Below are 57093 nucleotides of genomic sequence, written 5' to 3'. Positions count from 1 at the left end.
CACCTCCACCGATTCCGCATGGCCGGTGTCGCCGCCGCTGACGGCGTTATAGTTGGCATTTTGCGCCGATCCGCCGGTATAGCCCGCCACCACGCCGGTCACGCCATTAACATGCTGGAATACCCCCTGCATGCCCCAAAAGCAGCCCCCCGCCAGCACGGCGGTCTCCGCATGCACCGTGGCGGCGGCCTCATCGCGGGCCGGGGGCGGTATCTTTACCGCGTCTTCAGCGCCGCCCGACGACCAGGCCATGCACTGCCACAGCAGCGCGGTAATGGCAACTGCCGCCGCCAAAACACCGCGGCGGCCCCGGAAAGCGAGAAAGAAAAAGCGTTTAGTCATGATAGTCCCCACGGCCGTTAACCAAAGGTAAAGGCGTAAGCTGAAACACCGGCATCCAGAAACTCAATGTCGAAGGTATGCTCGCCCGTGCTGTTCTGCTGGCGAATTAATTGATACAGGCGCTGCTCGGTTACCGTGCCATCCCCCTCAGGGGACACATCGGTACCGTGGGCGCCCGACGGCGCCTTGCCGTCCAGCGTAACGTGAAAGCGTACCGGTTTGCCGTCTTTGGTCGGGCCCAGCACCAAATGCAGATCCCGGCCGTGGAAGCGGTAGACGATATGTCCGCCGTCGCCGTTCAGCGTCACGCTTTCCGGGCCCACCGTCCAGCGCCCACCGAGCCCCCAATTGTTCAAGGACAGCGTCCCGGGCAGGCTGTACTCCGCCGGCGCATCGTTGACCGCCTGTCCCGAGGCGAAATTCTCCGCCCGCATATAGCCCAGATAGGTCTCGGGCGATGCGTCCTGCTGACCGCCGGCGGCCTGCTCCACCCCCTGCCCCTGCACCTGGCTGATGGCGGTAGTGACGTTACGCGCCCCCGCCTCCCGCAACAGCTGCTGAATCACCTGTTCCGACTGCGCATATTCCCCTTCGCCGAAATGCTCATAGCGAATTTCGCCTTTGGCGTCGATAAAATAATGGGCCGGCCAATACTGGTTATTGAACGCGCGCCAAATGCGGTAGTTATTGTCAATGGCGATAGGGTAAGTCACTCCCAGCTTATTGGCCTGCCGCGTCACGTTATTGATATCCCGTTCGAAGGCAAATTCCGGCGCATGGACGCCGATCACCACCAGTCCCTGATCGTGATACTTGGCGGCCCAGGCTTTTACATAAGGCAAAGCGCGCAGGCAATTGATGCAAGAGTAGGTCCAGAAATCCACCACCACCACTTTGCCACGCAGCTGCGCGGCGGTGAGCGGCGGAGAATTCAGCCACTGCACCGCGCCGTCCAGGGACGGCATGGGGCCGTCATCGGTAAGCATAGGCGAGATATCCGCCACGGTTTGCGGCGTGGCGCCGGCCGCCGACGTTTGTGCCAGTGCCGGGGCAGCGCCATGATTGTCGCTCGGCGTGAAGCGGTCCAGCAGCTTTTGTTCGATACCGCCGGTGGAGGCGGTTGAAATCTGCGCCAGTACGCCGGTATCCAGGCCAAAGGCAATAGCCACCACTCCCACCAGCATGGCGCCGCCGATGCCGCGCCGGATCCATTCGCCGGCCCCGAGCGAACGCTTCATCATGCTGAACACCTTGCCGCCGATCAGCAGCGCCAGGGTCAATGAGGTGGCCGCGCCGGCGGCATAGGCCAGCAATAACAGCGTGGTGCCGATGCTGGCCCCCTGCAGGGCGGCGCCGGTGAGCAACAGACCGAGGATCGGGCCGGCGCAGGGCGCCCACAGCAAACCGGTGGCCACGCCCAGCAGCAGGGATACGCCGATGGGCGCCTGTTTATTGACGGAAGAAAGACGGTCGTTCATGCGGTTGCCCGCCGACACCAGGGGCTGCATCACCCGATCCGCCAGGTGCGGCATCAGCAGCGTCACGCTGAACAGCGCCATCAGGGCCAGCGCCAGCCAGCGGCCATATTGATTGGCCGACGCCACCCATCCGCCCCCCACCGCCGCCAGGGTGGCCACCAGGCTAAAGGTGAGCGCCATGCCCGCCAGCAGCGGCAGTCCGGAGCGCACAAAGGATTGATCCGACCGGGCGAAAACAAACGGCAGAACCGGTAGTATACAAGGGCTGGCGATGGTCAACACGCCGCCCAGATAGGCCAGGATTATTAAAATCATAGGATCTCCTTTTCATGATATGGCATCAGCATGCCAAATCAACCCGCCCCGCTCCATGACCGCCGGATGACAAAATTGTCATTCAAGGGCAGTGTTTATACTTCCCGTGCGGGCAGGCGCGCAAATCAATTTCAATTCCTACAGATGTACCCTATATGGCATAAAAAGATTGAGATCCCATCATAAATATAATTAATTTACTGATAAATTATTATCAGCTGGATAACAGGGACGTCCGGCCAAATTTAAGCAATGATGTACTTGAAGTGTCAACGGGGGTACCTAAGGACACGGTCAGTCGAGGATTCCAAAGCCACAATATTTAATAATTGATGAAAGAAATTTTTCCAACATATTTTTTTCAGCCATCCCCAAGCTTAATAAAACATGAAATAATTATGACATGTGCTTACATGCAGTATTTGTTTATAACTGGCTTTCGTGAGTAAATATTTTTGCCTCGACTATTTGACTATCGTAAATCATAAAATAACTTACAGCAACGGCGAGTATTATCAGAATAAATTCATAATAATCCGTCTTTTATATTCATGAAATCACATTTGCGGCAACATAGCGAAATAACAAATAAAAGATCATTATAAATGTTAAATACAATAATTAACTTTACTTATAAATAGCGGTATTACATGCCAGAAAAAAAATAACTCAACACAAACGAAACACCTTCATGAAATTTTTTTGACATTTTTTAAGCCACCCAGTATAAAAAAATGGCTTAGAAAATTTCTTCCCAAATACAAACACAAGGATATTGATATGCAAAATCAGATGCCAGTTGAAAATGAAGTTGAAGATGAGGTGGAAGTGATAGTAGAAGACAAAGAACGCACCTGCGGTGCCTATAACTTATAAAGTTATGAATAAATGGCTAATCATTAGGAATGATTAGCCATAATTTACAAGGAATACACATGAATATAGCATGCGGTTTTAATCCTAATTTTATCAGTGGAGAAATCCCCATACCAGACAATGTATCTATGATGGAATTAGGGTTAGCAGCCTATAATATTTTATCAACGAATGAAAAAGAAACACCATTGGATAGTTATGATGGAAATTTTTCTCTTCATATTGCCAGAAGCGCAATAACAGAGAATATAAAAAGTGGGGTGCGCTTTATTAATGAAATAATGCCAAAGAGCATTGACGTCGCAGGCACGATTAGCATAGGATTTCATTTGTGTGGGAACAGAAAAGATAACATTGGGAAATATGGTTTTACACCTCATTACGAAAGTAGTACTGAAAAAGAGCAAAATGCCATCTCCTTTCTAAAAAGAGTTTCCGATATTTATCAAATGGAAACATGGATAGAGAATTCAAATTTTTACTCATCAGGACCCGAAGAAATATTTAATGCAATAATAAGTGCAAACCATATAAGTAAAAAAAGCAATTCAAAACAGATTTTTGATTTGGCACATTTAATTATAAATGCATTGAATGCAAAAACAGACCCCCTCATTTTTATCGGAATGATAGATTGGGAAAATGTAATTGAGGTTCATTTGTCAGGGATCATTGTAGGTGAGGATGGAATGTTTCATGACGGCCACTCAGAGAAGGTCCATGATATAGTCTGGAACTGTCTTGATAAAATCATATCAAGTAGACTCATCAATGATGAATGCTATATTACTATCGAGCACACAGAGAATAGTTGGTTAAAAAATTTACCCGGTTATAATGGCGATTTTGAAAAATTGAACTCAATTATAATCGAAGCTAAAAAGAGTAAAGATCGTCCGAATATCATCATGAAAAACCATGCCAAATCATACCTATCAAAAATACTATTTAAATCAATTATAAATAAAAGTGAAATAGAAATAGCTAAATCAGAAAGTATTGAATTACTTATAGATAGATGGATGTTGAGCATAGAGAGAAGCGAAATAAATATTTGCTTAACTAAAGAAGAGGAAGATGAAGCTATTAACTCGATCTATTATCTGAAATCTTTTAGAAATTTTATAAACAGGTAGTTTATGTTAATAGGAACAAATTGGTCTGGAAACAGAGAAATAAATTACATTAAAGAAATGATATTAAAAAATAAAATAGATTTTATAGAGATCTTGATAGATAATTTTTTGCAATGCACTCCAGACTCAATACTTAATGTGAGTAAAGGACTCCCGATAGCATTCCACATTATGAATTCACAGTATATGCATAGAGGAAAAATTGAACTGCAATGTCTGGGAAGTAAAATAAGACTTTTGGCCAATGAACTGAACCCTATTTATATATCCGACCATGTCGGGATTTTTTATCATGATCATTTCCCATTACCAACCATGAGTGAAGTTGATTATTCCAATAATTCAAATGAATATTTTGATAAAATTTCGTTATGGCAAGATTTAGTTGGTGAAAAGATTTATTTTGAAAATTTCCCCTCAATACTTGACGAAAATGCAAAGTTACAGCCTTATTTTTTTAGAGATATGATAAAAAAATGTGGTAGCGGTCTTTTATTTGACATATCAAACGCCGTTATTGCGCAAGAGAACACAGGGACATCATTCGACGAATGGCTAGATTTAAAATCCAGTCATCTACACATTGGGGGTTATGCAGAAACGTCACTATCTCCCACATTTTTAGTTGATACTCATTCAAGTAATTTGTCGAATCTATCATTATATTACCTCAATAGATTTAGAATGAAAAATAATTATTGTCTTGAGTCATTATCTATTGAAAGGGATGATAATTTTGTTTTAGGAGATTGGATTAATGACATCGAGTTATGCAGAGCATAGAAATTGTTATCGTTACGTAATAACCTGTGATTCAAACATTCATAAGCTACTAAACAATAAGTCAGAGTCTTTATCTAAACTCATGATACATAATATCATGAATGTTTTAAATAATCCTTTGAACAGATCGCATTATAACGTCTCATTTGATGAAGTTGAGAAATTCATACGGTGGACTAACAAAAGAAATTACCAACTTGACTGGAGAATATTTGCCTATTTTTGCCTTTTTAAGAACCAGAATAAAAATATATTGGGCATAGAAACCCTAAAAGACTTATTTGTATTTTCTGCTAGTCAATGGACTTATTTCGATAAAAGTAATAAGAATAAAATAATTATTTATTCTAACTTATTGTTTGGTTTTAAATTTATAGCAATAAAATCAGAAAGTGCATCACAACCGAGAAAATTATATATAAAAGAAAGTAAAATGGATGTTTTAGAATTTCATGACAAGGAAAAAGAAATTGCATTTTTTTGATAAAGAAATCATATTACCATCAATAACCATGTTCAAAAGCAGAGTGCTAATTATGGCGATGCAACTGATCACTGTTGTATTGATATATCAATTTTCAAATATTGATTCTGGATTTTTTTTATTGTCAACACAATTTATTCAAGTGTTTGTTGTTGCCTCACATACTTTTTTCATAGGTATAAATATAAAGTCAGAAATTAGCAATAAGAAATCGACTTATAACAATTATTCGTGGCTTTTAATTATTAGCCTAATCATCGGAACCTTGATGACTTTGATGTTGTTAACTTCAATACATTTTTATAGCAATCATGAGAAAACTTTAAGTATAGTCATGACCTTATCTCTAGGAATTTTGCCTTTATGTGTGTATTCTGTAAATTGCAGTGTCTTGGAATCCACAAATAATGAAAAGTACATGATTAAAGTAAATCTATGCAGTATTTTAGTAGAAGTCGCATCATTAATATTTTTATATTTAATAACTCATAATTTAATTTTCTCCATTGCTCTTTCCATTAGTATCACTAGAATGTATATGGCTATACACTCATCCATTCCGCTTATAAAATATTTGTGTTTAAAAAGGTTAAATCTAAATTACATAAAGGACATATTGTGTATAGGTTTATATGAATCAATAACATCAGCATCTTTAGTAATTCTAATGTCAGTACTGATCAAGCATGTATCTACACTATTTTACAATAATGAGTTATCCAAGTTTTCTGTTTACATGGGTATTATGAATTTTCTATTTGTTACCGGATTTTCTGCTGTGATTTCATTGGCAACAAATTATAACAAAGACGAAAATTTTTTCTTAAAAACTTCTGCTAGAAGTAACCTATTTTATTTTTTCATATTTACATCGTCCTCTCCAATTGTTAGTTTTATTATCTTTGGTTCGATCAAAGAAATACCAATTCTCATAGCCTGTTCTTTAACAATACTTTTTGATTTAATGTCAGTTTCTATTATTAATAGGATAAGAACGAAATCACCAAAATCCAAATCTGTGTATTTAAAAATCATACCTGTATTTATTATTTTTTTAATACTATCTAAAATCATCAATCCTACCTCTGCTGAAGTCATACTAAGTTTCTTATTAGCAAATATGTTTTATTTATTCGTTTCAACATTATGGTATTCATTATGGAAAAAGAAGAATTTTTTATCCGAGAAGTTAATTTAGACGATGCACAGAATCTTCTTAATTTTTTTAAGGAATTAGACAACACATCTGAGTTTATGTTAATTGAACCCGATGAAAGAAAAACAGATAAAAGTGAACAACAGGAAATAATCAAAAACTTTGGAAAAGATCGACAAATGTTAATCTGCTTAAATACAAATGACATTGTTGGATTTACTGTTATATCTAAAGGTATCTTTAACCGAAATAGACACCTTGGGTCAATTGTATTAGGTGTAAAAAAAGAATATAGGAACAAAGGTATAGCAAAAAAATTGTTCAATGAAGCGGAAATCTGGTCAAGAAAAAATGGCATCACCCGTCTTGAATTAACTGTCGTGGTAAAAAACACATCAGCAATCATGTTGTATCTATCATTAGGTTTTGTGATTACCGGCCACCGAAAGGCGTCCTTGCTTATACAAGGTGAAATGGTAGACGAATATTATATGACAAAGAAAATATCATAATAAAAACCTGTCTTTAAATTTATAAATGGGGTCAACTCTGATTATAAAATAGTCTCCACGCCTCGATTTTGCACCGGGCATCATCCAAAGACATAAATCCGTTCTCGTTCAAACACTCTTGCCGCAGCCGGCCGTTGAAGGTTTCCACTGTGGCATTATCCGTCGGGTTACCCGGTCGGGAGAAATCGATTTTTATCTGACGTTCGTAAACCCACTTATCGAGCATTTTACCGGCGAATTCACTGCCGTTATCCGCTTTGAGCATAAACGAGGGTGTGATCGGGGGTTAAATTACTGCCGACCTATGTCCCGCAGCAAATCTTTGTCAACAAATACAGATTTTTGCCGGCATAATCTATTAAAATAAGGGTATCTTCTCCGGCCGGCAAACCCAGTAGCCTACCTATGAACCTGAAATTGATGGATATGCTGAAAAAACATTGCGATGCCGCCAATCCCGGCGCGGGGCCTTTGTATCAGCGCCTTGAGCAGGGTTTTCGGGAAATGGTGGACAGCGGCGTGATTAAAGCCGGCTATGCCATTCCCAGCGAACGGGAGCTCTCCGAAGGGCTTGGCCTGTCAAGGGTCACCGTGCGGCGGGCGCTGAGCGAGCTGGCGCAGGCGCAGGTGATAGTCCAGCGCCGCGGCGCGCGCAGTACCGTGGCCGGCCGGGTGGAAAAACCCCTCTCCTCCCTTACCAGCTTCAGCGAGGATATGCTGTCCCGCGGTTACCAGCCCGGCACCCGCTGGCTGGAGAAGGAGTTGATCCAGGCCACGCCGTCGGAGACCATCGCGCTGAATCTCAGCCCCGGCGCGCTGGTTTACCGGCTGAAACGTTTGCGCACCGTGGACGACAGGCCGATGGCGGTGGAAATCGCCGTGGTGCCCCAGGCGTTTATCCCGTCACTCGGGGCCATGGGGGATTCGTTGTATCGGGTGTTTCAACAGGGAGGCACCATGCCGACCCGGGCGCTGCAGCGCATCCGGGCCGAGCCGCTGTCAAAGGCCTATAGCCAACTGCTGGATTTGCCGCCCCACAGCCCGGCGCTGCACGTGGAGCGCCACTGCTATCTGGAGGACGGACGGCCCATTGAATATACCCATACCTGGTATCGCGGCGACAGCTATGATTTTTTGGTGGAATTGCAGCGGGAAGGAAACAATAAGCAGTAAGGCTTAGGCGGGGAGCAAAGCCGGTGTAAACGTAAATCCTGTCTTCAGCTCGCCGCCCGCAGCGCCCAATCGGCCGCTCCCAGCAAACCGGCATCGGCGCCGGCGATGGCGCGGCTTACCGGCAGGCGGAACAGCGCCGGCAGCCCATCGAGTTCCCGCCGGATACGTTCGATCATGTCCGCCGCCAGCCCGACGCTTCCGCCGATCACCGCTTCTTCGATATCCATGAGCATCAGGCAGTTGGCGATGGCCTGGGCCACCGCCCGGGCGGCATTATCCACAATGGCCGCCGCGCGTTCATCCTGCGGGATGCGGCTGAACAGCCCGCGGCTGTCCATGGGCTTTCCCAGCAATGCCTGGGCCTGGCGCGCCAGGGCGGTGCCGGAGGCCACGTGCTCCAGGCAATCCGTGCGGCCGCAGCCGCACGGGGGGACCGGCGCGTCCAGCGGCGGGATGCTGACGGAGGCATGGCCGATATGTCCCGCCAGCCCGTGAGGGCCGGTGCGCAACTGTCCGTCGCAAATCAAGCCGCCGCCGACGCCGGTGGATAGGGTGATAAACAGCAGATTGTTTACCCTGTCCCGTCGCGGCAGATATTCGCCCCAGGCGGCCGCCTGTGCATCGTTAAGCATCACCACCGGACAAGCGAATTGGCGGCGCAGCACGGCCTGCAGCGGAAAACCTTTCCAAAAGGGAATGGTATTGATATTCACTGAAAATACCTTGCCGTCATGCAAAAAGCCGGTGGCCGCCACCGCCACCCTCTCCGGCGGACGGCCGAAATCGGCCACTTCCCGGACGGCTGCCAGAAACGCCTCTTCGTTATAACGCATCGGCACCTGATGCCGCTCGACAATGCCGCCGTCTTCTATGCGTGCAGCGGAGATTTTGCTGCCGCCGATATCCAAGGCCAGAATCATACGCCCTTGCTCCGTTTTTCCGCGCCCGCCAGCGCGCTGAGATACCATTCGGTAATATGTTCCACCCGGGTGATGGCCGAGCCGACAGTGACGGCAAAAGCGCCGGCTTCAAGAGCCGCCGCCGCCTGCGCCGGTTCACGGATGCGGCCTTCCGCCATGACCCGGTAGCCGCGGGCCGCCAGGGCGGCTATCAATTCCAGATCCGGCCGGTGCATGGGCTGCCCGGCGGTTTCCTCGGTATAGCCGGACAGGGTGGTGCCGATAAGATCGCAGCCCAGCTGCGCTGCGGCAATGCCCTCCGCTAGGGTGGCGCAGTCCGCCATGATAGTCAATTTCAGCGCCCTCGCCCGCCGGTACAGCTCCTCCACCGGCACCGGCCGAACCCGATGGGTGGCATCAAAAGCCACGATACTTGCCCCCGCGGCGGCCAGATCGGTTATATCCTGCAGAAAAGGGGAAATGCGCACCGGTGAATCCGTCAGATCCCGCTTAACGATGCCGATAATGGGAATATGCAAATTCCTCGCCACCTGCCGTATGTTGTTAATGCCCTCAATGCGCACCGCCCCGGCGCCGGCCAGTTCGGCGCTTTTCGCCATCGCCACCACGATATCCGGGTGGTCCATCGGCCCCAGGGAAACGGGTTGGCAGGAGACAACCAGTTGATGTTCGAGCCCGCTCAGGTTCATAACCTACCCAGTCCTTCTTGCTAGTTCAGCGTGGATGATCAGATAAGCATATTAATACCAGATATGTAAACTGGTATTTTAAAATAAAACAAAGGCACCACAATTGCGCATGTTTTGTGACAATGCGCACTGAAATAGTGCTTAAAAATCTGCCATTATCGCTCTAATTATCAGCTTCTATCTCGAATAAAATGCCATGAATGAGTACAAGTATATGTAATTAAATAGTATTATTCATCTGGTATTATACTGGCATGATATTTGTATCATCATCACCCTACCGGACCCCCCTTTTTGGCATCATCCCGAGGGACTCCTGAAACCATGAAAAGAAGGAATGCAGAATGAAAGACCGCATTATCAAGGTCGGCGTGATTGGTGCCGGATTTATGGGTGCCATGCATGCCCGGGTATATCAGCAGTTGTACGGCGTGGAGGTTATCGGCATCGCCGACCCGGATGTGGCCCGCTGCGAAGCGTTGAAACAGTGGATCCCGGCGGTGCAATGCTTTAGCGATTACCAGGAAATGCTGGCGCTGCCGGACCTGGATATGGTGAGCATCTGCACCAAGGATGACTTTCATCTGGCGCCGGCCCTGGCGTCGGCTAAAGCCGGCAAGCATATTTTCCTGGAAAAACCCATCGCCGCCACGCTTGAGGACGGCCAGGCGATCGTCGACGCCGCCCGCGACGCAGGAGTCCGGCTGGGCATCGGTTTTTTGCTGCGCTTCGATCCCCGTTATTCCCGCGCCCGGGAGATTATCGCCTCCGGCGAGGCGGGGGAAATCAGCCATATCGCGGCGCGGCGCAATAGCCCGGCCATCGAGGGGCCGGCCCGCTATGGCGGCAGCCTGCCGCTGCCGCTGCATGTCACGGTGCACGATGTGGATATGGTGCTGTGGCTGCTCAAGCATACCCGCCCGGTGACGGTGTATGCGCAGACCACCAATAAACGCCTGGGTCATTTGGGCACGGAAGACGCGGTGTTCGCCATTATCCGTTTTGCCGACGGCGCCGTGGTGAACCTGGAAAGTTCTTGGGCCCTGCCGGCGGGTTCGCGCACCCTGCTGGATGCCAAGATGTCGATCCTGACCACCGGCGGCCTGTTCGAGGTGGAGTGCGGCGAATCCGGCCTCTATTACGCCAGCGAAGAGATGAACCGCTATATCGATACCCAGCACTGGCCGCTGAGCCAGGGGGAAATCAAGGGGGATCTGCGGGAAGAACTGATGGCGTTCATCAGCGATCTGCGCAGCGGCGGCACCAGCGTGGCCACCGGCGAAGAGGCCGGCGAGGCGTTGCGTATCACTCTTGCCATTATGGACTCCGCCCGCAGCGGCGAAATTGTTCACGTCTGAAATCCTACTACCAAAAGGTCATATCATGAGCATGAAGACCCTTCGCCTCGGCGCGGCCGTCAGCACCCTGTTGTTCTTCTCCGGTCACGCCGGCGCCCAGGAAACCCTTCGCGTACTGCTGGAAGGACACAGTACCAGCGACTCCATCAAGGCCCTGCTGCCGGAGTTTGAAAAACAAACCGGCATCAAGGTGCAGGCGGAAATCGTGCCCTACAGCGACCTGACTTCCAAGGCGCTGTTGGCGTTTTCTTCCAAAAGCGGCCGTTACGACGTGGTGATGGACGATTGGGTCCATGCCGTGGGTTACGCGTCCGCGGGCTATATCCTGCCGCTGGACAAGTGGATGTCAGGGGATACCGCCTTTTACGACGCCAATGATTTTGTCAAAGGTTATGCCGATACCCTGCGTTACCAAAATCACTTTTACGGGCTGCCGGTGTATGGCGAAAGCACCTTCCTGATGTACCGCAAGGACCTGTTCAATCAATACGGCATCCCGGTGCCGAAAACCTTTGACGATCTGGCGGCGGCGGCCAAAACCATCAAGGAGAAGAGCGGCGGCAAAATTGCCGGTATTACCCTGCGCGGCGCACAGGGCATCCAGAATACCTTTGCCTGGGCGGCGTTCCTGTGGGGCTACGGCGGGCAGTGGATTGACGGCGGGAAATCCGCCATCGCCTCGCCCCAGGCCATTGAAGCCACCAAAGCCTATGTCAGCCTGTTGAAGAACTATGGGCCTATCGGCGCGGCGAATTTCGGCTGGCAGGAAAACCGGCTGGTGTTCCAGCAGGGCAAAGCGGCCATGACCATCGACTCCACGGTGAACGGCGGCTTTAACGAAGATCCGAAGGAATCCAGCGTGGTGGGTAAAGTGGGTTATGCCCCGGTTCCGGCCCAGCCGGGGGATCATCCGGGCAACAGCGGCGCGCTGCAGGTGCACGGGCTCTATCTGGCCAGCGCAAGCAAACATCAGGATGCGGCCTGGAAGTTTATCAGTTGGGCCACCGACAAAGAGACGCAGATGAAATCCGTCGAGCTCAACCCCAATGCCGGCGTGAGTTCCCTTAGCGCCATCAACAGCGCGGCGTTCGCCAAGCGCTACGGCGCCTTTAAGGACGGTATGCTGGCGGCGCTGAAAAACGGCAATGCCAATTATCTGCCGGCGGTGCCGCAGTCCACGCAGATTATCAATAATACCGGCATTGCGCTGTCACAGGCGCTGGCGGGCACGCAATCGGTGGAAAGCGCGCTGCAGCAGGCCAACAGCAACAATGACAAAGCCTTGTCGCGCTAAGCCATGAGAGCCAAACTCACGCGCCTGGCGTTTACCTGGCCGCTGCTCATCGCGCTATTGCTGGTCTCGTTTTATACCCTGGGATATTCCATTTACCTGGCGGTGTACAATATTGACCTGATGTCGGCGCCGCCCTTTGTTTTCAGCGGCCTGGTCAACTTCATCGATGTGCTGCAACAGCCGCGGCTGTGGTACTCCTTGTGGCATACCCTGGTATATGTGGCCGGTTCGACGCTTATCGAACTGGTGCTGGGCTGCGCCGTGGCGCTGTTTATCAGCGGCGATTTTTTCGGCCGCCGTCTGGTGCGGGCGCTGTTGCTGCTGCCGATGATTGTCACGCCCATCGTCGGCGGACTTATCTGGCGCATTTTTTACGATCCCGGTGCCGGGCTGTTCAACTATCTGCTCGGCCTGTTGGGGATGGCGCCGGTGGATTGGCTGGGGGATCCCGACATCGCCATGGCTTCTCTCATCCTGGCGGACGTCTGGCAGTGGACGCCGTTTATCATACTGCTGGTATCCGCCGGCCTGGACGCCCTGCCCCAGGAGCCGCTGGAGGCCGCCGAACTGGACGGCGCCCACGGCTGGCGGCTGCTGGCGTTTATCAAGCTGCCCATGATCAAGCCCATCATCTTGATAGCCCTGTTTCTGCGCATGATAGACGCCTTCAAGTCCTTTGATCTGATTTATGTCATGACCCGCGGCGGGCCGGCGCTGGCGACGGAAACCACCAATATGTTCGCCTATCTCACCGGTTTTCAGGACTTTCGCATCAGCGAGGCGGTGGTGATTGCCATCATCAATACGCTGCTGGTGATAGCAGTCCTCTCCCTGGCCAGTAAACGGATAATGAAAGATGTTTGAACGGATAAAGTATCTGGGGCGCCGCACGCTGTTTTACCTGGTGCTGGCGGTGATTCTGCTGTTTTTCCTGCTGCCGATTTATTGGCTGGTGACCATGTCGCTGAAAAACGGCATCGATGCCTTCGCCATGCCGCCGAAGCTGTGGTTCCACCCGATCCTCGATAACTACCGCGAGGTGCTGGGCAACGGCGATTTTATCCGCGCCTTCGGCAACAGCGTGCTGATTTCCCTGAGCGCCACCCTGCTGTGCCTGTTTACCGGCGCGCTGTTTGCCTACGGATTGGTGTTTTTTATCGAGCGCAAGGGACGGGCTAAACAGTTCGTCATGAGCCTGCGCTTCGCGCCGGTGATCATGCTGGTGATCCCGGTTTATTACCTGATTACCACCCTGGGGCTCACCGACAGCTACTGGGTATTGATCGTGGTCTATACCGTGGCGAACGTGCCCTTCACCATTCTGATGATCACCACTTTTTTCGAGGATATTCCGCCGGAGCTGCGGGAAGCGGCGCTGGTGGACGGCGCCTCGGAGTGGACGGTGTTCCTGCGCGTCATGCTGCCCCTGGCCCGCACCGGCCTGGCGGCCTCCGGCGTGCTGACGCTGTTTTTCATCTGGAACGAGTTCCAGATCGTGCTCACCCTGTCCGGCGATTCCACCCAGACGCTGCCGGTGGCGATAACGTCGTTCCTGACCTTCCAGGGCACGGAATGGGGGCCCCTTACCGCCGCCGGCACGCTGGTGATGCTGCCGATGCTGGTGTTGGGTTTGCTGGTACAAAAACATCTGGTCCGCGGCTTAACCATGGGCGGCGTGAAATAAAACGAGGAGAACCGGACCATGTCCACCATACGCCTGAATAATGTCAATAAGCGCTTTCACGACACGCCGGTGATTAATAACGTCTCCCTTGAAATCAAGCATGGGGAATTTTATGTCTTTATCGGCCCTTCCGGCTGCGGCAAATCCACGCTGCTGCGTATGATTGCCGGCCTGGAAACCATTACCGAGGGGGAAATCTATATCGGCGATCGGCTGGTGAACAAACTGCCGCCCTCGGAACGCGGGGTGGCCATGGTGTTTCAAAGCTATGCGCTTTATCCCCACATGACCATTTTCGACAATATGGCCTTTAACCTGAAGCTGGCCAAGGTAAACAAAGGAGAAATCCAGCGCCGGGTGCTGAACGCCGCGAAGATTCTGCAATTGGAGCCGTTATTGGCGCGGCTGCCCAAAGCGCTGTCCGGCGGCCAGCGCCAGCGGGTGGCTATCGGCCGCGCCATCGTGCGGGATCCCGAGGTGTTTTTGTTCGACGAGCCGCTGTCGAACCTGGATGCCTCGCTGCGGGTAGCCACCCGGGTGGAAATAGCCAAGCTGCACCATCAGTTAGGCAACAGCATGATTTATGTGACCCACGATCAGGTGGAAGCCATGACGCTGGCGGATAAGATAGTACTGCTTAACAGCGGCGCGGCGATGCTGAACAAGGGTTCCATTGCCCAGGTGGGACATCCGCTGACGCTTTACCATCATCCGGTGAATGAATTCGTGGCGGGGTTTATCGGTTCGCCGAAGATGAATTTCCTGCCCGCCCGGTTTATCGGCAGCGACGGGGAAGGCGTGCAGGTTATGCTGGCGGGAACGCAGGTGGTTAGGGTGCATGTGGCCGCCCCCGCCGCCGCCGCGCGGGATGAGGTGAAAGTCGGCATACGCCCTGAGCATCTGCAGCTATGCCCGCCGCGGGAGGCGCATTTGTCTGGCAGGATCCAGCATATCGAGCACCTGGGGGAAGCGGCCTATTATTATATCGCCGTGCCGGGCTTCGAGACGCTGGTGGTGCGCCACGGCGAGCAGCGGCAGCTTAGCCTGGACGATGAGGTGGGCCTGTTTATCCCGGCGCGCCATGCGCACCTGTTCGACGCCGGCGGAGAGGCATTTGCGCGCAGAGCCCATGAAACGCTTCCGGCGCCGGTGTGAGGACCGCAAGCCATGCCGGAATGGAAGGCGAGTTACCTGGAGGAATCTGGAATAAATCTTGCATTGCTCCACTGCCTGTTTCTCCACCGGAAAGCACTATGCGCCATCTCGATAATGATACCCTTGCCGCCTTTGTCGCCGTGTACGATCACGGCAGTTTTACCGCCGCCGCCGAGCAATTGGGAAAAACCCAGGCGGCGGTGAGTATCATGCTCAGCCGGCTGGAGAAACATCTCGGCCAGCGGCTGCTGGAGCGTTCCCGCCAGGGCATCACCCTCACGCCCGCCGGTGAAAAACTCATCGGCTACGCCCGCCAGATGCGGATGCTGGAAGAGGAGGCGCTGTCCGCCCTGGGCTGTTATGACGCCAGGACGCGCATCCGTATCGGCATGCCCGATGATTACCTGGGCACCGTGGGCGCGGCGCTAATTGAGAACTTCTCCCAGCGCAATCCGCAGCTTCAGGTGGAAATCGTCAGCGACTTCTCCTTCAAGCTGCAAAAATCCCTGGAGGAAGGCCATCTGGATCTGGCGATAGTCACCCGCCAGCCGGGCCAGGAACAGGGGGAGTTCCTGCGCCATGAAGCCCAGCTCTGGTGCACGGCCCCACATTGCTATCCGGAGCGGCAATCGGTGCTGCCGATGGTGCTGTTCCCCGATGGCTGCCGGTCGCGGCCGCAGGTGCTGGCGGCGTTGGACCAGGCCGGGCTGCGCTGGCGCATCGTTTGCACCTCTTCCCACCTGACCGGAGTGGAAACCGCGGTGCGCGTGGGGGCGGCGCTGACGGTGCTGCCGGCCTCGGTGATTTCACCGGACTGGCGCATCTTAGGACAAAATGACCGCCTGCCGGCGCTGAAACCCCTCGATCTGGCGCTGCTGCTGCCCGCCGATGCCCATGTGGGCACCCGGCGGCTGGCGCAGTTTATCCGCGAGCTTATCTCCCAGCCCGCGGCGGGGATACCGCGGCCTATTCAGATTGTCAGGTGATCGCCGCAAAGCGGGTTTCACGCCGCGGTCCATCCAGGCTGCCCGGTATTCGCCGCGATAGGGACAGTGATGCGGCGGCCTATTCAGACAATTCAGAAATCGACTCAATGCAGGCGGCGGCCAGGGTTTCCAGCACCGCTTCATCGTGGCTGAATGAAAGGTAAAAGCGGCCGAAGGCAAAGGGCATCACCAAAATCCCGCGGCGGCGCAGGGCGAAATGCAGCTTGAGGCTCCAGGCTTTGTCCGCCGTTGCCGCCGCTTGCCGGTAATCCAGCGGCGGCACATTTGAACGCCAGAACGTGAACACCGAACCGTAGCCGGTGGAGCATAGCGCCGTGCCTCGGGCCCGGCAGCCGTCGATGATTTTTTGGCGCAGCCCATCCCCCTGACGCAGCAGTTGCCGGTAATCCCGGTTTTTAAGCGTTGTCAGGGTGGCTATCACCGCCGCGCACACCGGCGGATTGCCGCTGTAAGTGCCGGCCCGCGTCGCCAGTCCGCGTTCAAATACCGACATATAAGCCGATTTTCCCAACAGCGCCGCCACTACCGTGCCGCTGCCGATGGCTTTGCCCACGGTGGCGAAATCGGCGTCAATACCCAACAAATGTCCGGTCAGCCCCGCATGCAGACGAAACCCCATCAGCACTTCATCCAGAATCACCAGGGCGCCGTGGCGATGGGCGCTGTCGGCCAGATACTGCAAATAGCCGGGCGCCGGTTCGATGCAGCCGGCATTGGCCATGACCGGCTCCACAATCAGCGCGGCGATATCGCCGTGGTCGGCGAATAACCGATCCACATCGGTGAAATCATTGTAGCGCAGCAGCAGCATGCCCTCTTTTTCGGGACGCGCCGGCTGCGACATCGCCGCGTCCGGCGTGCCGGCGTTGCCGAATGCCACGCCGTCGAACCAGCCGTCATAACCGGCGGCGAATTTCACCACCTTATGGCGGCCGGTGGCGGCGCGGGCGGCGCGGGCGGCCAGATGAACCGCCTCGCTGCCGGAATTGACGAAAATAACCTGGTCCAATTCTTCGGTAAACGAGCTTAACAGCGTCGCCGCCTCTTCCTCCAGCCCATGGGAATAAGCGGGCATCAGCATCTTTTCCTGGGTTTGCCGCAGGGCGTCCAGGACTTCCGGCGGGTTATGCCCCAGCAGCGTGGCGCCGAAGCCCAGGGCGGTGTCGATATAACGTTGACCGTCGCGATCCCAGAGCCAGGGACCTACGGCTTTTTCAATCAATAGCGGTCGGCCGTCGATTTCAGGCAAAGCGCGGCCGGCGCTGGATATTCCACCCACTAAATGTGTCATCTCGGTTCTCGTATCAAATAGCGCGTCAGTAACCCAGCAATGCGGGCAACCACTCGGTTAAGGAAGGAAACAGCACCAGCAGCGCGATGGCGAAAGCGGTGGCTATCCAGAAAGGGATCAGCCGGCGGGATACCGGGCCGATATCGATTTTCGCCACGTTGCACACCACGAAGATATTGCTGCCCACCGGAGGCGTAAACAGCCCCCAGCCCAGGGTCAAGGTGAAAATCAGCCCGATCTGGTACGGCGCCAGTCCGGCCTGTTTGGCGATAGGCACCAGGATCGGCGCCAGGATGATCATGGCCGGCCCCAAATCAAGCCAGAAGCCCACCACTTTCAGCAGCAAAATCACCAGCAGCACGGTCACCAGCGGACCACAGTGCAATGAGGTGATCCATGCGGCCGCCATATGGGGCACCTGGGTCACCGTCAACAGCCAGCCGAAGGGAACCGCCACCGCCATGATAATCATCACCGAACCGGTGATGGCCACCGATTCGACGATGGCCGGGATAATATCGCGCCAGGAAAGCTCGCGGTAAAATACCCCGCCCGCCAACAGCGCATAAACCACCGATAATCCGGCCGCTTCGGTGGCGGTCACAAATCCGACGACGATGGCGCCGAGCACGAAGACCGGCATGCACATGGCCGGCAAGGCCCGCCACAGATCGCGCCAAAACTGCGGAAAATCGATGCGGCCTTCCAGCCGGGGGAAGTTTTCACGCACGCCGATGACCCAGGCGGTAAACATAAACACCAGCGCCAGCAGGCAGCCGGGCACGATACCCGCCACGAACAGGCCGCCGATGGAAGTGTTGGTGAGGACCCCATACAGCAGCAGGATGACGCTGGGGGGCACCACGATACCCAGGGTACCTGAGGCGGCGGTGACCGCCGCGGCAAAGTCGCGCGGATACCCCATCTTCTCCATGATGGGGATCATTACCTTGGCTACCGTGCTGGTGTCGGCGGTGGCGGAGCCGGTAAGCCCGCCGTAGACAAAGGCGGTGGCCACGTTCACCAGGCCCAGCCCGCCGCGGAAATGGCCGAACAGATGCTCCGCCACCCGCATAATGCGATGGGTCAGCCCGCCGCGGTTCATCAGTTCGCCGGCGAACAAAAACAGCGGAATGGCAATCAGCGACGCGGTGTCGGCGCCGCGGATGGTCTGCTGCGCCAGCCAGGTAGGCGGCATGGGGAAATCCCCCAGCGCCAGGGCGGCCAGGCTGCCGCCGGCGATGGACCAGGCGATGGGGACGCCGGCGCATAATAAAATCAAGAACGCCGCGATAAGGATAATAACGGTCATTCAGCCGCTCCCTTACGGAAAAAGTGCCAGATGCGCCAAAGGGAAACGAACATCAGCATGGCGGAGAAACTCACCAGCGATAAGGTGATGATACCGCTGGGCAGGCGCATGACCGGCGTCGGCACCCGGCCCGAGCCGTCCAATACGCGAATGGCGCTTTGCAGCAGCCAGCCGCTCAATCCCAGCAGCACCAGCGTGGCGAACAGATCCAGCGCGCGTTGAACCGCAACGGGAAGGAGCGTCGCCAGGCTGGTGAAACGCACGTTTTCCCCGCGCAGTTCCGCCAGCGTCGCGCCGATAAAAGTGACCCAGATAAAGCTTATCTCGGCGGTCTCGAAGGTCCACTCAACGCCGTTCCAGCCGAAATAGCGGGCGACGATACCCAGCAGCGTCGAGCCGAGGGTCAGCAAAAAAAGCAGGCAGCCCGCCCACATCAGCAACTGCCGGAGCCAGGCCGGTCCGCTGGACCGGGCATAATGGAGCGTCGTCATGATGCGTTACTCGGCCGCGGCGTCGGCGCGCAGCTGTTTGATAAAGTCCGCGCCCCAGGTCTTGGAGAACTGGTCGTACACCGGACCGGACTTGGCCAGGAACGCCGCCCGGTCGACATCGTTGAACACCACCTGCTTGCTTTTCAACTGCTCGGTGAGCTTGGCGTAGACTTGGGACAACTGGTCACGGTACCAGGCGGTGGTATCGGCCACGGACTGTTGCAGCGCCTGGCGGTCGGCCGCCGCCAGGCCGTCGTAGGCGGCTTTATTCATATACCAGAAATTCGCCGACCAGATATAGTTGGCCATGGAGACGTGCTTGACCACTTCGTACCAGCGCTGATCGCTGAAATCCCGCAGTTCGGGCTCAATACCGTCCACTACGCCGGATTGCAAAGAGGTGTACACCTCGCCGAAGGGAATGGATTGGGGCAACCCGCCCAACTGCTTGATGGTGGAGAGGATCACCGGATTGGGGGGCGTGCGGATTTTCAAACCGGCGAGATCGGCGGGTTCGACAATGGCTTTCTTGCTGTTGGCGAACTGGCGAAAGCCGGAGTCCAGGGCGGAGAGCATCACATAGCCGCGGTCCTCACCCATTGAGAGGAATTTTTTGCCCGCCGCGCTGTCCAGGAAATGATGCACCGCGTCGGCATCCTTGAAGAGAAAGGGCAGCGACACCGCGTTCAGGCGCGGATCGATGGCGTCCACCACCCCGCCCAGCCCCATGGCGATGGCGCCGGAGCCGGCTGAATCGGCAATGGCGCCTTCATCCCCCAGTTGGCCGTCCGGAAAGATCTGGATTTCCAGCCGGTCTTTGGTTTTCTCTTTCACCTCGGCGGCAAAGCGCACCATCGCCTGGTTGATCAGGCTGTCGCTGCTGGAGGCATGGGCCAGGCGCAGGGTTTCGGCGGCCAGCGCCGGCGACGGATGCCACAGGCCGGCGGCGCAGACTGTCAATAAAAGCGCCGGGAGCGCATGGCGAACAAAGGTACGCTTGGGTGCTGACATCATCGATCCTCTATTGCTGGGTTGCGGTGCGTATGGATCCAGCATAGGGAATACGTCCCATAAGGGAAATAAAGAGTTTTAATGGTACGCTACAAATATTTATGTACCATTAAGACTTGCCCGGCATTATCCCGTGCAAAATCTGATGGGCGGTATCGGCTATCACCTTCCCGGCGCCGCGATCGCCTTTCGCCATGGAAGACATAAAGGCTTTTGCCTGCTCCAGGGTAATGTGCGGCGGCAGGGGCGCCACCTCGGGATCGGTTTTGACCTCCAGCACCACCGGCCGGTCGGCGGACAGGGCTTCCACCCAGGCGCCATACAGTCTGGCGGGATCGTCGACGAAGATGCCCTTCAGGCCGAGTGATTCCGCAAAACGGGCATAGCCCACGTCCGGCACCGACTGGGTGGCCGGGTAGCGGGGATTGCCCTCCATCACCCGCTGCTCCCAGGTGACCTGATTTAAATCCTCGTTGTTGAACACGCAGACAATCAGCCGCGGATCCTGCCAGCGCTGCCAATATTTCTTGATGGTGATAAGTTCGGCCATGTTATTCATTTGCATGGCGCCGTCCCCCACCAGCGCCACCACCGGCGACGAAGGATGGGCGAATTTGGCGGCGATGGCGTAAGGCACCGCCGCCCCCATGCAGGCCAGCCCTCCCGACAGCGACGCCCGCTGGCCCTGTTTCACCCGGTAATCCCGGGCGAACCAGTTGGCGCAGGAGCCGGAGTCGGAGGTGACGATGGCGTTTTCGGGCAACAGCGGGGACATTTCCCACACCACCCGCTGCGGATTGACGGGATGCGCCTCTGCCATGGCCCGATCTTCCAGCTTCAGCCACCAGGCTTTGACGCCCAACGCGATGTTTTCCTGCCAGCGACGATCGTCTTTATGGCGCAGCAGCGGCAGCAGCGCCCGCAGCGTTTCGCCCGCATCCCCGTGCAGATTCACCTCCACCGGATAACGCAGTCCCAGCATCGACGGATCGATATCAATCTGCACCGCCCGCGCCTGTCCGTCCGCCGGCAGGAATTCCGCCCAGGGGAAACCGGTGCCGATCATCAGCAGCGTGTCGCACTCCTTCATCATATCCGACGAGGGTTCGGTGCCCAGCAGGCCGATGGAGCCGGTGACGAAGGGCGCATCGTCCGGCAGCACATCTTTGCCCAGCAAAGCCTTGGCCACGCCGGCTCCCAGGAGGTTGGCGGCCTGCACCACTTCCACCGCCGCCCCGCGCGCGCCGGCGCCAATCAAAATCGCCACTTTTTTACCGGCGTTCAACACATCAGCCGCCCGCTGCAGATCCTGTTCGTAAGGCACCACTTTCGGCCGCTGATATCCGGGACCCGAGCGGGTAAAACCATGGGCCTGCTGCGGCTCCTGCCAAGGTTCATCCTGCACGTCCTTGGGCAACACCAGCACCGTGACGCCGTTCTGGGCCACGGCGATGCGCACGCCGCGATCCGTCAGATGGCGCAGTTGGGCGGGAGAAGCGGCCTCCTGAACAAAACTGCCCACATCGGCGAATATCCGATCGAGATTAAGTTCCTGCTGATAATTGGAACCGCGGGCGGTGGCCTCCGCCTGGCCGGCAATGGCCAGAACCGGCACATGATCCATTTTGGCATCGTACAGGCCGGTGAGCAGATGGGTGGCGCCGGGGCCGCCGGTGGACAGACATACCCCGAGCCGGCCGGTAAACTTGGCATGGGCGCTGGCCATAAAAGCCGCCATCTCTTCATGGCGCACCTGTATAAACTCGATGCCCTGCCCTCGCTTTTCAGCCCGCTGCAGCGCGCCGAGCACGCCGTTAATACCGTCGCCGGGGTAGCCGAATATCCGGGTCACGCCCCAGGCCCGCAGGCGCTCAACAAAAAAATCGCTGGTCAGCTTTGCCATGAAATCCCCCCGTCATAAAATGTTTCCTGAATAATAAGGATAGCTGACGCAGCCGATGGCGGGGCACCTCGCTATGAATGTACCTTTACAACTTGTTAGAGCTTAACCCAATGATCAGAACGTAACGACGACGCCATTTCAACATTAAATCTCTTCATGCGATGATCGAACGCAAAGAAAAACTTAAAAGGTTTATTGGAAGAAAATACGGAATTTTTATCACGTAGAATTGATCGAATTTCTGAATATGTAATCCATTCATGCACGGGTCGATTTAAATGTATGTCGTCACGTCTCTTTCCATTTTTCCACGGTTTATAGTTTGCCTCGTCGAGGTTAATTTCAGCGTTTTCCTCCGTATTCCATGCGTACGCAATATCAAAGCGCTCCTCGGCAAAAAACTCCAAACCCAGCTTGCTGGTATTTCTAAAAAAATGAAAGTTATAGAGATGATATAAATCCTTATAGTTTTCGGATGACAGTAATAATTCCCCTTTCTCTGTTTTGTAAGACTCCAAGGCCTGTTCCAACTCAGCACTGTTTTTACATCCAAGCTTAAGGATAAGGTATTTAAGATGTTTGCACAACTCCTCTATATTACAATCTGCTTCAGTGTTTTTAAGAATAAATTGTTCCAGATTATCTTTATTGCCATTAGCCGCAGTTTGCATAAGAAGAGTTCTGATTCGGATGATGGGATCAAGCTTTTCCTTATTGGCATATAAATAATTTTTCCAACGGGATTTTAAGTCTCCATGGGATTTTTTTGAGGGTTGCGAAGGCGCGCGAACACTGATTTTAGAAATATTTTCAATAGAACGATCAAAAAGATCTTTGGAGGGATAACCAAGTTTTTCCCAGGGTTGGGGCGGTCCATTAAGTCCTATCTGTGTATTAAGTATATTAATTGTTTTTACCCTTTTTAATCCTAAACCTTTTTCCAAAAGAAATTTAAGATCATCTTGTTTTTTCCTTAAGCCAAATACAGCCACAGGATGATATTTATGTTTTAAAGTAAAATTATTTTTCCCAGAGTATGCGGCATGAAAATAAGATAGGGTGTACTTTGGCTTAACATTATCTTTGGCGCTTCGAGAATAAGTCGACTGCGGCATCGCTGAAGGGGTATTGCTTACATTGATGGTTTTAGCAATCATCGCCAACCCTTTATCATCAGGGTTTTCTTCAGTAGATACCGGACAAAACGTTGCACCCATTACGGAATGAGGGTTGGAATTTATCATTCTTTTTTCTTCCTTAATCTATCAGTTTAAGCAAATGTCAATCCAAAGGCATTAACGGACAAAATGACAATCATTAAAGCAGATCAGAGAATGGGTAGTTGATATCACCCATCCATTAATTCTTACTTTAAAGGAGTCCAAGCATTGGAACTTGCAAATTTGGTTTTTTAACGAACAGTGATTGTTTTAGATACAAATCACTCGTTGAATTTATGAAATATTCCCGCAAAGTGCGGTATCAGACATTCCATGTTAGGACAGGATTACAGCTTTTTTTTGCAACATACGTTTTCCTGCGCTTAAGCCTTCGATGATGGGCTATCACCGACGACCAGCGCAGATAAAAAAAGTCATTAAAAGCAGGTAGTCACCTGTCCGACGCAGACGTAGTTATCATCCACCAGCGGCAGGTAGCGCCATTTGTCAAAGGCGGTGCAGGGATGGGAAATACCGCAGCCCACCCAGTCACCCACCTGCAGGGGGTCGTCCGCCGCCACGCGCAAATAGGCATGCTGATCGTTAACCGCCGTCACCGATGCCCCGCTGGCGTCCCGAACCTCACCGCCGTTAGCCTCCCGGAAGCTGTGGGGCATAGGCAAATCCTGGTCGAACGGCACATCGCGGCGGCCGAAATCCAGGATGGCCAGCTCCGGTTCCGGACGCGACAGCACCCGGCCCCAGATTTCCAGCGCCGGCCGGAGATGAAACGCCGAACCTTGCTGGGCAAACGGGGCGATGCGGGCATAAAGACCGTCGTCATGGGCCATATAGGCCCCTGAGCGGATCATTACCAGGGCGGGACGGGACAGGGACACCGCCTTGAACATTTCCACCACGATATCAAAAAAGGTTCCGCCCCCGGCGCTCAGTAATATGTGCTCCGCCTCAAACAGCCCCTCGCCGTCCACGGCGCCGGCCACGGTCATCATCCAGCGGCAATAGTCCCGTACCTTGGCGAGGGATTCGGCGCTGCGATCGCCGGCTATCGCGCCTTCATAACCCGCCAGGCCGATAAGCTGCAGCTTATGGCTGTCCCGCACCAAACGGGCGATATCCAGCGCCTCCGCCAGGGAGCGGCAGCCGGTACGGCCGCCGGCCACCGACACTTCCAGCAATACCGTCAGGCGGACATCAATATCCGCCAGGGCCTGTTCCAGTATCCTTACCCCGGCCAGGGAATCCACATAACAGATAAACCGCTGTTCCGGGTGGTCGTGCTGATAGCGGCCTATCCAGCGGATGCCCGCCGGATCCACCAGTTCATTGGCCAGAAAGACGTTTTTGACGCCGAAGGAGCGAAAGGCGCGCACCTGGGCGGGGGTGGCCGCGCTCAGTCCCCAGGCCCCCTGGCGTATCGCCCCCCGCAGCAGTTCCGGCGCCAGGGAGGTTTTGCCGTGGGGCGCATGGAGCACTCCCTGCTGGCGGCAATAGTCGGCCATGGCGGCGATATTCTGTTCGTAGGCGGCCTGCTTGAGGATCATGACAGGAGAAAAGACCGCGTCGTCCGCAAACAGCGGGGTGCCGGCGGCCAATACCGAGCGGCCGTCTCCCCCGGCGGATTTGTACAGCGGTCCCGGCGTCATTGGATTCAAGCTGCCGTCGGCGGTATAAAAATCTGTGGCATCGGACATAATGGATTTCCCTTGATATCGGACCGCTTGGCGGTCCTGATGGCTATCGGTTGTCTCAGTGTTCAAGCACCCGGCTTAAAAACTGCTGGGTGCGGGCATTTTGCGGATGGACAAAAATCTGCTCCGGCGCCCCCTGCTCGGCAATTACCCCTTTATCCATAAACACCACCCGGTCGGCGGTTTTACGGGCAAAGCCCATTTCATGGGTGACCACCACCATGGTCATGCCTTCCCGGGCCAGTTCGCGCATGACTTCGGTCACCTCCCCCACCAGTTCGGGATCCAGCGCCGAGGTGGCTTCGTCGAAAAACATGATCTTCGGCTCCACCGCCAGGGCGCGGGCGATAGCCACCCGCTGCTGCTGTCCTCCCGACAGCTGCGAAGGGTAATGGCCGGCCCGGTCCGCCAGGCCCACCCGGTTCAAGGCCGCCATGGCGGTGCGCTCGGCGTCGGCTTTCGACATTTTGCGCGCCTTGATCAGGGCCAATGTGACATTGCCCAGGGCGGTTTTATGGGGAAACAGATTGAACTGCTGGAAGACCATGCCCACATGTCCGCGAATCTCCTTGGCCCGGCGGCTGTCATGCAGCGGCACGTCGTTGACCCAGATTTCGCCGGCGTCGGCGATTTCCAGGCCGCTCATAATGCGCAGCACGGTGCTTTTCCCGGAGCCGGAGGCGCCGATAAGTACCAGCACCTCGCCGGGGCTCACCGCCAGATCAATGCCCTTGAGCACCTGGGTGCTGCCGAAGGATTTCGATACGCCGCTTAAGGCGATGGCGGGTTTGGGGCTGACAATAGCCGTCATGATAAGAGACTCCTGTTGCTTTCCTGATGCTGCACCCAGCGGGAGATGGGAAAACAGATAATGAAATAAAGGGCGGCCACCAGGCCGTACACCGCCACCGGCTGGCCGACGCGATCGACGATGGATTGCCCCTGGCGCAGCAGTTCGGACATGCCGATCATGCTGATAATGGAGGTATCTTTTATCAGCGACAGATATTGGCCGATAAGCGGGGGCAGGACGATTCGCCGGGTTTGCGGCAGGATGACCGACAAAAAGGTGTGCCGCTTATTCATGCCGAGGATCTGCGCCACTTCCCACTGCCCTTTCGGCACCGCCTCGATACCGGCGCGAAACACTTCACCGATATAGGCGCCCTGATAAACGCTCAGGCCGATGACGCCGGCGGCGAAGATATTAATGTCATAGCCAAAATAGGCTACGCCGAAATAGATGAACATCAGCGTAATCAGCACCGGCGATCCGCGAAACAGCTCGGTATACAGCCGGGCGACGACGATAGCCGGCGTGTTGCGGCTGCTGCGCAGCACGGCCGCCAGCAGTCCCAGCAGCGTGCCGCCGATAATGGAGGCCGCCGACAGCAGCAGCGTCACTCCCAGCCCCTTGAGCAGCAGCGGCGCGCTGGTGATTAATAACTCGTTCATGCCGTTCCCCCGCTTTTGACTTTATTTCGGCCAAACCACGGACCGGATTTTTTTATGGCGGTTACCGGCGGCGTGAAAAGATGCCGTCCCAAAAAACCGCCAATCCACACCAGGGCATTGCTCAGAATCAAATAAGCCGCCAGCGTCACGGTGAAGGTCTGGATATACAGCAGCGTCCGGGCGTTAATCACCGTTGCCGTACCGGTGAGTTCCGGCAGGGCAATGGCCGAGAGCAGCGATGTGCCCAGCAGCAGTTGGATCAGATTGTTGATAATAGCCGGATAGACCGCCCGCGCCGCCTGCGGCAATACCACCTGAAGAAAGATATCCCGCCGTCCGATGCCGAGGATCATGGCCGCTTCCTGCTGGCCTCGCGGCACCGACTGAATGCCGGCGCGGAAGACTTCCGCCAGGTACGCGCCCACATTCACGCCAAGAGCGATAATGCCGGCGGTCCAGGCGCCCATGGTCAATCCCAGGGACGGCAGGCCGAAAAACACGATAAATATCTGCAGCAGCACCGGTGTGTTGCGGATGATTTCAACGTAGGCGGCGGCAATAAACCGCAGAACGGAAAAACGGCAGGATCGGGCCAGAGCAGTCAGCAAACCCAACGCCATCGCCAGGATAAATGCCAGCACCGTCACCTGCAGCGTCACCCATGCGGCGGTGAGAAACACATCAAAATAGCTGATGAGGGTTAACCATTGATAGCTCATGTCTGCCTCCGTCGGCGGATAATCCCCTCGCCGGTCATCAATACTGAGGATTCAGCGGATAACGGGGCGCCGTACCGAACCATTTTTGATAAAGCGCGGCGTTCTGTTTGGACGCGTTGATTTCAAACAGGAATTCATTGAGATAATTGATCCACTGCTGATCGCCGGCTTTTACGCCGAAGGCGTTATATTCCAGCGGTACCAGCGCCTCGTTGGTGACCACCAGGGTAGGATCGAGCTTGGCCTGGTACGCCAGGAAGTTGTTATCCTCAATCATGGCGTCGGCCTGTCCCTGCTTGACGGCAAGTATGGCGGCCTGGGAGCTGTCATACTCCTGGATCTTCACCGGGATGCCCATGGAGCGGACTTCATCGCCGTTAGTAGAGCCCTTAACCGTGGCGATGGTTTTGCCGCCCATATCCTTGGCGGACTGGATACCGCTGTTCTTACGCACCAGCATCGCTTCGCTGGCCACCACATAAGGCGCGGTAAATCCGATTTCCTTGGCCCGTTCCAGATTGCGGGTGAAATTACAGAATACCACGTCCACTTTGTTGGTCTGCAAATTGGGAATACGGTTGGCGCTGGTGGTGTCCACCACTTCAAGCTTCACCCCCATATCCTTGGCGAGCTCTTTGGCCAGATCCACATCATAGCCGTCAGGCTGGCCGTCTTTATTGTTGAAACCGAACGGCGCAAAGGACAAGCAGTCCCCCACCCGCAGCGTGCCCCGTTGCAGTACGGTTTGCAGTGTGGAGGCCGGCGCGGCGTCTTTCGCCTTGCCGTTATCGGTCGGCGTGCAGCCGATAACGGACAGCATGCCGGCGGCGGTAATAAGGCAGGCTGCATGCGTCTTATAATTAAGACAATTCATTTTTTATTCCCCCGAATAATTGATTATTTGTTAATTCAGAAATTGCCGGATTTAAACAAGCCCGCCGGTAGGAATTTTTATTTCTTATCGGCGCGGTAACATTTCATATCCACTTCAACCTTACAATCCACCACCAAATCCTGAACGCTGCAAATACGTGCCGGAGGAAACGCTGAAAAATATTCGGCGAAGACTTTATTGAATGATCCGAAATAACGGGCATCGGTAAGCACGGCGGTAACATGCACCACGTCGCTGGCTTCATAACCCGCCTCTTGGGCAATGCGCAGGCAGTTATCAAATGCCAGCCGGGTTTGTTCAATAATACTGCCTTCCACTATCTCGCCGTCGGTCATCGGCGTCTGGCCGGAGATGTATAGCCAGCCGTCCGCCTCAACCGCACGGGCAAAGGGTAGTTTCTGCCCACCGGTACCCACGCCGCCTTCGGTACCGTATCGTTTTATCGCCATAAAAATGTCTCCCGCGCCACAAAACCTGGTTTTGTCCGCCCTGTTTGTTCAAATTATTTTAAGTAATTGTTATTGCGCATTGTCCGATATACCAGATTTGTTTCCGGGATACCGGACAATTTCAGACTGTCATAAAAGAATTAAATTTGCAATAACCAATCAAAATTTATATGCCCGTATTCAGAACTGTCACGATTAAGCCGTTATTTCCCGCTGCGTCTACACGTTAATCCGTTTACTCTTTTCAGTACCGTTTCACCATCTGGAATAAGCCTTATGATTCATGCAAAATAACAGGGCCCCAAAAAAGTGCATGGAATATCATTAAGCAAAAATGAACCGACGCTGTGGATATTGGTAATTCCGTGTATGATAACCCCACGCATTAGCCAGCGGCCGGTTCGGTGTGCAACCCTTGACCTTTCGGTCCCGACATCATCACTTTTACGCCGGCCGGCGATACCACGGAGAACAGCCATGCCCTCAGCCAACCCGCCTCGGGCCAGGGGAGTAGACCGGATCATTGAATTATTCCGGCAGTTGCATATCGCCAGAAAACCCATGACCATGCGGGAACTGATCGCATCCACCGATGCGCCTCGGTCAAGTATTTACGAGCTGGTGAGCCTGCTGACGGAAGCGGACTGGCTGGAAACCTTGCCGGACGGCAGTGTGTTTTTCGGTCGGGAAATGCACTATTACGGTGCGGACTATGCCATGCAAAACGATTTGCTGCGCCGCGCCCATCAGTTGATGCTGGAGCTTATCAACCGTTTGGGTGAAACCGTTCAGCTCTGCATACTGGAAGGAAATAAATATACGGTGGTGCTGTCGGAGAGCAGCTCCCGCCCGTTTAAAATCACCTCGGATATCGGCGTCAAGGTGCCTATCCCCTGGACCGCCTCAGGACGGTTGCTGCTGGGACACCTCTCGGCCCGGGACATTCTCGATCTGATCCCGGCGGAGGATTTTACCCTGGCGGACGGACGCACCATCGACAGCGGGCAATTCCTCGAGGATGTTAAACGCGCCGCGCAGCAGGGTTATTCCATGACAGAAGGGTTGTCGGACAGCTTTACCTGCTGCATGGCGGCGCCGGTCCTCTCGCGTGGCGGCCATGCCATTGCGGCCTTTTGTTTTATGGTTAGCCGCGACACGGACGAGCCGCGGCGGCAAATGCTGCTACGGGAACTGATCGCCTCGGCGCAAAAGCTGTCCGATCTGTCATGATACGTTTATGCATCAACGCCGGTAATGGATGAGAGTAACCGCAGCCGGTAAATATCGGCACGAGCGCGCCTTTATTAAGGAATCAAGTTGGCGGGCTCATTTGATCACGCTGTCATAATAAAAAAAACCTTGCCACGCATTAGATGTCAGGGAGTTGGAAATTATAATCGCATCTTTGAAAACCCCCGTCTTGAAAACTTTACCGTTGAAAATACCGCTTGTATTTCGCAGGACGCAACGTATTTCCGATGCTGTAATCCATTCTTGTCCCCCATCAAAACGACGCTCCCCTCTTTTCCAAGGCTTATCCTGAATAACATTAAGATCAACCAAGGTATCCTTGTTCACATTCCATGAAAAATTAATATCAAAGCCACGAAGGGCAAAAAATCCCAGACCCAGCTTGCTGGTATTTCTGGCAAAATGATTCCCAAACAATTCAGCAAGCCCCACATAATCAGACTCTGAAAAAAAAGACACGCCATTCAACTTTTTATAATCGTTTAATGCATGCTTTATTTCTAAGTGAGTTGTGCAATTGAAGCGATCAATGAAATCCATAAAAACACAAGCCAGTTTTTCGTTATCTATGTTTGCCATAGTATTTTTCACAATGAACTGATTCAAGATTACTTCGCGTTCTATGGTAGCATTCATAGTCATGAGTCTTTTTAAGCGAAGTACCGGATCAAGTTTTTCTTTGTGTTCAAATAAATATTTTTTCCAGAGATTAAGTTCGTAACTATCAACAAAAGTTGACCTATCCGCAAGGGGTATGTCAGCGAGCGAAGGCAGGCCGATAATGGCGGAGTTTGTGCCATATTCCTCTATCTTCATGAGATTATTCAGAAATAGATTAAAAAATGCTTCGCTGCTATAGTCAGTGCAGTTTTGATCGGACAACTCATAATGCAAACCTATTGCTTCGTTATATTGACACACAGCCGTCGACCAATTGATCTTCAACAGGTCTTTTGAAATTTTGTCTAAAACTCGTATTTCGTCACAAATACCGTACGTTACCACGGGACAATTTTGCTGTTTTACAGTAACATTCTTCCGGCCTATGGCCAGGCTTGAGAGCACCGACTTAGCCGACGGTATACTGACAAGACCTTGATCGGTATGTCTTTCTTTACTTGCTAATACGTCTAAGGGCGTGTTGGAAACGCTTAGCAAACTTGGAAGAGATGCCCCCCCTCCGGGCCAATTGCTTTCCAATGATCCCGTTGACCGGTCGACAGTGGGACCGTGGATGCTTATAGGATATGTATTCATTTAATTCCCTTTAGTTTTTTTAGCTATATTGAACCAGATTAATCAATAACATTATGTACATGCATTGCGATTAGTTTTTATCTGCACAAATTAACGTTGTCCCCTTAAAAGGTAAAATCACAATATGATATCGAGTAATACATTGATACTAAAAAATTCATAAAATTTTAACGCCGCTCACCGTGCTTCGAATTTTTTTCCGCTGACCCAAAACACAAAACCAGTTTACTGGTGTTTTTAAACATGCTTCATGTAAAGCATAAGCAGATGCAGACAACCGGTTTTACCCAACAATAAACATGTCATGTTGTTATGCAGTTTCTGTATCAGCTCTGCCTAGTTTTACATCTATTTTTTAAATCAAGCAAAGCATATTGCCGCCAGATTCTGATATCAGAATGCGAAGTGGTAGTTTAATTTTGAATGTTTACATCCTCTCCAAGCAATCATGGACGGCACCCTTGTCAAGGAAGGCATTTAACCGCGCAATCCAACAGGGCCGGGATCCATTGGCTGATAGGTATATTGTTTTCAGATTCTTTTTATTTCCTTAGTTTTCAACCTCTGATGGCGGACGCTTTTGATTACTCACTTTGTCATCATAAAAAAAACCTTGCCACGCATTGGATGTCAAGGATTTGGAAATCATCATCGAATTTTTGAAAAACCCAGTTTTGAAAACTTTATCGTTGAAAAGGCCGTTTATATTTTTCAAGACGGAACGCATCTCCGATGCAGTAATCCATTCTGGCTCTTCATCTAATCGACGCTCCCCTCTTTTCCAAGGCTTATCCTGAACTACCTTCAGATCAACCAAGGTATTATCACCCACATTCCACGCAAAATTAATATCATATCCACGGCCGGCAAAAAACGCCAGGCCCAGTTTGCTGGTATTTCTGAAAAAATGATTCTGATAGAAGTTAGCAAGGTCTATATAATCGGGCCCACTCAAAAAAGGTTCACCCTTCGACTCTTTATAATCACTCAAAGCATGTTTAATCTCGCTGCTGGTTGTGCAATTGAAGCGATTGATCAAGGCGAGCAAATTGTCAGCAAGCTTTTCAACGTCGGCGTCTGAAAATGTGTTTTTAACAATAAATTGTTTGAGAAGGTCTGCGTGTTTTTCGGTGGGATTTATTGCCAATAATTTTTGGACGCGCAGCAAAGGATCAAGTTTTTGCTTGTTATCATAGAGGTACCTTTTCCAAAGTACATGTTCCTTGTCAATATCAAAAGATGAAGAACCGACTTTTGCAGCATGGACGAATGGAACCTGGCCGGTAATTTTAGGATCTTTACCAAATTCATTAACTATAAGAATATTTTTCAGAAAAAACATAAACGCTGTTTCTTCGTAATCGTCCTGGTCATTTTGAAAGCAGCCTGAATATTCTATACCGACTGCCTTATTATAATCACTAACACAAGCTATCCTTTTCATTTGGAGTACGGTTTCACATAAGTCCCACAGTTTATTTGCTTCGTCAGACGTACCAAAGATTGCCACGGGACAATACTGAGTTTCAGGGTTGGCTGCCCCCGCACCAGCCAAACAGCGAGAGAGCATTGACTCGTATGGCGGATTAAAAAAGCCATTATCGTGGCTGACTTGGTTTTGTCTATTTAATGATGTATTAGCAACTTGCAGTAATCCTAATAACCGTGACGGCCACTCAGAATTATGGCATTCTGGTGATTGCATCGTCTGCTCCCTAGCGAGAGCGCTGGCGGTAAAAGAAATCATTTTCACTTAATTTTCCTGGCTGAATAAAACGTCAATATCTATAAGAATTCATAAGATAAACATGTTAATATTTTGCCCCATTTTTCTTATAAAAAATTGCAGTTTTTAATCCTATCATTTATATGATTAGCCTTATGCCGTCACGAAAAGTCAATCCCCTATTAAGATACGGGTCCGACTTAATGATAGAGGAAAGCGGCGATTTACTTCTCTTATCCCTGCTCAACAAGCAACGATTTTCCCCAGAAACCGGCGGCACTGTTCCAACTGTTCGATATCCACATATTCGTCGGCTTTGTGGGCCTGGTTGATGGAGCCCGGCCCGCATACCACGGTGGGAATGCCCGCCTGCTGGAACAATCCTGCCTCGGTGCCAAAGCTCAGCGAGTCAAAACCCTCTTGTCCCAGCGCGCCGGCGCAGCTGTGTTTAAGCGCATCCAGGGAACCGTCGTCCAACAGGCCGGGATACTCCGCCCGCCGCTCCAGCAGGATATCCGCCGCCGCCGACACCGTGCGCATTTCCGGCAATAGCCGTTTGGCATATGCCCCCAAGGCTTCCGCCAGCAGGTGATGCCGGGTGCCTGGCAGCGGGCGGATCTCGAAGTCGAATTCGCAGCTATCCGGCACAATATTCACCGCGCTGCCGCCGTGAACGGTGCCCACCTGCACCGTCGACCAGGGCGGGTCGTAGCGGTTGTCCCGGCAATCATGTCGCCAGTCGCGGCCTTGGCTGCGCAAAAACAGCATCAGCTCCGCCGCGTATTCGATGGCATTCACCCCCAAATGATTTTGCGAGGAATGGGCCGCTTGCCCCCGTACCCGGCAATGCCAGGCGCTTTTGCCTTTATGGGCCGTGGCGATTCGCATCAGGGTCGGTTCGCCGATGATGCAGCCGGTGGGACGGGCCCCGTCCAGGGCCAGCTCATCCAGCAGCCCCCGCACCCCGACGCAGCCGATCTCTTCATCATAGCTGATGGCGATATGCACCGGCCGGGCATCGGCGGCGCGGGTGGCCTCGATAAAACGGGGCACCATGGCCAATACGCACGCCAGATAACCTTTCATATCGGCGCTGCCCCGGCCGTACAGCCGATCGCCGCGCCGCAGCAGCGTAAAGGGATCGCTGCTCCACGGCTGGCCGTCCGCAGGCACCACGTCTGAATGTCCCGACAGGCAGATGCCGCCCCGATCTGCGGGTCCGATGGTAGCGTAAAGGTTAGCCCGGCTGCCATCCTCGCTGTAGACTCTGCGGGCGCCGATACCGTAATCCGCCAGGTAGGATTCTACGAAATCAATTAGCTCAAGATTCGACCGGCGGCTCAGCGTCGGAAAAGCCACCAGCGCCGATAACAGTTCAATCGCGGTGCCCATTGGCATGCTCCTTAAGGTTTAACGGCGATCACGTCGATTTCCACCCACCACTCCGGGCGGGCCAGGTGGCTTATCATCAACCCGGTGGAGACCGGAAAAACGCCCTTTAACCAGCGTCCCATGATGTTGTAGACCGTTTCACGATAGCGTACATCGGTGAGATACACGGTGATTTTGCAGATGTCTTCCAGCTTGCTGCCGGCTTCTTCCAACAGCATATTGATGTTGTACATCGCCTGTTCGGTTTGCGCCGCCACGTCGCCGATGCCCACCGATTCGCGGGTATCGAGGTCCTGGCCTATCTGGCCGCGCAGGAAAATCATATTCCCCGCCACCACCGCCTGGCATAAATCGTTATCCAGCTTCTGTTCCGGATAGGTTTGCTTAGTATTGAACGGGCGAATACGGGTATGGACCATGTTTGTTTCTCCAAATTTCATGTTGGTACGTTTGCCGGCAACCGGGCCATCAGGCCAGAAATTGCTTCAGCTCCGGGGTTTGCGGATTGTCGAAAATCTCCGCTGGCGTGCCCACCTCGTGGACTTTGCCTTGATGCATAAATACGATGCGGTCGCTGACCTTGCGGGCGAAATTCATCTCATGGGTCACCATGATGATGGTCATTCCCTCCGCCGCCAGGGCTTCGATCACCTGCAGGACCTCCCCCACCAGTTCCGGGTCCAGAGCGGAGGTGATTTCATCGCACAGCAGCACCTCCGGCGTCATGGCCAGGGCCCGGGCGATAGCCACGCGCTGCTGCTGGCCCCCCGAGAGATTATCCGGCCAGGTGTCGAATTTTTCTTCCAGTCCGACGCGTTTCAATAACGTCCGGGCCGCGCGCTCCGCCACTTCCTTCGGCATTTTTTTCACCAGCGACGGGGCCAGCATGATATTTCTGCCCACCGTCAGATGCGGGAAAAGATTAAAGCTTTGAAAAATCATGCCGACGTTCTGGCGCAAATCACGCATGGCGGCCGGGTCATGCTGTTTGATGGCCTGCCCGTCCACGGTCAGCGTCCCTTCTTCAAAACTTTCCAGGCCGTTAATGCAGCGCAGCAGCGTGCTTTTGCCCGAGCCGCTTTTGCCCAGGATGCATACCACCTCCTGGCGTTTAATCTGCAAATCAATGCCCTTGAGCACTTCGTTATCGCCAAAGCGCTTGTGCAGGCCCTGGATATCCACCACCGCGAAAGGTTTATCCGTCGAAAGTTCACTCATGCCGGTTGGCTCCACGGGTTAACTGTTTTTCCAAATGCCGGCTCCACCAGGAGAGGGGGAAGCACAGCACAAAATAGAGCAGCGCCACGCTGCCGTAGACCAGGAAAGGTGAAAACGTGGCATTGGAAATGATTTGCCCCGAGCGCGTCAGCTCCACGAAGCCGATAACCGACGCCAGGGCGGTGGCTTTGATGGCCTGCACCAGGAAACCCACCGTGGGCGCCAGGGCCAGCCGGAACGACTGGGGCAAAATGACATAGCGCAGCTGCTCGCCGAAAGAGAGCGCGAGACTGGCGGACGCTTCCCACTGCTGGCGGGGTATGCTCTCCACGCTGCCGCGCCAGATATCCGTCAGGTACGCGCTGGCATAGAGCGTCAGGCAAATGCTGGCGGCAAACAGCGGTGTGGTATTGATGCCGAACAGCGCCAGGCCGAAATAGGTGAGAAACAACTGCATCAGCAGTGGCGTGCCCTGGAACAGATTTACATACAGGATCACCAGCCATTGCAGCCATCTTCGGTGCGACAGGCGCATAATCAGCAAGAGGGCGCCGACGATACCGCCGCCCACAAATGCAATGGCGGACAATCCCACGGTCCAGCGCAGCGCCAGCAGCAGATTGCGAAAAATATCCCATAGGGTGAAATCGCTCATGGCCGTTTCCTCGCTGCCGGTCCGAAAATAAACCGCGGCCCTATCCAGCCGAGGAACTGGCGTACAAACACCGCCATCGCCAGATAAATCACCGCCGCGATAATAAATGATTCAAAATTGCGGAATGAGCGGCTGGCGATGAGATTGGCGCTGAACGACAGCTCCTCGGTGGAAATCTGGCTGCATACCGCTGACCCGAGCATAATGATAATCACCTGGCTTATCAGTGCCGGCCAGACCCTGGACAGCGACGGCGGCAGCACCACCCGGGAGAATATCTGCCAGCGGTTCATCGCCAGACTCTGCGCCGCTTCCACCTGACTGCGGGGCGTGGCGTCGATACCGGCGCGGGTGATCTCCCCCGCATAGGCCGCCAGGTTGAGGATCAGCGACAAAATGCTGGCGGTGATGGCGGATAAATGCAGGCCCAGCGCCGGCAAGCCGAAGTAGATAAAAAAGAGCTGCACGATATAAGGCGTATTTCGCACCAGCTCGATGTAACATCCCGTCAGATGGCGCAGCCAGGCACTGCCGTGGGCCCTCGTCCAGCCGCAGGCGATGCCGAGAATCAGGCCGAGCACCGTGGACACCAGCGTCATCGCCAGGGTGATCAGGGTGCCCTTGAGCAGCAACGGCCACTGCTGCAGTACCGAGGAAAAATCAAATATCATCGCCCGGGCTCCTTGGGTATTTGTATCATTCCCGAAAGGGCATTCACATCGTCCAACGCCGGCAGCCCCCACAGCGTCCCGGCCAGCCGATTTGCCGCCGCCGGTTCCATGACCCTGCCCGCACAGCGCAGGAATTTGTTTTCCAGCGCCTTATCGCTCAATGGGTAATCGGCGCTGCCGGTGGCCTTGGGAATAAAACAGCTGAAGGTCTTGCCGTCATGCAGACTGAGCGTAACCTCGGCCCCTTCCGGCGCGACGGTGAGCAGGGCGGGATCGTCCCAGCGCGGGCCGGTTATCATGCTTACCCGTTCCATTAAGGCCGTCAGCGTCTTATCCGCCATCAGCGCATCGTCCAGATGCTCGAGTGTCAGTTCGCCGTACAGCAGGGAAGCCGCCACGGCAAAAGGCAAACTGAACTGCCCCTGCTGTCCGCTGCGGGGATGGGAATAAATAAGATTGGCCGCCACCACCGGCGGCACATCACAGACGATGCCGGCTAACTGCGGCCATGCTATGCCGTGGTCCGCCGCCAGCTTCAGCACCCCGTCCACCGCCGCATGGGACGACAGGCATACCGGGATGCGCTTGACGTCCACACCCGGCGATAACAAACACCAGTCGTCCCCCGGCGGAGTGAGCCAGCCGCCGTCAAGCCGCCCGTCGTTACACAGCGCCGCCAGGCCGTAGGCATTCTCCAGGACATCGAGGGGCCCCCCCGCGCCCTGCTCCGCCAGCAGCGCCGCCGTCACGCCGGCCTCGGCGGCACGGCCCGCCAGCAGCGGCTTGGCATCGCTGCCGAACACGCTTTTCATGCCGCCGGTGCCGGCAATGGCCAGCCCCAGGGCGCGGGCGGTGGTTTCAGCGTCCAGCGCCATGAGTTTTGCGGCCGCGGCGCAGGCGCCAATCACCCCCAGCACGCCGGTGGTCCACCAGCCGCGATCGTAAAGGGGGCGGCCCAACGCCATACCGACCCGGTACTGGCATTCCGCTCCCGCCGCCAGGGCGGTGAGCATTGCCGGGCCGCCGGCGCGGCGTGTCTGCGCGACGGCTAACGCCGCAGGCACGATCACCGCCGAACCATGCACAAACCCGGCGTAGCAGTTATCGTCAAAATCCAGGGCGTGGGCGGCTACTCCGTTGGCAAAAGCCGCCGCCGGCGCGCTCACCAGCAGAGCGTCCCCCGCCACCGCGGCGCCGCCCGCGGCGGCATTCACCGCGATGACCCGGCGAGCCCGCCCGGCGACGGCGGTGGCCGAACCCGCCAGCATGACCCCCAGCGTATCCATCAGGCAGCGGGTGGCCACCCGGCCTACCGCGCCCGGCACATCCGCGGGCGTCAGCGCCGTCAGCCAGTGCGCCAGGGTTAGGGTACCGCTTGTCGTCGTCATCTCATCAGGTCCTGTCATTTATTCCGGCAGGTCGCCGGCCGGCGCGCCCAGCCATTTCTGGGAAATCTTGTCCAGTGTCCCGTCCGCCTTGGCGGCGCGCAGGATCTCGTTGACTTTATTCACCAGTTCCGGCTGGCCTTTGGGCATACCCACATAGCAGGGGGAATTGGACAAAATCACTTTCAGCTGCAAATCCAGCCCCGGGTGTTTTTGCTGCATGGCGGCGGCTACCGTGGTACCGATGGCCGTCAGCTGGGTTTGGCCGGAGAGAAACGCCGAGATGGTGCTGTTGTTATCCTCGAACCGCTTCACCTCGGCATTGGGCGCCAGACGGGTCAGCTCTTCATCCTGCATCGATCCGCGGGTCACGGAAACGGTTTTACCCGCCAGTTCGGCATAGCTCTTGGCGGGAGTCTTGGCGCCGCCGAAGACCGCATCAAAAAACGGCGCATAGGCGATACTGTAATCAATGACCTTGGCGCGTTCGGCGGTTTTGCCCAGCGACGAAATGGTCATGTCCGCTTTACCGGTTTGCAGATAGGGCACCCGGTTCGGCGCGGTCACCGGCACCAGTGTCACCTTTGCCCCGAGCTTCTCGCCAATCAGGTTGGCCACATCGATATCCAGCCCCTGCGGCACCATATCGCCGCCCACATAGCCATAGGGCGGATAATCCACCGGCACCGCCACCCGCAGGGTTTTCTGGCTGACGATGGTATCGAGCAGATTGGCGGCGTTGGCCGTCATCATGGAAAAAGCGGCCAGCGTGCCCACCAGTATTGATATCGCAAAACGTCTTTTCATTATGCAAATCCTGAATAGTCAAAGGTTAAGATAGGGTGTGGAAGGCAGGGCGGCCTGAAGGCCCCCTTGCCTGACCGGCGCAAGGCATAACACTGTTTCCGCAGCTGTCCCGGCCTGTCCCGGCGCAGGACGCGCCGCGCTATTTTTTAAAGTATCCGGCCCGAACCGCGGTACCGATCAGGTTGACAAAAAACCGGCAGGCGGTGATAGCGGTAATGCCGTTAAGATCTTTTTTCGGGGTGATTTCGACGATATCCATGCCGACCACCCGGCCTTTTTTCACCAGGCCCTGAATGATTTTACGCGCCTCGGAATAGGTGACGCCCCCAAGAGCCGGGCCGGCGACGGCGGGCATAATGGTGGGATCAATGCCGTCGGCATCCAAAGTCAGGTAGTAGTTACCGCCGTCGGGGATGCGGCTTAAAATCGCCTCGGCCCCGACATCATGCAGTTCATCGGCGGTAATCAGGTGCGAACCGTAAGCCAGCGCGGCGTCCACTTCTTCCTGGCGGGCCGAGCCATTGGCCCGCAGGCCGATTTGGAAAATCTCGCCGATATGTTCCATTTCCGACGCCCGGCGGATAGGGCTGGACAGGCCGTCGGTCACGCCGTTGACTTCCTGCCGCCAATCCAGATGGGCATCGATTTGAATCAGGGTAATGGGACCCATGCTGTCCATGGCCCGCAGCACCGGAATCGGCACGCCGTGGTCGCCGCCGATCACCAGCGGCAAACCGCCGAGGGAGAGGATTTTGCGTATCACCGCTTCGGCGGCGGCATAATGCCCGCCCAATGCGCGCGCATCGCCGACGATATCGCCGCAATCCACCATGCGGATCGGCTGGTTGTCCATCAGCGGGCCGCCGATATCAAAATCGTAGCGTTCTATGCTGCGCACCGCGCGATCGGAGGCCTGGCGCACCGCGGTGGGGGCATTGGTCTGATCGCAGGTGACGTCGTCAATGGAATAAGGCGAACCGTAAGGTATGCCCAGCACCGCGATATCCACCGAGTCGAGGCTGTTTAAATCACTGACGACCTCGGAGTACAGCAGGCTCTTGTGGCCGTGCTTTGGCGCGGTGGTCAGTTCCGGTTTGTATTCACTCATGTTGTTTTCCTATAAAAATTTCATCACGCTGGGGGTTGGGCCGGTCAAGGAGGTATCACTCGGTGCTCCACCACTCGCCCATAGCCCATAATTTTTCCTCGGTATCGCTCACCGAGGCGCGCACATCCACCTTCGCGGTGGCGGCCATCAGTGCCACCAGCAGTTCGCTCACCAGGAAAGCCGGTGTCAGCGTATCGAAAAAGGACGTGGTCTGTTTTTTCACCAGGATCGTCTCGCCGGCCAGCCGCGCCACCGGCGAGCTGGCGTTGTCGCTGATGGCGACGATTTTGACTTTCTGCTGGGACAGATAGCGGGTCAGGGCCACGGAGCGGCGCGCATAGGGCGACAGGCTGCACACCAGCAGAGCGTCCCTGGGACCCATATTGCTCATCAGGGACATGATGCCGCTCTCCCCCGCCCCTTCCACCAAATGGACGTTATGCTGGAAATAGGCGGCCACATGGCAGAAATGAAACGCCACCGGGAACGACGATCGCAGCCCCAGACAGTAGATATCCCGCGCCGACGACAGCGTTTTGGCGGCCCGCACGATGGCCGCCAGGTTATCGGGCCGGCACAGCTGCTGGATATGGCCGGTGGTGGTGTTGGCCAGATCCAGCAGCAGGGAGCTTTCTCCCACCTTTTGTTTCATTTCCACCAGCGCCGGCACCCGAGAACCATATTCATGACCTTTGGTACGCACGGCGTTGATAAAAATGTCCCGGATATCGTCATAACCCGACAAACCGATGCGTTTCGCCAGCCGGGTCATGGTGGACGGAGGGATACCCGCCAGACGGGCCTGCTCGCGCATGGACATCACCGCCACTTCCTGCGGATGATCAAGGACAAAACTGGCCGCCTGCCGCACCTGTTTCGGCAAGGATTCGTATTGCGCTTTAATGGCCTGACACAGAGCAAGCTGATCCATAGGGTTATCCGTTTTTTGATTCGTCCCAATCATAATTGCAACGGATATGCCAATAATGATTCATTATGATTCAATTGATTCATTAGCGATGCGGCCGGAGGGCGGACTACCAGGAGTAACATCAGGAGAAATAATGAGCCAGGAGGTTAAATGGGGTGATTTATTTGATTCAAATTTGACTGAATTTAATTTTTTCGCTGACAGATCGGCAGTGAAAAATCCATGTAACCCGGACGGTACCCTGCACGATAAGCGGGCCTTGGCTGCACTAAGCCAGTGCATTTTCGTCTCATCGCACCAATAAGGACAAGTCCAGATCGCATTGGCGATAGAGTCTGGCGGCGGGGGGAATGGCGATTATCGGTGCCCCCCTTTTTTTATTGCCGTTTGGCAAAATGATAGTGCTAATTCACATGCGAGTCAGTCTCAACCACGTAGAATAATAGTGATCTTCATTCATGGGAGGCTAAGATTAGATTTCCCTTTCCAGCAGGAAGATGGCCTGTTATTATTTTTTTTAAATACTAAATTAAATTAACCGCTTTAGCATTACACATAAGATAAAAAAAATAAATAAAAAATAACCAATAAATAACATTGATTTAATTTAACTGTTTTTATTCAAAAAAATTAAATTCACCAGGATACCAACTCATGGAAAAAATTATATCTTCCATCAAAGAAATTATAACTGACGTATTAATTTATACCCCGGTATTATCCTTGTTCATGTTGCCTATAACCCGGGCGCGCAATCTTCCCAAAACAGAAGACAGGATGCGTGAGGAGGAATACCAAAACCAGGGCCGAGAACTTCACCAATTGGCACAAAACGTCAGCTCTATGAACCTTGGAGCGCCGGGTTTTTCAACGGCGCCGACATTTCAAGTCAACACCGTAACGCAGGCCGCGCTGGCCGGGCTCTATTTGACGCATACGCTGACGCCGCAGCTGGAAAATAGTTTGAGAGCGGGCAATGAAATCAAAAACCAATTTAATAAAGATGTATTCACTTATACGCCTCCCTTACCTTATCTCACTGATAATTATTTACCCAATGAGGAGCCTAATGACATATTACCCATAGAAAATTATCCAAAGGCACCGCTTAATGTCATGTTTTTACCGGACCACACCCTTCTGTTGGCGAAGAATACGCGCTTTTTCCCGCTTTCCGACGATCATCCTCTTTTTTCGGTCCCTTCTCCCGCGCCATTGCCGGTGGAAGACACAACGTCCAACGCCGCCACCCCTTTCATAATTTAGGAGAAATATTAATTATGCGATTCGCGGAATATTTTACCTGTTGCCCGAAGCAAGATTTTTCAGATGGCAACGCTCAGTTAAGAAATAGCGATTGGGCTCCCGCTTATCAAGGGAGTTGGGAATGTTGGGCCAAAGAAGCTTGGTTTGAAGAAAAGAAAAATAGGCAAATAGCCTGGCACAGATTAAAAGAATGTTACCTACATCGGCAGGAAGAACTTGATTTATCCCATCTCGGATTGCGCTGCTTGCCGATATTACCCCGCCAGGTGAAAATCCTCAATGCCAGCCACAATAAGTTAACCGGCTTACCTTATCCCTATCCAGCAAAACTCATTCAGGTTGACCTTAGTAACAATGATATTGAACAAGTCCCTTCAGATTTACTTTATGAGGCGGAAGAGTTAATTCTTACTGGGAATCCTCTGAACAAAAAATTTAGGAAGACATTGCATTACCCGACGATGACCCATGTGAAATTTGAGGAAAACCCGCCAAAGCCACCTCACCACACGGAACAATGTGTTGTGATGAACATAAGATGGCCAAGCGAAGCGACCGTTAAACTCTCGACAAAAAAATGACGGCAATGAACTAGGGGGTAACCCCTTATTTAAGTCTCTCTTTCAGCGCTATGCCCCGGCACTCGCGCAAACTCTCTAGCATTATACCAAGGGGAAAACATAGTACGCACGAGTCATTAAATTTTAATCATTTTCTTTCTTATAATGCTCAATAAGAAACGCCGCCAGCACCCGCGCATGGTTACGCTCCCTGTCGCGGGAGGCATACAGCAGCGTGACGTTCCCATGCCCGGCGCGATCGAGTAACGGGGTCCAGGCAGGTTGGTTCGTCCCAAGCTCCCGGCGGTAGGCTGTGCCAAATTCATCAAAATTTAACGATGCGTTATGAAAGGCTGTTCTTAAGCCGCTGGACGGCGCCACATCCCGGCACCATTCGTCATAGGCCAGGTCGGTTTTTTTTAATCCCCGCGGCCACATGCGATCGACCAGCACCCGATAACCATCGTCTTTTTCAACGCGATCGTAGACCCGTTTGCATGATATGGTCATTTTTTACTCCGGTATTTTTCCGGTAATGGCGGAACAGGACGTTTGCCATCCAGCAAATGTCGCAAGGCCAATAGCGGATGACGCCATAACATCCGGGGACCGGCCCAGCGCATGATTTGCTTTATTTCTTCCCGCTTGGCGAAGGGATAGCAGTGAACGGGACAGTGTTTACAGGCCGGTTTTTCTTCGCCGAAGACACAGCAATCGAGGCGTTTAGCGGCGTATTCATACAGTGCCTGATAATGAAAGGGATCGGGCAAGGCTTCCGGGCTGCGGCGCGCATAGAGCTCAATCATTTTGTAAAGGGTGAGCTTCTCTCGCAAAATCCGCTTTCCTGTCATTGTAGGCATCCTCAACGAAACACGCTTTTCTTAGTGCCGGTTGCGCACCAGTTGGTAACGCCGGGTCAGGTACTCCACCGGCGCGCTCCAGATATGCACCAGCCGGCAGAACGGAAACAGCAGAAACAGCGTCATGCCCAGCACCAGGTGCAGGCGGTAGATAAACGCCACGCCGGCAAGGTGCGCCGAGGCGCCGGTATGGAAAGTCACCACCGCCTGCGCCCAGCCCACCAGCTTCATCATTTCGCTGCCGTCCGGGTGCCGGGCGGAAAACGGAATGGTCAGCAGGCCGAGGCAGACCTGTACCACCAGCAGGGTGAGGATCATGATATCCCCAAAGCTGGAATTGGCCCGCACGCGCGGATTCAACAATCGGCGTTTTAACAGCAGCCCGCCCCCCGCCAGGGTCAGCAGCCCGCAAATCCCCCCGGCCCCCATGGCCAGCTTTTGTTTCAGCGCCACGGACAAAAAGGGCTCATAGACCCAGTGGGGCGTCAGCAGGCCGAACAAATGGCCAAAAAAGATGCCGAGGATACCGATATGAAACAGGTTGGACGCCAGGCGCATCCCCTTTTTGTCCAGTATCTGGCTCGATCCGGCCCGCCAGCTATATTGCCCGTAGTCATAGCGAACCCAGCTGCCGATGAGGAATACCGCGCCGGCGATATAGGGATAGATATCGAAAAAGAATGCATTGAGAAATGCCATGATTATTGTCCTTTGCTGTCGGCGGCCGGCCGCGCCGGGGCTTGTCCGATATCCAGATATTGCGGCGCCACCGCGCCGGCAAAACGACGTTGGTGCCGGGTCTGCTCCGCCGTGTCACAGCCCTCCCCGCCCAGGAACGTGACCTGCTCCTCTTCCCACACCGCGTCCAGCGCCGCCGGGGTGTCGTCCCGCGCTTCGCCGGCAATCTGTTCCCGCAGGGTCGTGCTGCGCAGTTCGCTGTCGCACAGGCTCAGCAGGAGATCGAACAGTTCGGCATAGCGGCTCTCGCGCTGCCGCAGCCGCGCCCCCAGCAGAGCCAGGATGGGCGCGATATCACGCAGCCCTTCCTGGGCGTCATCCGGCGGGCACAGGGAGAGGTATTCCAGATACAGCGGCAAAAAGTCCGGCAGCTCGCGGCTATCTAGCCGCAGACCGGCATCGCGATACTGCTGCAGCAAATCCACCATCGCCTGGCCGCGATCCCGTGATTCGCCGTGGACATGCTCGAACAGCAGCAGCGACATGGCGCGGCCTCTGTCGAACAGTCCGCAATAGGCTTCCTGGGCGTCCAGCAGCGTTCCGTCGCAGTACCGCAGGATAAAATCCGTCAGCGGCGCGCGTTGGGCGGCGGTAAGCTCAGCGGCGGCCCGGACCGCCGAGTTAAGCGCTGCCCGGTTATCCCGGACATCCTGCTGCGGATAATCCAGCAACATGCCGATAATCTTCAGGCTAATCATGGGAACCCCCACGGGCGGTGTTACCGCTGATATCGATGGCGTCGATACGGCGGGTATCGAACAGATTGAAACGGCTGTCGCCGCCGCGGCAGCCGTCGCCAAAGCTGAAACCACAGCCCCTGCTCTCCGGGAAGGCTTCCCGCGCCAGCTCCCGATGGCTGGAGGGCACCACGAAACGATCCTCATAGTTGGCGATGGCCAGGTAGCGGTACATTTCCCGGGCCTGCGCCTCGGTGAGTCCCACCTCGTCCAAGGCGCTGATATCCGATATCCCCTCCACGGTTTCGGCGCGTTTGTAATGGCGCATGGCCAACAAACGTTTCAACGCCAGCAGCACCGGCGCGGTATCGCCGGCAGTGAGCATATTGGCCAGGTACTGTACCGGTATGCGCAGGCTTTCCACATCCGGCAGCACGCCGCTCAGGGGCAAATTTCCGCCGTCGGCGGCGGACTGGATGGGGGACAGCGGCGGGACATACCAGACCATCGGCAGCGTACGGTATTCCGGATGCAGCGGCAGCGCCAGCTTCCAGTCCACCGCCAGCTTATAGACCGGGGACTGCTGGGCCGCGTCGATTACCCCCTGGGGTATGCCGTCCCGCAGCGCCTGGGCGATAACCTGCGGATCGTTGGGATCGAGAAAAATATCCAGCTGGCTTTGGTAGAGATGCTGCTCATCTTCCGCCAGCGCCGCCTGTTCGATGCGGTCGGCGTCATAGAGCAGAACCCCCAGATAGCGGATGCGCCCGACGCAGGTTTCTGAGCAGACGGTGGGCTGCCCCGCTTCGATACGCGGATAGCAGAAAATGCATTTCTCCGACTTGCCGCTTTTCCAGTTGAAGTAAATCTTTTTGTAGGGGCAGCCGGTAAGGCACATGCGCCAGCCGCGGCATTTGTCCTGGTCGATAAGCACGATGCCGTCTTCGCCGCGCTTGTAAATAGCGCCGCTCGGGCAGGTCGCCACGCAGGCCGGATTAAGGCAGTGCTCGCACAGGCGGGGCAAATACATCATAAAGGTGTTTTCATACTCGCCGTACATGGCTTTTTGCATATTATCGAAGTTGCGGTCCCGGGCGCGCTGTTCAAACTCGCCGCCGAGGATATCTTCCCAGTTCGCGCTGCCGACAATCTTTTTCATTCGCCGGCCGGACAGCAGCGATCGGGGACGCGCCACCGGCTGGTGTTTACCCGCCGGCGCGGTATGCAGGTTTTGGTAGTCGTAATCGAACGGCTCGTAATAGTCATCGATTTCCGGCATATGGGGGTTGGCGAAGATATTCGACAGCAGCCCGACGCGGCTGCCCATGCGCGGCTGCAGCCGGCCCTTGATGGTGCGAATCCAGCCCCCCTGCCACTTTTCCTGGTCTTCCCAGGCATTGGGATAACCGATGCCAGGCTTGCTCTCGACGTTGTTGAACCATGCGTATTCCATGCCTTCCCGGCTGGTCCAGACATTTTTACAGGTCACCGAACAGGTGTGGCATCCGATGCATTTATCAAGATTGAGCACCATGCCTACTTGGGAGCGAATGTTCATTTTACCCTCGCCGTATAGTGTGAGGTTCCCGCCGCCGCGTTGCCCTGGGCGTCGTCATTGCCTTCGCCGTCCAGCCAGTCGATACGGTCCATTCTGCGGATCACCACGTATTCATCGCGATTGGAGCCGACGGTGCCGTAGTAGTTGAAGCCGTAGGCCAACTGGGCATAACCGCCGATCATATGTGTGGGTTTCGGGCAGACCCGGGTCACGGAATTATGTATACCGCCGCGCTGGCCGGTGATTTCCGAACCGGGGAGATTCATGATCCGCTCCTGGGCGTGATACATCATGATCATGCCGGCGGGAATGCGTTGGCTCACCACCGCCCTGGCGCTGAGGGCGCCGTTGGCGTTGAACGCTTCCACCCAGTCGTTATCGGCAATGCCCAGTTCCCGCGCGTCATCCTCGCTTAACCAGAGGATCGGTCCCCCCCTGGAGAGGGTCAGCATCAGCAGGTTGTCGCTGTAGGTGGAGTGAATGCCCCATTTCTGATGCGGCGTCAAAAAGTTCAGCGCCTTCTCCGGATTGCCGTTGGGTTTAAGATTCAGCTGCGACACGGCGGCGCGGGTATCGATGGGGGGGCGATAGACCGGCAGGCTTTCGCCAAACGCGCGCATCCACTCATGGTCCTGATAGAGCTGCTGCCGGCCCGACAAGGTGCGCCAGGGAATGAGTTCATGCACATTGGTATAGCCGGCGGTGTAGGAGACATGTTCATCCTCCAGTCCGGACCAGATGGGGCTGGAGATGATTTTACGCGGCTGCGCCTGCAAATCTCGGAAACGGATTTTTTCGTCTTCTTTATTGAGGGCCAGATGGCGGTGATCAAGGCCGGTGGCGACCCCTAGCGACGTCCAGGCCTTTACCGCCACCTGGCCGTTGGTTTCCGGCGCCAGCGACAGAATCACTTCCGCGGCATCAACGGCGGTATCGATATTGGGACGGCCGGCGGCGGCGCCGTCGAGCTTGGCGCGGTTCAGCTTGCGCAGGAAATCCACTTCCGTCAGGGTATCCCAGTTGATGCCCTTGCCGCCGTTGCCGAGCTTATCCATCAGCGGACCCAGAGAGGTGAAGCGTTCATAGGTATTGGGGTAGTCTCGTTCCACCACCATGAGATGAGGCGCGGTTTTACCCGGAATCAGCGGGCATTCGCCCTTTTTCCAGTCCGTCACGCCATAGGGCTGCGCCAGTTCGGCATTGGAATCGTGCTGGATGGGCAGGGTCACCACATCCGTTTCCACCCCCAGATGCCCCCGGCAAACCTGTGAAAACGCCTTGGCGATGCCTTTATAGATTTCCCAATCGCTTTTTGATTCCCAGGCCGGGTCCACCGCGGCCGAAAAGGGGTGGATAAAGGGGTGCATATCGGAGGTATTCAAATCGTCCTTTTCATACCAGGTGGCGGTGGGCAGCACGATATCGGAATAAAGGCAGGTGCTGGACATGCGGAAATCCAGCGTCACCACCAAATCGAGCTTGCCTTCGCCTCCCTGCTCCCGCCACTCCGCCTCCTCCGGCATCACGCCCCCCTGCCGGCCGAGATCCTGGCCCTGGATGCCGTGCTCGGTGCCCAGCAGGTATTTCAGCATGTATTCATGGCCTTTGCCGGAGGATCCGAGCAAATTGGAGCGCCAGACAAACAGGTTGCGAGGAAAGTTTTGCGGGTCATCCGGCTGCTCGGCGGCAAAGCGCAGCGAGCCATCCTGCAGCCCCTTCACGCTGTACTCCTGCGGCGTGAGTCCGGCGGCTTTGGCGCTGTGGGCAATGGAGAGCGGATTGGTATTGAGCTGCGGCGCGGAAGGCAGCCAGCCCATGCGTTCGGCGCGGATGTTGAAATCGATCAGGCTGCCGGTGAAGCGGGACTTATCCGCCAGGGGGGACAGCAGTTCCTGGGGCGACAGGGTCTCATAACGCCACTGGCTGGAGTGGTTGTAGAAAAACGAGGTGCTGTTCATTTGCCGGGGCGGGCGCTGCCAGTCCAGGCCGAAGGCCAGCGGCAGCCAGCCGGTTTGCGGCCGCAGCTTTTCCTGGCCGACATAGTGCGCCCAGCCGCCGCCGCTTTGCCCGATGCAGCCGCAGAAAACCAGCATGTTGATCAGGCCCCGGTAGCTCATATCCATGTGGTACCAGTGGTTAATGCCGGCGCCGAGGATAATCATGGAGCGCCCATGGGTTTTATCGGCATTATCGGCGAATTCCCGCGCCACGCGGATGATATTCGCCCGGGAAACGCCGCTGACCTTTTCGCCCCAGGCCGGGCTGTAGGCCTTGATGTCATCGTAATCGCCGGCGCAGTTTTCATCCCCCAATCCGCGATCAATGCCGTAATTGGCCAGAGTCAGATCGTAGACGCTGGTGACCAGCGCTTCGCTGCCGTCCGCCAGAGTGAGGGATTTCACCGGTAAACGGTGCCGCAGGATATTATCCAGCGGCACCGAATTGAAATGTTCCCGTTCGGTACCGCCGAAGTAGGGAAACCCCACCTCCACCACCCGGTCATGGCGGTCCAGCAGGCTCAGCTGCAGGGTGGTTTCCCGGCCATCGCCGTCCAGCTGCTGCAGATTCCATTTGCCCTTTTCGCCCCAGCGGAAACCGATGGAACCCAGCGGCACCGTCAGTTCGCCGCTGCCGGCATCAATGGCCACGGTTTTCCACTGCGGGTTATTGCTCTGCCCCAGGCCTTCAACCAGATCGGCGGCCCGCAGCAACCGGCCGGCGGCATAATAGCCGTCCCGCTGCTCCAGCAGCACCAGCATGGGCATATCGGTGTAACGGCGGACATAATCCAGGAAATATGCGCTCTGCCGGTTGATATAAAACTCCTGCAGAATCACATGGCCCAGGGCCAATGCCAGCGCGCTGTCGGTGCCCTGCTTGGGATGCAGCCACAGGTCGCACAGCTTGGCCACCTCGGAATAGTCGGGCGTCACGGCGACGGTTTTGGTGCCCTTGTAGCGGACCTCGGTGAAAAAGTGGGCGTCCGGCGTCCGGGTCTGGGGTACGTTGGAGCCCCAGGCGATGATATAGGAGGAGTTGTACCAGTCCGCCGCTTCCGGCACATCGGTCTGTTCGCCCCAGGTCATGGGCGAGGCGGGGGGCAAATCGCAATACCAATCATAAAAACTCAGGCAAACGCCGCCGATAAGGGACAGATAACGGGTGCCGGCGGCGTAGGACACCATCGACATCGCCGGGATGGGGGAAAAGCCGATGATGCGATCCGGGCCGTAGGTTTTCGCGGTATAGACATTGGCGGCGGCAATCAGCTCATTGGCTTCCTCCCAGGTGGTGCGGACAAATCCGCCGCGTCCGCGCGCCTGTTTGTAGCGCCGGACGGCGGCGGGGTTGTCCATGATGGCCGCCCAGGCATCCACCGGATCTTCATGCGCCCCACGGGCCTCGCGCCATAAAGAGAGCAGCAGCTTGCGCATTTGGGGATATTTCAACCGGTTGGCGCTGTAAAGATACCAGGAGTAGCTGGCGCCGCGCGGGCACCCCCGCGGCTCGTGGTTCGGCATATCCGGCCGGGTGCGGGGGTAATCGGTTTGCTGGGTTTCCCAGGTCACCAGACCGTTTTTGACATAGATTTTCCAGCTGCATGAGCCGGTACAGTTCACGCCATGGGTGGACCGCACGATTTTGTCGTGCTGCCAGCGGCTACGGTAGCCGTCTTCCCAATCGCGGTTGGTATTCAGCGTCTGGCCGTGGCCGTCGGCGAAGGGCTTGTCCAACTGGCTGAAATAGCGGAACCTGTCGAGAAATTTGCTCATCCGGGTGTCTCCAGGTTGATGATGAAAGGCTGCCCATGCAGTTTGAGCTCAATGACATAGTGCCCGGTCGGGACAGGATGCCGGATCGTATCAATACGGTAAGTCCTGCCGTGAATCCATCCATGGCGCGGACGGTTTACTCTTCCGGCATCCTGTCCCTCCTTATTGATTCCGAGCATATCTGTCAGCTGTCTGGAACTACGATCAACGCGGTTTTCTGGTGGCCAGGCCGTTATTGATATTGCGGCCGTAGATAAACCAGGTGATCAGGACGCATACCACGTAAAACACCAGAAACAGCTTCATTGCCCCGGCCGGCGAGCCGGTGAGCGCCAGGGACATGCCGAACGCCTGGGGGATGAAAAAGCCCCCCGCCGCGCCGATGGCGGAAATAAACCCCAGCGCGGCGGCGGATTCGGTGGCGGCTTCCCGCTGCGCTTCCTCATTGCTGCCGCCCTGGGCCAGTACCTGCGATACCGCCAGCCGCCGCAGGATCACCGTGATCATTTGGAAAGTGGAACCGCTGCCCAGTCCGGCGGTAAGGAACAGCAAAAGGAACACGCCGAGAAACGCGGCGAAGGAGCCGCCCTGGCCGTGGCTGGGCAGCGTAAGGAACAGCAGCGCGACAAATACCGCCATCAGGATGAAATTCACAAGCGTTACCCGGATACCGCCGAGCCGGTCCGACAAGGCGCCGCCGGCGGAACGCGCCAGCGCGCCGACAAACGGGCCGAAAAAGGCGTAATGCAGGATTTGCATGGCGGGGAACTGCGTTTTCGCCAGCATGGCGAACCCGGCCGAAAAACCGATAAAGGAACCGAAGGTCGCCAGGTAAAGCAGGCTGAGAACCCACATATGCCCGCGTTTAAGCACCAAGAGCTGACGGCTCAGGGACGCACGGGCGGTGGCGAGATCGTTCATGCCGAACCAGGCCAAAACGGTGGCGATAAGCAGCAGCGGCACCCAGATCCAAGCCGCGTTTTCCAGCCATAACCGGCTGCCGTCCGCCTGCAGTTGGCCGGCGCCGCCGAAAAAAGAAAACATCGAGAAGGAGATGGCCAGCGGGGCCACCAGCTGCATGACGCTGACGCCCAGATTACCCATGCCGCCGTTGAGCCCCAGCGCGCTGCCCTGTCTGGCTTTCGGGAAGAAAAAGCTGATATTGGCCATGCTCGAGGCGAAGTTGGCGCCGGCGAAGCCGCACAGCAGGGCGATAGCGACGAAGACGCCGAACGGCGTACGGGGATCCTGCACCGCGGCGCCAAGCCACAGGCAGGGAATCACCATGAACAGGGTGCTGATGGCGGTCCAGCGGCGCCCGCCCATCAGCGGCACCATAAAAGAGTACGGCACCCGCAGGATAGCGCCCGACACCGCGGGCAGCGCGGTAAGCAAAAACAGCTGGTCGGTGGTAAAATGGAAACCAACCTTATTCAGGTTGACCGCCACCGCGCTGAACAGCATCCAGACGCAGAACGCCAGCAGCAGGCAATAAATGGAAATCCAGAGATTGCGCCGGGCGACGGGCTGTCCGTAAGTACGCCAGAATTCAGGCTGCTCCGGCTGCCACTGTTCAATAACGGCGCCACGGGGTGCGCTGACGGGTCGGGTAAGAGGATTCATGAAAAGCCTCGCTCAGGGTAAGAAGAGTCGTGTTATTTCTCGCTACCCTAGGCAACCTTTCACCGGCGGGAATTGATGCAAATCAAGCCGGCGGCGTTCCATAAAACCCCGTCACGGGGTCTCTTATCCTTAGTAAGTATGCGGTATTATCCTTAAAATCATTTATATTTCAGCATGGTAAAAAACCACATGCAGAACTGGGGTATTGTTTCTTCCCTACCGGCTATTTGGGGGTACTCCATAAGGGGTATAGGGTAATTTCCAACAATGGGAAACAATGTGCGTCGCTGAATAAGGAACACCCGCTTATGAAACAGGTTTCCGCTCCGCTTTCCATTGTTCGCCAGGTGACGCTGCTTATGCTGACGCTGAGCGTGCTCGGTATCGGCGGTATGGGCCTCTCGCTGTGGATGGCCCACGGCATGCAGGGCAACGCTCATGCCATTAACAAGGCCGGCTCGTTGCGGATGCAAAGCTACCGTTTGCTGTCGCGGGTGCCCCTGGGGAGCGACAGCGCCCCGCTGATGGCGGAATTGGAACAGGATCAGTCAAGCGATGACTTGCAGCAGCCGGTACGGCGGGAACGGTTGGCGAGTCAATATGCCGCCCTGCGCGATTATTGGCAGACGCGGCTGAAACCCCGGCTGCAGCAGGCTCGCCGCCCCGAGGAGGCCGCCGCCGAGGTGGCGGAGTTTGTCCGCCAGATCGATGGGCTGGTTTCCGCCATCGACCGGAAAACCGAACGCCGGCTGACGCTGGTGGCGCAGGTGCAAAAAACGGAGATAGCCCTTTCCCTGCTGGTGCTGCTGGGGACGATACTCTATTTGCGCCGCCGCCTGCTGCAGCCCTGGCGTCGGCTGCTGCGCCAGGCCAACGCCGTGGCCGCTGGGGATTTTAGCCAGCGTTATCCGCTGCCCGCCGGTTCCGGCAGCCGGGGCCATCATGAAATGGACCTGCTTGGTCTGACATTGAACACCATGTCACACTCCCTGTCGCAAATGTATGCTGAACTTGAGCAACGGGTAGCGCAGAAAACCGACGATTTACAGCAAAAAAACCGGGTGCTGGATTATCTCTATCGCACCAGCCGTCAATTGCACAATAACCAGCCGCTAAGCCAGCGTCTGTTGCCGGTGCTGGAGGAGTTGCAGTCCTTCACGCCGCTGCGGGAAATCCAGATCAGGTTCTACGAAAGCAACGGCGAGGCTCAGTTCGACGACGCTTCCCTGGCCGCCGGACTCTCCGAAGAAGGCCCCACGCCGGTGACGCATATCCGCTATTCCGCCGGCCCGGCGAACGATGAGGATTTGCAGCCGCTGAGCTGGAGCCTGCGGGATAAATTGGGCAACTATGGCCTGGTGCTGGCGCGCAATCCGGCGGAGCGTCCGTTGAACGAGGCCCAGCAGCGTCTGATGGCCACGCTGATTGAACAATTAACCAGTACCCTGGCGCTGGAGCGGCAGGCCGAGCATCGCCAGCAGATGCTGCTGATGGCGGAGCGGACCGCCATCGCCGCGGAATTGCATGACAGTATTGCCCAGTCTTTGTCCTGTCTGAAATTGCAAATCGGCTGCCTGCAAATGCAAAGCCAGGACAGCGCGCCGGAAAACAAGCTGCTGATGCAGCAGATGCGCGAGGAAATGAATACCGCCTACCGGCAGCTGCGGGAACTGCTGACCACGTTCCGTCTGAGTATGACCGAGCCGGGCCTGCGTGCGGCGCTGAAGACGGCGGTAGATGAATTTTCGGCCAAGCTGGGGTTCCAAATAGATTTCGATTATCAATTACCCGCCGGCACCTTTACGCCGCACCAGGTGATTCATTTGATTCATATCAGCCGCGAAGCGCTGAATAACGTGCTTAAACACGCACGGGCCAGCCGGGTCAGCGTGACGGCGGCCAAAGAGGGCGATGAGATTGTGCTGAGCATTTGCGATAACGGCCGCGGCCTGCCGGACGTACAGCAGCGGCCCCATCATTACGGTCTGATGATCATGCGGGATCGCGCCGCCGGACTGCCCGGACACTGCCGGGTGCTACGGCGCGCCGCCGGCGGCACCGAAGTGCGGGTGGTGATTTATCCGCAGACATCGTCCCCGGAGCGGGAATACAGGAGCCCGGCATGAGCACGCAAGATCCCGCCACCATTTTACTGATCGACGATCATCCGATGCTGCGCAGCGGGGTCAAGCAGTTAATCAGTCTGGACGGCAGTCTGAAAGTCGTGGCGGAAGCCACCAATGGTGAAGAAGGCGTACGGCTGGCGGCGGAGTGGGATCCGGATTTGATTCTGCTGGATTTAAATATGCCGGGGCTGAATGGGCTGGATACGCTGGATAAAATGCGCCGCATTCCCCTTTCCGGGCGGATCGTGGTGTTTAGCGTGTCCGACCACGAAGACGATGTGATCACCGCCATAAAACGCGGCGCCGACGGTTATTTGCTTAAGGACATGGAGCCGGAGGATTTGCTGGAGTCGCTGCGGCAGGCCGCGGCGGGAAAGATGGTGCTGAGCGCGGCGCTGATGCCGGTGCTGGCGGCGGGACTACGTGAAAACCGCCCCGGCGCGGAGCGGGATATCCAGTCATTGACCCCGCGGGAGCGGGATATCCTTAAGCTGCTGGCCCATGGACTATCGAACAAGCTGATTGCCCGCAAGCTGGATATTACCGAAAGCACGGTGAAAGTCCATGTGAAGCATCTGCTGAAGAAAATGAGTCTCAAGTCCCGGGTCGAGGCGGCGGTATGGGCATTGCAGAACAGAATGCTTTAGCTGATTCGTGGCAAAATCAGAATAAAGCACTCGCGGAATCATACCGCGTTTAACGGTCTGGCTTCCCTAAATGGAATTAATATAAGAATAGTTTTCCCTTCCGGGAAGGGAAATGTTCTGTTATTGTCTTGCCTAATCCTTGTGATTTTTATTAGTCCGTTATAAAGCCCTATATAAAGTCACATTAATTATAAGCAATTAAATACGTATCGATAAAGCGAATTACTCCATTCAATTTACAATATCAATATAGATTATATTTTACCGGGGTCCGTCACTGTGACAAAGCTCACTTTATATTTTCAAGAATTAATGACAGATGTATTTATTTATTCACCGGTGTTGTCCTTGTTCATGTTGCCAATCGCCAGGGCTCGCAACCTCCCCCAGGCGGAGGACAGGGCACCGGAAGAAGAATACCGAGCCGGGGGCCGGGCGCTTTATCAACTGGCGCAAGGGATAAATAACCCAACCATCCCTCCTTATGAAAATTCGCCTGCAGCGAAAATGCGTATTCAAAGCGTGACCCAGGCAGCGATGGTCGGGCTTTATGCGACGCAAGCGCTGGCCCCGCCGGCTGTGGATAATTCGCGGGCCGGCCGTGTCAGCGGCCGTGGGGCAGATAATCCTGCTTTAGCCTATCCTCCGGCCGAAATCACCGCCGGGACGTCTTCCAACCATCAGCACGGAAATATCGATCCCCAGCCGAATTTGTCGAAGAGAAATCATACTGAGGTTTCGTTCAATTTGATGTATTTGCCTGATAACGAATATTCAGCTTATAAAGGCACTCGCTTTTTTGCGGTGCCAATCTATAAAAATCGTCAGGCGGCGCCGTCCCTTTTACCGCCGGAAGTAAAACCCCAACAGCCTATAAATAAAAAAAACAACAATGGGATTTCATTCCAGTTTTTTACCGTGCCGCACGAGGAATATCCCCATTATCCGGCCCCGCTCTTATTCGCCCGGCCCATCTATAAGAAGCCTCAATCGGTGCCGGCCCTGTTGCCGCCGGACGCACCCATGGCCAAGCCCTCCCCCAACCCACACAGGGAGGCGAGCAGTCGTCTCGCAACGCAACGCAATCCCGTCTCCGACATCCCGTACCAGCCACAGGTTAGCGAGGGTACGGAAAAGATCCCCGCCGCTATCGCGCAGGACGAATCCACGATTGAACAGCGGCAAGGACGGCAAGACCCGAGTCAGAGGCTCGATTCTTCGGGCCGGGCCGCGAAGCAGGATACCGTCCAGCTGTCCGCTGTTGATGAGCACCCCGCGCCTGCATCCTTGGAATCGCCGGTTAGCGGGCAATGGCAAGATCCCGGCGGTAAGGTGGCTGAGAGGCCGCTACCTGAAGAGTTCATAGCACCTAGGCCAATTCTTGCCGTGATCGGCGGGAGCGCGGTGCTCGCAGGGACAGGCGCCGCGGCCGGCGGGAGCGCGGTGCTCGCAGGGACAGGCGCCGCGGCCGGCGGGAGCGCGGTGCTTGCAGAAACGGGCGCCGCGGCCGGCGGGAGCGCGGTGCTTGCAGAAACGGGCGCCGCGGCCGGCGGGAGCGCGGCGCTTGCAGAAACGAGCGCCGCGGCCGGCGGGAGCGCGGTGCTCGCAGAAACGGGCGCCGCGGCAGGCGGGAGCGCGGTGCTCGCAGAAACGGGCGCCTCGGCCACTGGAGGCACCGCGCTGGTACGCGCAGGAGCCAAGGCCGCGGGTGGCGGCATCGTGTTGGCGGGCGGTAGTGCCGCCGCCATTGTAAAAAATGCCGGCGTCAAAAGCGCTTCGCGCTACGATGATTTTGCCGCCTTGTCTCCGTTTATAGAGCGCGATATTCATCGTAAGGCATTAGCTAATAAGCCTGCCCTCACTGCTAATAACGATATCGCCGACCTCTTGACAATCATGCGTCATAATCATATCGACGCACCCGTTATGTCGCCGGGGAATGTCCCGCCTAAGACGCTGCAACCGTCCCTCGGCAGTGATAAGCGGCCACCATTGGTAATAAAAACGGCTCCCCCCGCCAAGCCGGCGGCGCGCCTTCCCCCGCTTCCCGGGGAGATATTGCCTGAGAGACAAGCACCGTTAGCCAAACCTGGGGAAAAGGTGC

Annotated in this window: 53 protein-coding genes and 1 pseudogene (2 of these 54 cut by a window edge); 18 read left to right on the top strand and 36 right to left on the bottom strand. The window is 55.1% G+C overall.

The genetic code is table 11. The annotated features are described in order from the left end of the window. Both msrA and ACL2XJ_RS20005 read right to left on the bottom strand, forming a co-directional pair. A protein-coding gene (gene msrA, locus ACL2XJ_RS20010; protein ID WP_132921884.1) for a peptide-methionine (S)-S-oxide reductase MsrA crosses the window boundary here: on the bottom strand, nucleotides 1–342 show its 5' end (the start). 411 nt of this gene lie to the left of the window's left edge; 342 of the gene's 753 nt are visible here — the first part of the coding sequence; it begins with the start codon at nucleotides 340–342; its stop codon lies off the left edge, out of view. Between the two features lie 17 nt (nucleotides 343–359). Then, a complete protein-coding gene (locus ACL2XJ_RS20005) occupies nucleotides 360–2135 on the bottom strand; it encodes a cytochrome c biogenesis protein DipZ (protein WP_413724256.1) in 1776 nt (591 codons plus the stop codon). 935 nt (nucleotides 2136–3070) lie between these two features. On the opposite strand from ACL2XJ_RS20005, the gene ACL2XJ_RS20000 reads away from it, so the two are divergent. From ACL2XJ_RS20000 to ACL2XJ_RS19990, 3 genes are all read left to right on the top strand, one after another. After that, nucleotides 3071–4147, top strand: a complete 1077-nt coding sequence (locus ACL2XJ_RS20000) for a DUF692 family multinuclear iron-containing protein (RefSeq protein WP_413724255.1) — start codon at nucleotides 3071–3073, stop codon at nucleotides 4145–4147. 3 nt (nucleotides 4148–4150) lie between these two features. Continuing rightward, nucleotides 4151–4930, top strand: a complete 780-nt coding sequence (locus ACL2XJ_RS19995; protein ID WP_413724254.1) for a DUF692 family multinuclear iron-containing protein — start codon at nucleotides 4151–4153, stop codon at nucleotides 4928–4930. A 97-nt stretch (nucleotides 4931–5027) separates the two neighbouring features. After that, a complete protein-coding gene (locus ACL2XJ_RS19990) occupies nucleotides 5028–5414 on the top strand; it encodes a hypothetical protein (RefSeq protein WP_413724253.1) in 387 nt (128 codons plus the stop codon). Between the two features lie 852 nt (nucleotides 5415–6266). On the opposite strand, the gene ACL2XJ_RS19985 is transcribed toward ACL2XJ_RS19990, so the two are convergent. Further along, nucleotides 6267–6512 carry a hypothetical protein gene (locus ACL2XJ_RS19985; RefSeq protein ID WP_132921889.1) on the bottom strand — a complete coding sequence of 82 codons (246 nt, stop codon included), beginning with the start codon at nucleotides 6510–6512 and terminating at the stop codon, nucleotides 6267–6269. A 60-nt stretch (nucleotides 6513–6572) separates the two neighbouring features. Here ACL2XJ_RS19985 and ACL2XJ_RS19980 point away from each other — a divergent pair, with 60 nt between their 5' ends. After that, nucleotides 6573–7082 carry an N-acetyltransferase family protein gene (locus ACL2XJ_RS19980; protein WP_413724252.1) on the top strand — a complete coding sequence of 170 codons (510 nt, stop codon included), beginning with the start codon at nucleotides 6573–6575 and terminating at the stop codon, nucleotides 7080–7082. A gap of 37 nt (nucleotides 7083–7119) precedes the next feature. Here ACL2XJ_RS19980 and ACL2XJ_RS19975 read toward each other — a convergent pair. Continuing rightward, nucleotides 7120–7344 (bottom strand): annotated as a pseudogene (locus ACL2XJ_RS19975) (integrase core domain-containing protein); the annotation flags it as partial. A gap of 143 nt (nucleotides 7345–7487) precedes the next feature. Between ACL2XJ_RS19975 and ACL2XJ_RS19970 the strand changes: the two are divergent. After that, nucleotides 7488–8255, top strand: a complete 768-nt coding sequence (locus ACL2XJ_RS19970) for a GntR family transcriptional regulator (RefSeq protein WP_203521689.1) — start codon at nucleotides 7488–7490, stop codon at nucleotides 8253–8255. Nucleotides 8256–8299: 44 nt separating this feature from the next. Here ACL2XJ_RS19970 and ACL2XJ_RS19965 read toward each other — a convergent pair whose 3' ends face one another. Next, entirely contained in the window at nucleotides 8300–9175 is an 876-nt protein-coding gene (locus ACL2XJ_RS19965) for an ROK family protein (protein ID WP_413724251.1), read from the bottom strand. Beyond that, nucleotides 9172–9864 (bottom strand): N-acetylmannosamine-6-phosphate 2-epimerase, encoded by a 693-nt coding sequence (locus ACL2XJ_RS19960; RefSeq protein ID WP_413724250.1) that lies wholly within the window; start codon nucleotides 9862–9864, stop codon nucleotides 9172–9174. Before ACL2XJ_RS19960 ends, ACL2XJ_RS19965 begins: the two co-directional genes overlap by 4 nt. A 344-nt stretch (nucleotides 9865–10208) precedes the next feature. On the opposite strand from ACL2XJ_RS19960, the gene ACL2XJ_RS19955 reads away from it, so the two are divergent. The 6 genes from ACL2XJ_RS19955 (at nucleotide 10209) to ACL2XJ_RS19930 (ending at nucleotide 16341) form a co-directional block, all read left to right on the top strand. After that, nucleotides 10209–11222, top strand: coding sequence for a Gfo/Idh/MocA family protein (locus tag ACL2XJ_RS19955; protein WP_413724249.1), 1014 nt, complete (start codon nucleotides 10209–10211; stop codon nucleotides 11220–11222). 25 nt (nucleotides 11223–11247) lie between these two features. Further along, on the top strand, nucleotides 11248–12516 hold the full coding sequence (locus tag ACL2XJ_RS19950; RefSeq protein ID WP_413724248.1) for an ABC transporter substrate-binding protein: 1269 nt from the start codon (nucleotides 11248–11250) through the stop codon (nucleotides 12514–12516). Nucleotides 12517–12519: 3 nt separating this feature from the next. Next, entirely contained in the window at nucleotides 12520–13380 is an 861-nt protein-coding gene (locus ACL2XJ_RS19945; protein WP_413724247.1) for a carbohydrate ABC transporter permease, read from the top strand. Beyond that, nucleotides 13373–14200 (top strand): carbohydrate ABC transporter permease, encoded by an 828-nt coding sequence (locus ACL2XJ_RS19940; RefSeq protein ID WP_132921898.1) that lies wholly within the window; start codon nucleotides 13373–13375, stop codon nucleotides 14198–14200. The genes ACL2XJ_RS19945 and ACL2XJ_RS19940 overlap by 8 nt, the downstream gene beginning before the upstream one ends. Nucleotides 14201–14218: 18 nt before the next feature. Beyond that, a complete protein-coding gene (locus ACL2XJ_RS19935) occupies nucleotides 14219–15355 on the top strand; it encodes an ABC transporter ATP-binding protein (RefSeq protein WP_132921899.1) in 1137 nt (378 codons plus the stop codon). A 98-nt stretch (nucleotides 15356–15453) separates the two neighbouring features. Next, the gene (locus ACL2XJ_RS19930) at nucleotides 15454–16341 is read left to right on the top strand and encodes a LysR substrate-binding domain-containing protein (RefSeq protein ID WP_413724246.1); all 888 of its coding nucleotides are present in this window, start codon (nucleotides 15454–15456) and stop codon (nucleotides 16339–16341) included. A gap of 79 nt (nucleotides 16342–16420) precedes the next feature. Here the strand turns inward: ACL2XJ_RS19930 and ACL2XJ_RS19925 are convergent, their stop codons facing one another. The 12 genes from ACL2XJ_RS19925 to ACL2XJ_RS19870 form a co-directional block, all read right to left on the bottom strand. After that, a complete protein-coding gene (locus tag ACL2XJ_RS19925) occupies nucleotides 16421–17653 on the bottom strand; it encodes an aspartate aminotransferase family protein (RefSeq protein ID WP_413724245.1) in 1233 nt (410 codons plus the stop codon). Between the two features lie 25 nt (nucleotides 17654–17678). After that, entirely contained in the window at nucleotides 17679–18965 is a 1287-nt protein-coding gene (locus tag ACL2XJ_RS19920) for a TRAP transporter large permease (RefSeq protein ID WP_203521698.1), read from the bottom strand. Further along, nucleotides 18962–19456, bottom strand: coding sequence for a TRAP transporter small permease (locus ACL2XJ_RS19915; RefSeq protein WP_132921903.1), 495 nt, complete (start codon nucleotides 19454–19456; stop codon nucleotides 18962–18964). Before ACL2XJ_RS19915 ends, ACL2XJ_RS19920 begins: the two co-directional genes overlap by 4 nt. 6 nt (nucleotides 19457–19462) lie before the next feature. After that, nucleotides 19463–20470 carry a TRAP transporter substrate-binding protein gene (locus ACL2XJ_RS19910; RefSeq protein ID WP_413724244.1) on the bottom strand — a complete coding sequence of 336 codons (1008 nt, stop codon included), beginning with the start codon at nucleotides 20468–20470 and terminating at the stop codon, nucleotides 19463–19465. A gap of 106 nt (nucleotides 20471–20576) precedes the next feature. After that, nucleotides 20577–22370 carry a thiamine pyrophosphate-requiring protein gene (locus tag ACL2XJ_RS19905; RefSeq protein ID WP_413724243.1) on the bottom strand — a complete coding sequence of 598 codons (1794 nt, stop codon included), beginning with the start codon at nucleotides 22368–22370 and terminating at the stop codon, nucleotides 20577–20579. A gap of 95 nt (nucleotides 22371–22465) precedes the next feature. After that, complete coding sequence (locus ACL2XJ_RS19900; protein WP_413724242.1) at nucleotides 22466–23614, bottom strand: hypothetical protein; 1149 nt, start codon at nucleotides 23612–23614, stop codon at nucleotides 22466–22468. Nucleotides 23615–23967: 353 nt separating this feature from the next. Then, nucleotides 23968–25245 carry an alanine racemase gene (locus ACL2XJ_RS19895; protein ID WP_413724241.1) on the bottom strand — a complete coding sequence of 426 codons (1278 nt, stop codon included), beginning with the start codon at nucleotides 25243–25245 and terminating at the stop codon, nucleotides 23968–23970. Between the two features lie 55 nt (nucleotides 25246–25300). Then, nucleotides 25301–26053 carry an amino acid ABC transporter ATP-binding protein gene (locus ACL2XJ_RS19890; RefSeq protein WP_132921907.1) on the bottom strand — a complete coding sequence of 251 codons (753 nt, stop codon included), beginning with the start codon at nucleotides 26051–26053 and terminating at the stop codon, nucleotides 25301–25303. Continuing rightward, complete coding sequence (locus ACL2XJ_RS19885) at nucleotides 26050–26697, bottom strand: amino acid ABC transporter permease (protein ID WP_132921908.1); 648 nt, start codon at nucleotides 26695–26697, stop codon at nucleotides 26050–26052. The genes ACL2XJ_RS19890 and ACL2XJ_RS19885 overlap by 4 nt, the downstream gene beginning before the upstream one ends. Further along, nucleotides 26694–27416, bottom strand: coding sequence for an amino acid ABC transporter permease (locus tag ACL2XJ_RS19880; RefSeq protein ID WP_203521705.1), 723 nt, complete (start codon nucleotides 27414–27416; stop codon nucleotides 26694–26696). Before ACL2XJ_RS19880 ends, ACL2XJ_RS19885 begins: the two co-directional genes overlap by 4 nt. A 37-nt stretch (nucleotides 27417–27453) precedes the next feature. After that, a complete protein-coding gene (locus ACL2XJ_RS19875; protein WP_413726929.1) occupies nucleotides 27454–28236 on the bottom strand; it encodes a transporter substrate-binding domain-containing protein in 783 nt (260 codons plus the stop codon). Nucleotides 28237–28367: 131 nt separating this feature from the next. Next, nucleotides 28368–28760, bottom strand: a complete 393-nt coding sequence (locus ACL2XJ_RS19870; RefSeq protein ID WP_132921911.1) for a RidA family protein — start codon at nucleotides 28758–28760, stop codon at nucleotides 28368–28370. 477 nt (nucleotides 28761–29237) lie between these two features. On the opposite strand from ACL2XJ_RS19870, the gene ACL2XJ_RS19865 reads away from it, so the two are divergent. Then, on the top strand, nucleotides 29238–29990 hold the full coding sequence (locus tag ACL2XJ_RS19865) for an IclR family transcriptional regulator (RefSeq protein ID WP_413724240.1): 753 nt from the start codon (nucleotides 29238–29240) through the stop codon (nucleotides 29988–29990). A 96-nt stretch (nucleotides 29991–30086) separates the two neighbouring features. Here the strand turns inward: ACL2XJ_RS19865 and ACL2XJ_RS19860 are convergent, their stop codons facing one another. From ACL2XJ_RS19860 to ACL2XJ_RS19810, 11 genes are all read right to left on the bottom strand, one after another. After that, a complete protein-coding gene (locus ACL2XJ_RS19860; protein WP_413724239.1) occupies nucleotides 30087–31268 on the bottom strand; it encodes a hypothetical protein in 1182 nt (393 codons plus the stop codon). A gap of 550 nt (nucleotides 31269–31818) precedes the next feature. After that, the gene (locus ACL2XJ_RS19855) at nucleotides 31819–33021 is read right to left on the bottom strand and encodes a hypothetical protein (RefSeq protein WP_413724238.1); all 1203 of its coding nucleotides are present in this window, start codon (nucleotides 33019–33021) and stop codon (nucleotides 31819–31821) included. Between the two features lie 216 nt (nucleotides 33022–33237). Further along, nucleotides 33238–34386, bottom strand: a complete 1149-nt coding sequence (gene argE, locus ACL2XJ_RS19850) for an acetylornithine deacetylase (RefSeq protein ID WP_413724237.1) — start codon at nucleotides 34384–34386, stop codon at nucleotides 33238–33240. An 11-nt stretch (nucleotides 34387–34397) separates the two neighbouring features. Further along, nucleotides 34398–34805, bottom strand: coding sequence for a RidA family protein (locus tag ACL2XJ_RS19845; protein WP_165934117.1), 408 nt, complete (start codon nucleotides 34803–34805; stop codon nucleotides 34398–34400). A gap of 49 nt (nucleotides 34806–34854) precedes the next feature. Next, nucleotides 34855–35604: an amino acid ABC transporter ATP-binding protein gene (locus tag ACL2XJ_RS19840; RefSeq protein WP_413724236.1), complete on the bottom strand. Its 750-nt coding sequence runs from the start codon at nucleotides 35602–35604 to the stop codon at nucleotides 34855–34857. Continuing rightward, on the bottom strand, nucleotides 35597–36259 hold the full coding sequence (locus tag ACL2XJ_RS19835) for an amino acid ABC transporter permease (RefSeq protein WP_203521712.1): 663 nt from the start codon (nucleotides 36257–36259) through the stop codon (nucleotides 35597–35599). Before ACL2XJ_RS19835 ends, ACL2XJ_RS19840 begins: the two co-directional genes overlap by 8 nt. Further along, nucleotides 36256–36930 carry an amino acid ABC transporter permease gene (locus ACL2XJ_RS19830; RefSeq protein WP_413724235.1) on the bottom strand — a complete coding sequence of 225 codons (675 nt, stop codon included), beginning with the start codon at nucleotides 36928–36930 and terminating at the stop codon, nucleotides 36256–36258. The genes ACL2XJ_RS19835 and ACL2XJ_RS19830 overlap by 4 nt, the downstream gene beginning before the upstream one ends. Continuing rightward, nucleotides 36927–38318, bottom strand: a complete 1392-nt coding sequence (locus ACL2XJ_RS19825; RefSeq protein ID WP_413724234.1) for an MmgE/PrpD family protein — start codon at nucleotides 38316–38318, stop codon at nucleotides 36927–36929. Before ACL2XJ_RS19825 ends, ACL2XJ_RS19830 begins: the two co-directional genes overlap by 4 nt. An 18-nt stretch (nucleotides 38319–38336) precedes the next feature. Continuing rightward, entirely contained in the window at nucleotides 38337–39122 is a 786-nt protein-coding gene (locus tag ACL2XJ_RS19820) for a transporter substrate-binding domain-containing protein (protein ID WP_413724233.1), read from the bottom strand. Nucleotides 39123–39261: 139 nt separating this feature from the next. Further along, entirely contained in the window at nucleotides 39262–40230 is a 969-nt protein-coding gene (locus ACL2XJ_RS19815; RefSeq protein WP_203521715.1) for an agmatinase, read from the bottom strand. Between the two features lie 55 nt (nucleotides 40231–40285). After that, complete coding sequence (locus tag ACL2XJ_RS19810; RefSeq protein WP_132921920.1) at nucleotides 40286–41161, bottom strand: MurR/RpiR family transcriptional regulator; 876 nt, start codon at nucleotides 41159–41161, stop codon at nucleotides 40286–40288. A gap of 55 nt (nucleotides 41162–41216) precedes the next feature. On the opposite strand from ACL2XJ_RS19810, the gene ACL2XJ_RS19805 reads away from it, so the two are divergent. The 3 genes from ACL2XJ_RS19805 to ACL2XJ_RS19795 all read left to right on the top strand — a co-directional run bounded on the left by ACL2XJ_RS19805 (nucleotide 41217) and on the right by ACL2XJ_RS19795 (nucleotide 43008). Continuing rightward, nucleotides 41217–41465 (top strand): hypothetical protein, encoded by a 249-nt coding sequence (locus ACL2XJ_RS19805; protein WP_413724232.1) that lies wholly within the window; start codon nucleotides 41217–41219, stop codon nucleotides 41463–41465. Between the two features lie 350 nt (nucleotides 41466–41815). Beyond that, nucleotides 41816–42427 (top strand): hypothetical protein, encoded by a 612-nt coding sequence (locus ACL2XJ_RS19800; protein ID WP_413724231.1) that lies wholly within the window; start codon nucleotides 41816–41818, stop codon nucleotides 42425–42427. Between the two features lie 14 nt (nucleotides 42428–42441). Continuing rightward, nucleotides 42442–43008, top strand: coding sequence for a hypothetical protein (locus ACL2XJ_RS19795; RefSeq protein WP_413724230.1), 567 nt, complete (start codon nucleotides 42442–42444; stop codon nucleotides 43006–43008). A 123-nt stretch (nucleotides 43009–43131) separates the two neighbouring features. Here the strand turns inward: ACL2XJ_RS19795 and ACL2XJ_RS19790 are convergent, their stop codons facing one another. The 7 genes from ACL2XJ_RS19790 to ACL2XJ_RS19760 all read right to left on the bottom strand — a co-directional run bounded on the left by ACL2XJ_RS19790 (nucleotide 43132) and on the right by ACL2XJ_RS19760 (nucleotide 52216). Then, complete coding sequence (locus ACL2XJ_RS19790; protein WP_413724229.1) at nucleotides 43132–43497, bottom strand: DUF488 domain-containing protein; 366 nt, start codon at nucleotides 43495–43497, stop codon at nucleotides 43132–43134. Further along, entirely contained in the window at nucleotides 43494–43838 is a 345-nt protein-coding gene (locus ACL2XJ_RS19785) for a nitrous oxide-stimulated promoter family protein (RefSeq protein WP_413724228.1), read from the bottom strand. Before ACL2XJ_RS19785 ends, ACL2XJ_RS19790 begins: the two co-directional genes overlap by 4 nt. A gap of 30 nt (nucleotides 43839–43868) precedes the next feature. Beyond that, a complete protein-coding gene (gene narI / locus ACL2XJ_RS19780; protein ID WP_413724227.1) occupies nucleotides 43869–44546 on the bottom strand; it encodes a respiratory nitrate reductase subunit gamma in 678 nt (225 codons plus the stop codon). Nucleotides 44547–44548: 2 nt separating this feature from the next. Beyond that, nucleotides 44549–45283: a nitrate reductase molybdenum cofactor assembly chaperone gene (gene narJ / locus ACL2XJ_RS19775; RefSeq protein WP_413724226.1), complete on the bottom strand. Its 735-nt coding sequence runs from the start codon at nucleotides 45281–45283 to the stop codon at nucleotides 44549–44551. After that, nucleotides 45276–46820: a nitrate reductase subunit beta gene (gene narH / locus ACL2XJ_RS19770; RefSeq protein WP_413724225.1), complete on the bottom strand. Its 1545-nt coding sequence runs from the start codon at nucleotides 46818–46820 to the stop codon at nucleotides 45276–45278. Before narH ends, narJ begins: the two co-directional genes overlap by 8 nt. Beyond that, complete coding sequence (locus tag ACL2XJ_RS19765; RefSeq protein ID WP_413724224.1) at nucleotides 46817–50593, bottom strand: nitrate reductase subunit alpha; 3777 nt, start codon at nucleotides 50591–50593, stop codon at nucleotides 46817–46819. Before ACL2XJ_RS19765 ends, narH begins: the two co-directional genes overlap by 4 nt. Nucleotides 50594–50797: 204 nt before the next feature. Beyond that, nucleotides 50798–52216: a NarK family nitrate/nitrite MFS transporter gene (locus ACL2XJ_RS19760; RefSeq protein WP_413724223.1), complete on the bottom strand. Its 1419-nt coding sequence runs from the start codon at nucleotides 52214–52216 to the stop codon at nucleotides 50798–50800. Nucleotides 52217–52524: 308 nt separating this feature from the next. On the opposite strand from ACL2XJ_RS19760, the gene narX reads away from it, so the two are divergent. The 3 genes from narX to ACL2XJ_RS19745 form a co-directional block, all read left to right on the top strand. Next, complete coding sequence (gene narX / locus ACL2XJ_RS19755; protein ID WP_413724222.1) at nucleotides 52525–54342, top strand: nitrate/nitrite two-component system sensor histidine kinase NarX; 1818 nt, start codon at nucleotides 52525–52527, stop codon at nucleotides 54340–54342. After that, nucleotides 54339–54989: a two-component system response regulator NarL gene (narL, locus tag ACL2XJ_RS19750; RefSeq protein ID WP_132921931.1), complete on the top strand. Its 651-nt coding sequence runs from the start codon at nucleotides 54339–54341 to the stop codon at nucleotides 54987–54989. Before narX ends, narL begins: the two co-directional genes overlap by 4 nt. 279 nt (nucleotides 54990–55268) lie before the next feature. Further along, nucleotides 55269–57093, top strand: partial view of a hypothetical protein gene (locus tag ACL2XJ_RS19745; protein ID WP_413724221.1) — the start only. The gene runs 1979 nt beyond the window's last position; only the first 1825 of its 3804 coding nucleotides appear in the window; it begins with the start codon at nucleotides 55269–55271; its stop codon lies off the right edge, out of view.

Source organism: Sodalis sp. RH16, assembly GCF_047324245.1.
In the GTDB taxonomy this organism is placed as follows: domain Bacteria; phylum Pseudomonadota; class Gammaproteobacteria; order Enterobacterales; family Enterobacteriaceae; genus Acerihabitans; species Acerihabitans ligni.
The sequence above is the reverse complement of the archived record's forward strand: the minus strand, read 5'-3'. Positions and strand labels throughout refer to the sequence as shown.

Bases quoted from the DNA above. Each gene is read 5' to 3' on its own strand.
- argE (WP_413724237.1), bottom strand. From the start codon at position 34,386: ATGGGCACCGCGATTGAACTGTTATCGGCGCTGGTGGCTTTTCCGACG.
- ACL2XJ_RS19905 (WP_413724243.1), bottom strand. From the start codon at position 22,370: ATGGCAAAGCTGACCAGCGATTTTTTTGTTGAGCGCCTGCGGGCCTGG.
- ACL2XJ_RS19920 (WP_203521698.1), bottom strand. From the start codon at position 18,965: ATGACCGTTATTATCCTTATCGCGGCGTTCTTGATTTTATTATGCGCC.
- ACL2XJ_RS19950 (WP_413724248.1), top strand. From the start codon at position 11,248: ATGAGCATGAAGACCCTTCGCCTCGGCGCGGCCGTCAGCACCCTGTTG.
- ACL2XJ_RS19860 (WP_413724239.1), bottom strand. From the start codon at position 31,268: ATGAATACATATCCTATAAGCATCCACGGTCCCACTGTCGACCGGTCA.
- ACL2XJ_RS19970 (WP_203521689.1), top strand. From the start codon at position 7,488: ATGAACCTGAAATTGATGGATATGCTGAAAAAACATTGCGATGCCGCC.
- ACL2XJ_RS19925 (WP_413724245.1), bottom strand. From the start codon at position 17,653: ATGACACATTTAGTGGGTGGAATATCCAGCGCCGGCCGCGCTTTGCCT.
- ACL2XJ_RS19845 (WP_165934117.1), bottom strand. From the start codon at position 34,805: ATGGTCCATACCCGTATTCGCCCGTTCAATACTAAGCAAACCTATCCG.
- ACL2XJ_RS19765 (WP_413724224.1), bottom strand. From the start codon at position 50,593: ATGAGCAAATTTCTCGACAGGTTCCGCTATTTCAGCCAGTTGGACAAG.
- ACL2XJ_RS19965 (WP_413724251.1), bottom strand. From the start codon at position 9,175: ATGATTCTGGCCTTGGATATCGGCGGCAGCAAAATCTCCGCTGCACGC.
- ACL2XJ_RS19990 (WP_413724253.1), top strand. From the start codon at position 5,028: ATGAATGTTTTAAATAATCCTTTGAACAGATCGCATTATAACGTCTCA.
- ACL2XJ_RS19955 (WP_413724249.1), top strand. From the start codon at position 10,209: ATGAAAGACCGCATTATCAAGGTCGGCGTGATTGGTGCCGGATTTATG.
- ACL2XJ_RS19810 (WP_132921920.1), bottom strand. From the start codon at position 41,161: ATGGATCAGCTTGCTCTGTGTCAGGCCATTAAAGCGCAATACGAATCC.
- ACL2XJ_RS19865 (WP_413724240.1), top strand. From the start codon at position 29,238: ATGCCCTCAGCCAACCCGCCTCGGGCCAGGGGAGTAGACCGGATCATT.
- ACL2XJ_RS19790 (WP_413724229.1), bottom strand. From the start codon at position 43,497: ATGACCATATCATGCAAACGGGTCTACGATCGCGTTGAAAAAGACGAT.
- ACL2XJ_RS19785 (WP_413724228.1), bottom strand. From the start codon at position 43,838: ATGACAGGAAAGCGGATTTTGCGAGAGAAGCTCACCCTTTACAAAATG.
- ACL2XJ_RS19985 (WP_132921889.1), bottom strand. From the start codon at position 6,512: ATGACTTCAGCAGAGGTAGGATTGATGATTTTAGATAGTATTAAAAAA.
- narJ (WP_413724226.1), bottom strand. From the start codon at position 45,283: ATGATTAGCCTGAAGATTATCGGCATGTTGCTGGATTATCCGCAGCAG.
- ACL2XJ_RS19800 (WP_413724231.1), top strand. From the start codon at position 41,816: ATGGAAAAAATTATATCTTCCATCAAAGAAATTATAACTGACGTATTA.
- narX (WP_413724222.1), top strand. From the start codon at position 52,525: ATGAAACAGGTTTCCGCTCCGCTTTCCATTGTTCGCCAGGTGACGCTG.
- ACL2XJ_RS19995 (WP_413724254.1), top strand. From the start codon at position 4,151: ATGTTAATAGGAACAAATTGGTCTGGAAACAGAGAAATAAATTACATT.
- ACL2XJ_RS19915 (WP_132921903.1), bottom strand. From the start codon at position 19,456: ATGACGACGCTCCATTATGCCCGGTCCAGCGGACCGGCCTGGCTCCGG.
- narI (WP_413724227.1), bottom strand. From the start codon at position 44,546: ATGGCATTTCTCAATGCATTCTTTTTCGATATCTATCCCTATATCGCC.
- ACL2XJ_RS19910 (WP_413724244.1), bottom strand. From the start codon at position 20,470: ATGATGTCAGCACCCAAGCGTACCTTTGTTCGCCATGCGCTCCCGGCG.
- ACL2XJ_RS19835 (WP_203521712.1), bottom strand. From the start codon at position 36,259: ATGAGCGATTTCACCCTATGGGATATTTTTCGCAATCTGCTGCTGGCG.
- ACL2XJ_RS19980 (WP_413724252.1), top strand. From the start codon at position 6,573: ATGGAAAAAGAAGAATTTTTTATCCGAGAAGTTAATTTAGACGATGCA.
- narL (WP_132921931.1), top strand. From the start codon at position 54,339: ATGAGCACGCAAGATCCCGCCACCATTTTACTGATCGACGATCATCCG.
- ACL2XJ_RS19890 (WP_132921907.1), bottom strand. From the start codon at position 26,053: ATGACGGCTATTGTCAGCCCCAAACCCGCCATCGCCTTAAGCGGCGTA.
- ACL2XJ_RS19930 (WP_413724246.1), top strand. From the start codon at position 15,454: ATGCGCCATCTCGATAATGATACCCTTGCCGCCTTTGTCGCCGTGTAC.
- ACL2XJ_RS19830 (WP_413724235.1), bottom strand. From the start codon at position 36,930: ATGATATTTGATTTTTCCTCGGTACTGCAGCAGTGGCCGTTGCTGCTC.
- ACL2XJ_RS19805 (WP_413724232.1), top strand. From the start codon at position 41,217: ATGATTCATTATGATTCAATTGATTCATTAGCGATGCGGCCGGAGGGC.
- narH (WP_413724225.1), bottom strand. From the start codon at position 46,820: ATGAACATTCGCTCCCAAGTAGGCATGGTGCTCAATCTTGATAAATGC.
- ACL2XJ_RS19825 (WP_413724234.1), bottom strand. From the start codon at position 38,318: ATGACGACGACAAGCGGTACCCTAACCCTGGCGCACTGGCTGACGGCG.
- ACL2XJ_RS20005 (WP_413724256.1), bottom strand. From the start codon at position 2,135: ATGATTTTAATAATCCTGGCCTATCTGGGCGGCGTGTTGACCATCGCC.
- ACL2XJ_RS19940 (WP_132921898.1), top strand. From the start codon at position 13,373: ATGTTTGAACGGATAAAGTATCTGGGGCGCCGCACGCTGTTTTACCTG.
- ACL2XJ_RS19935 (WP_132921899.1), top strand. From the start codon at position 14,219: ATGTCCACCATACGCCTGAATAATGTCAATAAGCGCTTTCACGACACG.
- ACL2XJ_RS19960 (WP_413724250.1), bottom strand. From the start codon at position 9,864: ATGAACCTGAGCGGGCTCGAACATCAACTGGTTGTCTCCTGCCAACCC.
- ACL2XJ_RS19875 (WP_413726929.1), bottom strand. From the start codon at position 28,236: ATGCTGTCCGTTATCGGCTGCACGCCGACCGATAACGGCAAGGCGAAA.
- ACL2XJ_RS19880 (WP_203521705.1), bottom strand. From the start codon at position 27,416: ATGAGCTATCAATGGTTAACCCTCATCAGCTATTTTGATGTGTTTCTC.
- ACL2XJ_RS19885 (WP_132921908.1), bottom strand. From the start codon at position 26,697: ATGAACGAGTTATTAATCACCAGCGCGCCGCTGCTGCTCAAGGGGCTG.
- ACL2XJ_RS19795 (WP_413724230.1), top strand. From the start codon at position 42,442: ATGCGATTCGCGGAATATTTTACCTGTTGCCCGAAGCAAGATTTTTCA.
- ACL2XJ_RS19945 (WP_413724247.1), top strand. From the start codon at position 12,520: ATGAGAGCCAAACTCACGCGCCTGGCGTTTACCTGGCCGCTGCTCATC.
- ACL2XJ_RS19900 (WP_413724242.1), bottom strand. From the start codon at position 23,614: ATGATAAATTCCAACCCTCATTCCGTAATGGGTGCAACGTTTTGTCCG.
- ACL2XJ_RS19815 (WP_203521715.1), bottom strand. From the start codon at position 40,230: ATGAGTGAATACAAACCGGAACTGACCACCGCGCCAAAGCACGGCCAC.
- ACL2XJ_RS19760 (WP_413724223.1), bottom strand. From the start codon at position 52,216: ATGAATCCTCTTACCCGACCCGTCAGCGCACCCCGTGGCGCCGTTATT.
- ACL2XJ_RS19840 (WP_413724236.1), bottom strand. From the start codon at position 35,604: ATGAGTGAACTTTCGACGGATAAACCTTTCGCGGTGGTGGATATCCAG.
- ACL2XJ_RS19870 (WP_132921911.1), bottom strand. From the start codon at position 28,760: ATGGCGATAAAACGATACGGTACCGAAGGCGGCGTGGGTACCGGTGGG.
- ACL2XJ_RS20000 (WP_413724255.1), top strand. From the start codon at position 3,071: ATGAATATAGCATGCGGTTTTAATCCTAATTTTATCAGTGGAGAAATC.
- ACL2XJ_RS19820 (WP_413724233.1), bottom strand. From the start codon at position 39,122: ATGAAAAGACGTTTTGCGATATCAATACTGGTGGGCACGCTGGCCGCT.
- ACL2XJ_RS19895 (WP_413724241.1), bottom strand. From the start codon at position 25,245: ATGTCCGATGCCACAGATTTTTATACCGCCGACGGCAGCTTGAATCCA.